Source organism: Pseudomonas sp. REP124, assembly GCF_020164475.1.
Classification (GTDB): domain Bacteria; phylum Pseudomonadota; class Gammaproteobacteria; order Pseudomonadales; family Pseudomonadaceae; genus Aquipseudomonas.
The window spans coordinates 1-46,008 of record NZ_JAIQWX010000039.1 but is presented as its reverse complement, the minus strand read 5'-3'; the positions used below and the strand labels follow the sequence as shown (position 1 = coordinate 46,008).

Here is a 46,008-nt window from a genome sequence, read left to right as displayed (position 1 = left end):
AAGCGATCTGTAGGAGCGAGGCTTGCCCGCGAAGCTTCTCGTCTTTATCGAAGAGTCAGGGCAGGACAGTCCACAACGCAAACCCCGCATACCAGAGCACCGCAGCCCTCAGCAGCAACTCCCAAATCCGGTCTAGGTTGTTGATGCCTTCAGGCCCCGCCACCGGCGCCGGAATTTCGGCGGCCACAAGACCTGCCTTTTCGATCAATTGCGCGGCGCTGATGTTCCAGTTCAGCAGCTCGTGCAACATCATCCGGCTGACCGCGACGAAGTTGCCGACCAGAGCAAAACTGGCCGCCAGCAGGCGCACCGGAATCCAGTCGAAAGCGTGGCGCAACTGCCCGGCACGCTCGACCAGCGCCGGGTTCTGCGCGTTTTCCTCAGCCAGTGCCAGCAGGCGGTAGCTCAGCGCGGCAACCGGCCCCAGCAGGAAATACCAGAAAATCACGGCGAAGAAACTCTGGTAGGCCTCCCACAGAAGATGGCCTTCGACCCGCTCCAGCAATTGCTCACCACTGTCGGCACAGATATCCAGGTCACGCTTGGCGACGTGGGCTGCGGCTTGCAGATCCTCCCGACGCCAGGCATCGCGAAAAGGACCCAGGCCGCCCAGCAGATCGCCCCGGCCCAGGCTGTAAATCACCACCAGCAGGTGCACCGGCAACGCAAACAGGCCGTAAGCCACCGGGTCCAGCACCCACAACAGCAACGCCAGCAGCGCGACCGGCAGCAGCACCAGCACGATCAGCACCAGCCAGGGATTTTTCGCCATGCGCGGACTCGATTCGAGTTTGTGCAACTCGCGAATCCATCCGCCGTCTCGCTGAACCTGATGGCGCAGGGCCGAGAATTTCTCGATCCATACCGCCAGCAGCAACACCAGAAAACTCATTGTTGATCCTCTTTTTGCGCAGCGTCCCGGGCCAGGGCTCCACGGTAGCGCGTCCAGTCAAACGCCGGGCCCGGATCGGTCTTGCGCCCGGGGGCGATGTCGCTGTGGCCGCAGATGCGCTGCGCAGTGATGGCCGTAAAAGCGCTTTGCAGTTGCCGGGTCAGGTTGATCAACGCGTCGTATTGCGCATCGGTGAACGGCAGATCATCCGTCCCCTCGAGCTCGATGCCCACGGAAAAATCGTTACAGGTTTCCCGCCCTTCGAAACTCGACACCCCGGCGTGCCAGGCACGCTCCAGACAAGAGACAAACTGGGTGACGGCACCGTCACGCTCGATCAGAAAATGCGCAGACACGCGCAGGTCGGCAATCCCTTCAAAGTAAGGGTGCTCCGTGACATCCAGGCGATTCTGGAAAAATTCCTGCACCTTGCCGGTGGCGAATTGCGCAGGCGGCAGGCTGATGTTGTGGATCACCAGGAGGGAAATTTCGCCCGTGGGGCGCGCATTGAAGTTGGGCGAGGGGCACAAACGCACGTCCTGACACCAACCGCTCGCGGGGTCCAACTGCATACCGATTCCTTCAACGACGACTGTGTTGGTGCCCAGTATGCCGCGATAGACCCTCGGGACGCGATCACTTGGCGTGATTGAGATCCCGCAAGACTCTGCACTGGCTTCAAGGATGGCACCCGATCGCCGCCGGGAATCGACAAAATGCAGGGATTTGCGCACCGCGACCCCATCGCACGCCTTGGGTTGCCCGGCGCCCTGCCCCTATAATCGGGCCACTTTGTTTGTGGAGCTCGTTATGCCGAATCTACGTCTCGCCGATTTGACCGCCGAAATCGAAGCCAACGTGCGCCGTGCGTTGCTCGAAGACGTCGGCAGCGGCGACATCACCGCGCAACTGATCCCGGCCGAACGCCTGGCCAAAGCCACCATCATCACCCGCGATGCCGCCGTCATCTGCGGTACCGCCTGGGTAGACAACGTGTTTCGCCACCTGGACCCGCGGGTTGCGGTGCACTGGCAGGTCGCCGATGGCGATCGGGTCAAGCCCAACCAGGCGCTGTTCCATCTCGAAGGCCCTGCCCGCTCGCTGCTGACCGGTGAACGCAGCGCGCTGAACTTCCTGCAACTGCTGTCTGGCGTCGCCACCCGCGCACAGTATCTGGCGGATTTCGTCGCCCGGACCCAGGTCAAGCTGCTGGACACCCGCAAGACTCTGCCGGGTCTGCGTCTGGCGCAGAAGTACGCAGTGACCTGCGGCGGTTGCTACAACCACCGCATCGGTCTGTATGACGCTTTCCTGATCAAGGAAAACCATATCGCCGCCTGCGGAGGCATCCCGCAAGCCATCGCCGCCGCACACAAAATTGCACCGGGTAAGCCGGTGGAGATCGAGGTAGAAAGCCTGGATGAGTTGAAAGAGGCCCTGGCGGCTGGCGCCGACATCATCATGCTCGACGAACTGAGCCTGGACGACATGCGCGAAGCCGTGCGCCTGAACGGCGGCAAGGCGAAGCTGGAGGCCAGCGGCGGGATCAACGAAAGTACGTTGCTGCCGATCGCCGAGACCGGCGTGGATTACATCTCGATTGGTGCGATGACCAAGGATGTGAAGGCGGTCGACTTGTCGATGCGACTCAGTCTCTGAAAAGCAGTTCCGAGCGACAAGCTGCAAGCTTCAAGCGAATCCGCTTTGGCTTGCAGCTTGCGGCTTGAAGCTGTTTTCAAACGATCAGACCGTTCATCTCGCAGTACTCTTCCCACTCCACACCCAACACCTCGGCCGCCTCTTGATGCAGCTTCAGGCGCTCGGCCTCGAACTCTTCGGGTGTAGTGGTGTACTTGAGCGTCAACTCCCAGGCCTGCAGGCCCTGGGCCTCCGCTTCGTCCTCGAACGCCCACTGGATCTGGTCCTTCTGATCATCCGGACTCAAGTCCTTGATCTCGTCCAGCAGCTCGGGCGTGTCCTGCGCATACTTTTTCAGCGCTTCTTCGTGTCTGGCTTCCTGACTCAACTCTTTTACGGTCATGGTTTTCTCGCTGATCGGGGGAATGGAAGATGGATGTGGATCATCAAGGATCTCTCTGACGCAAAAAACCGTGTATCGCGCGGTTTATCTGGCCTTCAGGACCATTCGGGGATCATCTGAAAACTGCTGGGTAATACTCAGGCAGGCTCCGAATATAGGATGTTTGTCGGACGAATTACACGACTCTTTACATCTGCCCCACAAAAAAGCACGCAACGCGCTTGTGCAACGGGAACATAAATCAAAAGCCCAAGTCATAGCGATGTGCCATACCGGCATGCCATTTGGAACGCCACCGATGCGTAGCGCCTCGAAGCTTTCGTTTGTTTTGTCCGCCACCGCAATGACTACTCTGCTGGGAGCCTTGGCCCTGCCAGCAACAGCGCTTGCCAGTATTGAACTGAGCAGCAGCTACTCGACCTCCTACGGCAAGGTGGCCGCCGTTCAAAATGAGAACGGCACGAACGTGCTGGTCAAAACCGATGTCGACGTCAGTGAACTGAACAAGATGCGGGACACCCTCAAGGATCAGGCGAGTCAGATCGAGGAACTCAAGCGCAGCAGCGGCTCGAGCAGCAGTTCCAGCAGCAAGGAAATCGACGAGCTCAAGCGCACCGTCAAGGAACAGGATCGCGAGCTGGATAACCTGCGTAAGCAGATGGAGGAGCTCAAGCGCAATAGCGGTTCAAGTTCGAGTTCCAGCAACAACGAGATTTCGAACCTGAAGCGAGAAGTCAGTGACCAGGACCGCACTATCGATCAGCTCAAGCGAACCGTCGAAGACCTGGCCAGAAAGGTGAAGTAGGAAAGGATGGTGCCCGAGACAGGAATCGAACCTGCGACCTTCGCGTTACGAGTGCGCTGCTCTACCGGCTGAGCTACACGGGCAGTGCGCTAAACCTAGCATCGCCAAGCCATACCGGCAACTTCGGCCAATGTCTCTGTTTCATCCGGGCAAAAAAAGACCCCGCCGTTTTCACGGCGGGGTCTTTTTTACAAAGTCAGCTGTGCAGGCGAATTAAACGCCCGAAGCCTTGGCTGCAGCCACGTCCTTGATGGACAGCTTGATACGGCCGCGGTTGTCCACGTCCAGTACCAGCACTTCCACTTCCTGACCTTCTTTCAGGATGTCGGTCACTTTCTCGACGCGAGCATCGCTCAGCATGGAGATGTGAACCAGACCGTCCTTGCCAGGCAGGATGTTGACGAATGCGCCGAAGTCGACGATGCGCTCAACCTTACCAACGTAGATCTTGCCGATCTCGGCTTCAGCGGTGATACCCAGAACGCGCTGACGTGCAGCTTCAGCAGCTTCCTTGGTTTCGCCGAAGATCTTGATCGAACCGTCGTCTTCGATGTCGATCGAAGCCTTGGTTTCTTCACAGATCGCACGGATGGTCGCGCCGCCTTTACCGATGACATCACGGATTTTGTCGGTGTCGATTTTCATCGCGATCATGGTCGGAGCGTTTGCCGACAGTTCGGTACGCGACTGGCCAATGACCTGGTTCATCTGGCCGAGGATGTTCAGGCGCGCTTCCAGGGCTTGGCCCAGAGCGATTTCCATGATCTCTTCGGTGATGCCCTTGATCTTGATGTCCATCTGCAGCGCGGTCACGCCTTTGGCGGTACCGGCTACCTTGAAGTCCATGTCGCCCAGGTGGTCTTCGTCGCCCAGGATGTCGGTCAGAACAGCGAACTTCTCGCCTTCTTTAACCAGACCCATCGCGATACCGGCAACCGGTGCCTTCATCGGCACACCAGCGTCCATCAGCGCCAGGGAGGCGCCGCAGACCGAAGCCATGGAGCTGGAACCGTTGGACTCGGTGATTTCCGATACAACACGGATGGTGTATGGGAACACGTCAGCGGCAGGCAGCATGGCCTGAACCGAACGACGAGCCAGACGGCCGTGACCGATTTCGCGACGACCAGCGCCACCCATGCGACCACACTCGCCCACCGAGAACGGAGGGAAGTTGTAGTGCAGCATGAACGGGTCTTTTTTCTCGCCTTCCAGGGTGTCCAGCAGCTGCGCGTCACGGGCGGTGCCCAGAGTTGCAACGACCAGCGCCTGGGTTTCACCACGGGTGAACAGCGCCGAACCGTGAGTCTTCGGCAGAACGCCGACTTCGATGTTCAGCGGACGTACGGTGCGGGTGTCGCGACCGTCGATACGTGGCTTGCCGTTAACGATGTTTTCACGAACGGTGCGGTATTCGATTTCACCGAAAGCGGCTTTGACTTCGGCGGAAGTCGGCTGGCCTTCTTCACCGGACAGCTTGGCAACCACTTGATCCTTCAGCTCACCCAGGCGAGCGTAACGGTCGGCCTTGATGGTGATGGTGTAAGCCTGGGAGATCGCCTCGCCGAACTCGGAGCGGATAGCGCCCAGCAGTTCGGTGGCTTCAGCTTGTGGAGCCCAGGTCCAGGTAGGCTTGGCAGCTTCGGCAGCCAGCTCTTTGACAGCCTTGATGACCGACTGGAATTCGTCGTGGGCGAACAGTACAGCGCCCAGCATCTGGTCTTCGGTCAGCTCTTTGGCTTCCGATTCAACCATCAGTACGGCTTCTTCGGTACCGGCTACGACCATGTCCAGGCTCGAAGCTGCCAGTTGCTCGTAAGTCGGGTTCAGCAGGTAGCCGGTGCTTTCATGGAAAGCAACGCGGGCAGCGCCGATCGGGCCGTCGAAAGGAATGCCGGAGATGGCCAGGGCAGCCGAGGTACCGATCATCGCAGCGATGTCCGGATCGGTCTTCTTGCTGGTGGAAACGACGGTGCAGACAACCTGCACTTCGTTCATGAAGCCTTCAGGGAACAGTGGACGGATCGGACGGTCGATCAGTCGGGAAGTCAGGGTTTCTTTCTCGGAAGGACGGCCTTCACGCTTGAAGAAACCGCCAGGGATCTTACCGGCAGCGTAAGTCTTTTCCTGGTAGTGAACAGACAGAGGGAAGAAGCCCTTGCCTGGATCGGCTTGTTTTGCACCGACAACGGTCACCAATACGCTGACGTCGTCGTCAACGGTGACCAATACTGCGCCGGAGGCCTGACGGGCGATACGGCCAGTCTCGAGGGTAACGGTCGACTGACCGAACTGGAATTTCTTGATTACCGGGTTCACGGTGTCCTACCTTCTTTTGTGGCTCTTGGGGAAACTGGTTTCTTGCGAAATTCTTGGGCAACGTCGGGAATCGGCCCGAGCGGGTTGTCCTGGTCTTGCCTGTGTGGAGCTGGGTAAAGCAGGTATCCAGATAAAACTTGAGGCTGGGAGCCTGCCATGCGCCGGCGGAAACCCGCTGATGCACGACAGACAACCAACCTCTAGCGCAATCGCTTATTAGCGACGCAGACCCAGGCGACCGATCAGAGCGCTGTAACGGCTCACGTCTTTGCCTTTCAGGTAGTCCAGCAGCTTACGACGCTGGTTAACCATGCGGATCAGACCACGACGGGAGTGGTGATCTTTACCGTTGGCCTTGAAGTGACCTTGCAGTTTGTTGATGTTGGCGGTCAGCAGTGCAACTTGCACTTCTGGCGAACCAGTATCACCAACAGCTTGCTGGTAGTCGGTAACGATTTGAGCTTTTTCTTCAACGCTGAGAGCCATGAGGCAATCCTTTTATCAGGAAACTGTTTCAGGGAAACAATTTCAACAGGCCAGGGACAAATCCCTGTATCTAAAAATGAGTAGTGACCGTGCCTGCTGACAGCCACACTCGTCCGGTCATTCTGACCGAATCAGTCGACGTGGCGCGATGCGCCCGTCTTCGCTCACTTCACCGATCCCGATGAAGCGACCATTGTGATCCTGTACCCGTACCATGCCGAACTTCGGTGCATCGGGGGCACGTACCGGCTGGCCGTTGAGCCAGTAGAACGCGCTCGCTTCCGAGAACTGCAACAGCGGCCAATCCAGCAAGCCGCTGTCCGATGGCATCAGGAAGCGATCGACCGCTTCGTTGCCGCCTTCGGCATGTACCGCTTCCAGCTCTTCCAGGGTGACGGTTTGCGCCAGGGTGAAAGGCCCGGCCTGGGTCCGTCGCAGTTCTGCAACGTAAGCACCACAACCGAGTTGCTCACCGATATCCTCAACCAGGGTGCGGATATAGGTGCCTTTGGTGCAATCCACCGCAAGTCGCGCAGTATCACCTTCGAAGGCCAGTAATTCCAAGCGCGTAATAGTAACAGAACGCGGTTCACGCTCCACTACTTCGCCAGCACGAGCCAACTTGTACAGCGGCTGCCCGTCACGCTTGAGGGCCGAGTACATCGGCGGTATCTGTTTGATTTCCCCTCGGAAATTGGGCAGAACCGCTTCCATCTCGGTGCGACCAACGGTCACCGGACGTTCCAGCAAAATTTCACCCTCAGCATCCGCCGTGGTGGTGGTCTTGCCCAGTTGCGCCAGGGTTTCGTAACCCTTGTCGGAATCGAGCAGGTATTGCGAGAACTTGGTGGCCTCGCCGAAGCACAGCGGCAGCACGCCGGTGGCCAGTGGGTCGAGGCTACCGGTGTGTCCGGCCTTCTCGGCGTTCAGCAACCAGCGGACCTTCTGCAGCGCGGAGTTGGAGGTGAACCCCAACGGCTTGTCGAGCAGGATGATACCGCTGACGTTACGACGGATACGTTTGACCTGAGCCACCGGTTACTCCTTGGTGCCTTCGGCGTCTGCCGCAACCGTGTGCTGGCTGTCTTCAGCCACTGCGCGTTCGATCAAAGCCGACAGATGCGCACCGCGCACCACGCTTTCATCGTAGTGGAAGTGCAACTGTGGAACGCTGCGCAGCTTCATCTCGCGAGCCAGCTGCATACGCAGGAAGCCGGCGGCGGAGTTCAGCACCTTGATGCTTTGTGCGATTTCTTCGTGGCCGTCCTGGCCCATCACGGTGATGAAAATCTTGGCGTGACCCACGTCACGGCTGACTTCCACAGCGGTAATGGTGACCAGGCCGACACGCGGATCTTTGACTTCACGACGGATCAGTTGTGCCAGCTCGCGCTGCATTTGATCGCCGATCCGTTGGGTACGGCTGTATTCTTTTGCCATGTCTTGTTACCTGTTACTGCCCCATGGTGAAACCCATGAGGTCTGAAAGCGGCAAACGCCCGGCCTGACGAAAGCCAGACCGGGCGTTGCGTTTAGAGTCCTGACACCATGCCGCGCATCTGCATGCGGCGGCTTGGCGAGGCCCTTGAAGTGCGCGAGTTAGAGGCTGCGAGCAACCTGAACCTTCTCGAAGACTTCGATCTTGTCACCGACCTTGACGTCGTTGTAGCTCTTGACGCCGATACCGCATTCCATGCCGGAACGCACTTCGGAAGCGTCATCCTTGAAGCGGCGCAGGGATTCCAGCTCGCCTTCGAAGATAACGATGTCTTCACGCAGTACACGGATTGGACGGTTACGGTGAACGACACCTTCGATAACCATGCAACCGGCGATCGCGCCAAACTTCGGCGAACGGAACACGTCACGCACTTCGGCGACACCCAGGATGTTCTCGCGAACATCGCTGCCGAGCATACCGGTCAGGGCTTTCTTGACGTCTTCGATGATGTCGTAGATCACGTTGTAGTAACGCATATCCAGACCTTCCTGCTCGACGATCTTGCGAGCGCCGGCATCGGCACGCACGTTGAAGCCGAACAGTACAGCGTTGGAGGCCAGTGCCAGGTTGGCGTCGGACTCGGTGATACCACCGACACCGCCACCGACTACGCGCACTTGCACTTCATCGTTGCCCAGGCCATTCAGAGCGCCCTGCAGAGCTTCCAACGAACCACGGACGTCGGATTTGAGGACGATGTTGAGCGTCTTCTTCTCTTCCTGACCCATGTTTTCGAAGATGTTTTCCAGCTTGCCTGCGTGAGCACGAGCCAGTTTGACTTCACGGAACTTGCCTTGACGGAACAGAGCCACTTCACGGGCTTTCTTCTCGTCGGCAACCACGCTCATCTCGTCACCAGCGTCCGGAGTACCGTCCAGGCCGAGGATCTCGACAGGGATGGCTGGACCGGCTTCCTTGATTGGCTTGCCGTTCTCGTCGAGCATGGCGCGAACGCGACCGTAGTTCGAACCGACCAGGACCATGTCGCCTTGACGCAGGGTACCGTCCTGAACCAGAACGGTCGCCACCGGGCCACGGCCCTTGTCCAGGCGGGACTCAACCACGACACCACGACCAGGAGCCGATGGAGTAGCGGTCAGTTCCAGAACTTCGGCCTGCAGCAGAACGGCTTCGAGCAGTTCGTCGACACCGGTACCCATCTTCGCGGAAACCGGTACGAATGGCGTATCACCACCCCACTCTTCCGAAGTCACGCCGTGTACCGACAGTTCGCTACGGATGCGATCGAGATCGGCGCCCGGCTTGTCGATCTTGTTCACTGCCACGACCAGCGGAACACCGGCAGCCTGGGCGTGTTGAACGGCTTCAACAGTCTGTGGCATCACGCCGTCGTCCGCTGCGACCACCAGGATCACGATGTCGGTCGCCTTGGCACCACGGGCACGCATCGCGGTAAACGCAGCGTGACCAGGAGTATCGAGGAACGTCACCATGCCACGGTCGGTTTCAACGTGGTATGCGCCGATGTGCTGGGTAATACCACCGGCTTCGCCAGCAGCTACCTTGGCACGACGGATGTAGTCGAGCAGGGAAGTCTTACCGTGGTCAACGTGGCCCATTACGGTCACGACTGGTGCACGGGAAACTGCCTCGCCTTCAAACTTCAGGGACTCGGCCAGGGAATCTTCCAGAGCGGTGTCGCTGACCAGGGTCACTTTGTGGCCCAGTTCCTCGGCAACCAACTGGGCAGTTTCCTGATCCAGTACCTGGTTGATGGTCGCTGGAGTGCCCAGTTTGAACATGAACTTGATGATTTCAGCAGCCTTGACCGACATCTGCTGGGCCAGATCGCCCACAGTGATGGTCTCGCCGATCTTCACTTCGCGCACGACAGGACCGGTCGGGTTCTGGAAACCGTGGGCGTTGCGCTTCTTCAGCTTGGCCTTGCCGCGACCACCGCGACGGAAGCCATCGCTTTCTTCATCGGTAGTACGTGGAGCAGCGCGTGGAGCCGGGGCCTTTTCTTTGACCGTAGCGCGATGCGGAGCGTTTTTACGCTCGCCATCGCCACCACCACCGCGACGATTGTTGTCGTCAGCACGTGGTTTGTCCGGGCGACGCTGTTCGTCGCGTTTACGAGCATCTGCAGCAGGAGCCGGAGCGGCCGCCACGACCGGAGCGCTTTCACGCACAGGCTCGACAACCGGAGCAGGTGCTGCAACAGGCTCGACCGCAGCAACAGGCGCGGCAGCAGGAGCAGGCTGGCGGCGCGCTTCTTCTTCGGCGCGGCGCTTGGCTTCTTCTTCAGCCTTCTGACGGGCAGCATTTTCTACTGCGCGACGTTCATCCATCTCACGCTTGCGCTCGGCTTCGATTTCTTCCGGGCTGCGCTGTACGAAGACTTTCTTCTTGCGTACTTCAACGCTGATGCTTTTGCTGCCAGCAACACGCAGGGTACTGGTGGTTTTACGCTGCAGCGTAATCTTGCGTGGTTCTTCCACTTTCGCCTTGTGGCTGCTTTTCAAGTGAGTCAGCAGGGATTGCTTCTCACTGTCAGTCACATTTTCTTCGGCGGCGGTGTGCGGCAGACCTGCCTCACGCATCTGCTGCAACAGGCGCTCTACCGGTGTTTTGACCTCATCGGCCAGTTGTTTCACCGTGACTTGCGTCATGCACTTCTCTCCTCAGGCCGCGCCTATTACTCGAACCAATGGGCTCGGGCGGCCATGATCAACTTGCCGGCACGATCTTCGTCGATGCCGTCGATGTCGAGCAGGTCGTCAATAGACTGCTCGGCCAGGTCTTCGCGGGTAACTACGCCGCGCACCGCCAGTTCCATCGCCAAATCCTTGTCCATACCCTCAAGCGAGAGCAGGTCTTCGGCCGGATGGGCGTCTGCCAGCTTTTCCTCGGTAGCGATGGCTTTGGTCAACAAACGATCCTTGGCACGAGCGCGAAGCTCGTTGACGATCTCTTCGTCAAAGCCGTCGATGTTGAGCATTTCTTCCAACGGTACGTAGGCAATCTCTTCCAGGCTGGTGAAGCCTTCATCTACCAGCACCTGTGCCAGCTCTTCGTCGACTTCCAGCTCGTCGATGAAGTTGCGCAGGATGTCGCCGGTTTCTGCTTGCTGCTTGGCCTGGATGTCCGATTCGGTCATCACGTTCAGGGTCCAGCCAGTCAACTGGCTGGCCAGACGCACGTTCTGACCACCGCGACCGATGGCCTGAGCCAGATTGTCTGCGCCAACGGCGATGTCCATGGCGTGGGCATCTTCGTCAACGATAATGGCCGCAACTTCAGCCGGGGACATGGCATTGATGACGAACTGAGCCGGGTTGTCGTCCCACAGAACGATGTCAACACGCTCGCCACCCAACTCGCCCGACACTGCCTGCACGCGCGAGCCGCGCATACCGATACAAGCGCCCTGCGGGTCGATGCGTTTGTCCTTGGAGCGGACGGCGATCTTGGCACGGGATCCCGGATCACGGGATGCAGCCATGACTTCGATCAGACCTTCAGCAATCTCCGGCACTTCGATGCGGAACAGCTCGATCAGCATTTCCGGCGCGGTACGCGACAGGATCAGCTGCGGGCCGCGGTTCTCGGTGCGGATTTCCTTGAGCAGCGCACGCAGACGCACGCCAACCCGGAAGGTTTCGCGAGAAATGATGTCTTCACGGGCAAGCAACGCTTCGGCGTTGTTGCCCAGATCGACGATCACGTTGTCGCGGGTCACTTTCTTTACGGTGCCGGAGATGATTTCACCCAGGCGCTCGCGGTAAGCATCCACCACTTGGGCGCGCTCGGCTTCGCGAACTTTCTGCACGATGACTTGCTTGGCAGTCTGTGCAGCGATACGACCGAATTCGATCGACTCGATTTTCTCTTCGACGACATCACCGACCTTGGCGCCAGGGTGCGTTTGAGCAACCTTGCTTGGCCAGGTTTCGATGGCTGGATCGTCCAGATCATCTTCTTCGACGACAGTCCAGCGACGGAAAGTCTCGTAGGAACCGGTGTGGCGATTGATTTCCACACGCAGATCAACTTCGTCCTCGAAACGCTTTTTGGTAGCAGTGGCCAGAGCCAGCTCCAGCGCTTCGAAAATCACACCTGGCGGTACGCCTTTTTCATTGGATACCGACTCAACAACCAGCAGTACTTCTTTGCTCATCGTACGCCTCGCCTTTCGCAAGCCATTGGATCCGCGGGATCCGCGTCTCAGTCAAAACTGGGAATAATATTGGCCTTGTCGATCATATCGATCGGCAACAGGAACTCATGATCATCTACCTGCACCACGACGTCCTGCTCTTCTACACCGCGCAGAAGGCCCTGAAAGTTGCGTCGACCTTCAAAAGGCGAGCGCAGTTTGATCTTCACTTGTTCACCGGCAAATTTTGCAAACTGCTCAAGAGTGAACAGAGGGCGTTCCATGCCAGGCGAGGAAACTTCAAGGGTGTATTCAACGGAGATTGGATCTTCAACATCCAGGACGCCGCTGATCTGACGGCTTACGATGGCGCAATCGTCCACCAGTACACCGCCCTCTTTATCGATATAAACGCGCAACATTGAGTGGCGACCTTGCGCCGAAAACTCAATACCCCAGCATTCATAGCCTAGGGCCACGACCACCGGGGCCAGCAAGGCCTGCAACTCTTCTAGCTTGCTCGACACCTGAACCCCCTAGTGCATGTATGTGCATGCCATGAAAATAAAAAAATGGGCGAAACGCCCATCCTTGAAACGCCGTCGAACAGCGGCGTTGAAAGTGTCCAGCTAACAAAAAGCCCCTTAAAAGGGGCTCCTTAAACTGGTTGCGGGGGCCGGATTTGAACCGACGACCTTCGGGTTATGAGCCCGACGAGCTACCAGACTGCTCCACCCCGCGACAAAGCTGGGGCGGAAGTATACGACCGATCCCCTGGAGGGTCAATGTAACCTTCCACCTGCAAGAAAGCCCGCAACAGCGGGCTCTCCTGACTAATTGGTACCGAGAAGGGGACTCGAACCCCTACACCCTATGGGCACAACCACCTCAAGGTTGCGTGTCTACCAATTCCACCACCTCGGCAAAACTACGTTTGAAACCCTTCTTACTTCTGCTCTTGAGCTGGAGGTACGTCAGTCGCTGGAGTAGCCGACTTTTGCTCTTGAAGCACCGGGACATCATCAGAAGCCGGTTGTTGCTTTGGAACTTCCAACACCGCTGGATTTGGGAGACCTACTTGAGTCAGCTGATGAGCCTTCTCTTTAGCAAAGTAACCTAACCCCAAGCTGGTTATGAAAAAACCTGCGGCGAGTATAGCAGTAAACTTACTGAGAAAGGTAGAGGAACCTTGGCTTCCGAACACAGTATTTGAAGCACCTGCGCCGAAAGACGCGCCAGCGTCCGCACCTTTACCCTGCTGCAGCAATACCAGAGCCACTACGCCCAATGCACCCAGCAGATGAAAAACGACTACGACTGTTTCCAGCATTTTTTCAGTTTCCCGCGGCGCGACATATCGCACCGAACTCATCTGCATTCAGGGACGCCCCACCAATGAGGCCCCCATCGATATCCGGCATGCCGAACAGCTCGACCGCATTGGCCGCCTTCACGCTGCCGCCGTATAGAAGCCGCACACCTTGCGCGACTTCAGAATTCTCTGCCGCCAACTGAGCGCGGATGACTGCATGCACATCCTGAGCCTGTTGCGGCGAAGCAGTCAGCCCGGTACCAATGGCCCAGACTGGCTCGTAAGCGATGACCGCCTTAGCAAAAACACCAACACCCAGCTCGTCGATGATGCTGTTCAGCTGATGCGAGACAACTTCAAGAGTTTTTCCCGCCTCACGCTCTTCGAGGGTTTCCCCTACACACAACACCGGAATCAAGCCACATGCCTGTGCCGCTGCAAACTTGCGGATCAGCATCCCGTCCTGCTCGCCCATGATCTGGCGGCGCTCGGAATGCCCGACAAGCACCAGGGAACAACCTGCATCCACCAACTGACTCGGCGCAACTTCACCGGTCAACGCACCTTGCATGGATTCCACCGCAGAGTTCTGCGCACCGACCGAAATCGATTTACCTTCCAAGCCATCAATCACTTGATTGATATGCAAAAAAGGCGGGAATACCGCTACATCAACACCGCTCGGCAAGGCCATCTCACGAAGGCCATTGATCAGCTCAGCGACGCTGGCGCGGGTACCGTGCATCTTCCAGTTACCAGCTACCATAGGGCGACGCATGCTGCACCTCGTCGGTCAAAGTGGGCGCAGATGTTACCCAACACAATCATGGCTGGCAAGCCGAAATCAGGCAGAAACTTCAGTAACCAGTTTTGCCAGCTCTTCGGCGTACGCACGAACCTGCTTTTCATCCTCGCCTTCGACCATCACACGCACCAGCGGCTCGGTCCCGGACTTGCGCAGCAGTACACGCCCGCGCCCGGCCATGGCCTTGGTCACGCGCTCGCTGGCTTCCTTGACGGACGGGTGATCCAAAGGACTGGCACCGCCACCAAAACGCACATTGATCAGCACTTGAGGGCACTTGCGCAACGTCTGACGACTCTGAGCCAAACTTTCGGAGCGGGTTTTCAGCGCCATCAGCACCTGAAGCGCAGCGATAATCGCATCGCCCGTTGTGGTGTGATTGAAGCAAACGATGTGGCCGGAATTCTCACCGCCCACCAACCAGTTGCGCTCGAGCAGATCAGCAATCACGTAACGATCGCCAACATTGGCGCGCACGAACGGAATCGACAGATCCGCCAGGGCCAGTTCCAACCCCAGATTGCTCATCAGCGTCCCGACAACACCGCCTTGCAGCTTGTCACGCTCGTGCAGATCGCGAGCGATTATGTACAGCAGCTCGTCACCATCGACGATAGCGCCAGTGTGATCGACCATCAGAACCCGGTCGCCATCACCGTCGAACGCAATACCCAGGTCTGCGTGCTCGGCGAGCACGGCAGCCTGAAGCTGCCCCATGTGGGTCGAACCGCAATTGTCGTTGATGTTCAAGCCGTTGGGTTGCGCCGACAGCACTACAACATCGGCACCCAGCTCACGAAATACGCTAGGTGCTACCTTGTAAGTCGCACCATGGGCACAGTCGATAACGATTTTCAAACCAGAGAAGCTTGTACCGGTTGGCACGCTGCTCTTGCAGAATTCGATGTAACGCCCCGAGGCGTCATTGATGCGTGAAACCTTGCCGATCTTGCTCGACTCGACCACGGTCATAGGCGTGTCCAGCAGCTCTTCGATCATCTGCTCGACTTCATCCGGGAGCTTGGTGCCCTTGCCCGAGAAGAACTTGATGCCGTTGTCATCATGAGGGTTGTGCGATGCACTGATCACGATGCCGGCTTCGGCATGGAAAGTACGCGTCAGATAGGCGATGGCAGGCGTGGGCATCGGACCGAGGAGCATGACGTCAGCGCCAGCGGAGGTGAGACCGGCCTCAAGCGCAGATTCGAACATGTAACCGGAAATCCGGGTGTCCTTGCCGACCAGAACCTTGCAGGCACCCATTTTGCGGAACGCCATGCCTGCGGCCCACCCGAGCTTGAGCATGAAATCAGGAGTGATCGGGTATTCGCCTACTCGACCACGGATGCCGTCGGTACCAAAGTATTTCCTAGTCATAAACGCTCCATCATTCTTATTCGGCTGATTCCACTGCGGCGATCATCTTCACCACATCGACTGTTTCGGCTACATCATGGACGCGCAATATACGCGCACCTTTTTGCGAAGCCAGCGCCGCCAGGGCAAGGCCGCCATAGAGGCGCTCGCCCACCGGCCGATTCAACGCCTGCCCTATCATGCTCTTGCGCGAAACCCCGACCAACAGGGGTCTGCCGAAGGCATGCAAAGCTTCCATATGTTTGAACAAGCTTAGATTGTGCTGCAACGTTTTTGCGAAGCCGAACCCTGGATCGAGAATGATTCGCTCGACAGGAATACCCGCCGACTCACACCGAGCCATGCGCTCGGCAAGAAACTCACCCACTTCCTTCGTGACATCCTGATATTGAGGATTGTCCTGCATGTCGCCAGGTTCACCGAGCATGTGCATCAGACACACCGGCAATCCTGTCGCCGCCGCCGCATCAAGCGCACCGTCACGACGCAATGAGCGCACGTCATTGATCAGTCCGGCACCCAATCGCGCCGTTTCACGCATAACGGCTGGCGTAGAAGTATCGACGGAAATAATGACATCCAGCTCGCGGTGAATGCGCTCAACGATCGGCGCAACACGCTCGAGCTCCTCCAGCGGCGATACGGCCTTGGCGCCTGGGCGCGTCGACTCACCGCCAACATCGATCAGAGTTGCCCCGGTCGCCACCATGGCTTCGGCGTGGCGCAAAGCCGCATCGAGCTGACTGTACTTGCCGCCATCGGAAAAGGAATCGGGAGTGACGTTGAGAATACCCATGACATGTGTCAGGGCCAAATCAAGAACCCGGTTGCCGCAAGGCAACCGGGTCGAGGACTGAACAGAAGTCATTTCAAACCTTAAACGTCAGCAGCAGGACCGCCGATAGGTGTTTGCGGACGCTCATCCTGCACTACCGGAGGTGTTCCGGAGGTACCTGTGCCACCCGACCAATCACGAGGTTCGCGAGGAGTGCGACCTGCCATGATGTCATCGATCTGTTCGGCATCGATGGTTTCGTACTTCATAAGGGCATCAGCCATGGCGTCGAGCTTGTCACGGTTGTCCGTGAGGATCTGCTTCGCAGTGCCATAGCAATGGTCGATGATGCTGCGGACTTCGGAGTCGATCAGTTTCGCGGTCTCACCCGAGAAGCTGGCATTCTGACCACCGCCGCCGCGACCGAGGAATACCTCACCTTCTTCTTCGGCATACATCAGCGGACCGAGTTTTTCCGACAGACCCCACTTGGTCACCATGTTCCGCGCAATCTGGCTGGCACGCATGATGTCGTTGGAAGCGCCGGTGGTCACACCATCGAAGCCCAAAGTCATTTCTTCAGCGATACGACCACCGTAAAGCGAGCAGATCTGACTGATCAGGGCACGCTTGGACAAGCTGTAGCGATCTTCTTCCGGCAGGAACATCGTTACACCCAGCGCACGACCGCGCGGAATGATCGAAACCTTATACACCGGATCATGCTCAGGCACGACGCGACCAACAATGGCGTGGCCCGCTTCATGGTAAGCAGTGTTCTGCTTTTCTTTCTCGGACATGACCATGGATTTGCGCTCAGCGCCCATCATGATCTTGTCTTTTGCCAGTTCGAATTCTTTCATCTCGACGAGGCGCTTGCCTGCACGAGCGGCGAACAGTGACGCCTCGTTTACCAGGTTGGCAAGGTCGGCACCAGAGAAGCCAGGTGTTCCGCGCGCGATTACGGCTGGAGCAACATCGTCACCCATTGGCACTTTGCGCATGTGAACCTTGAGAATCTGTTCACGACCACGGATATCCGGCAGACCCACCACAACCTGACGGTCGAAACGGCCTGGTCGCAGCAGAGCCGGGTCAAGCACGTCTGGACGGTTGGTCGCCGCAATCACGATGATGCCGTCGTTCATTTCGAAGCCGTCCATCTCTACCAGCAACTGGTTGAGAGTCTGCTCGCGCTCATCGTGACCACCGCCCATACCGGCGCCACGGTGGCGACCGACGGCGTCAATTTCATCGATGAAGATGATGCATGGAGCATGTTTCTTGGCCTGTTCGAACATATCGCGAACGCGGCTGGCGCCCACACCAACGAACATTTCGACGAAGTCGGAACCGGAAATGGTAAAGAAAGGGACTTTTGCTTCGCCGGCGATGGCTTTGGCCAGGAGGGTTTTACCAGTACCTGGAGGACCGACCATCAGTACGCCGCGAGGGATGCGACCACCCAGACGCTGGAACTTGCCCGGGTCACGGAGGAATTCTACGAGCTCGCCAACTTCTTCCTTGGCTTCGTCGCAACCGGCAACGTCGGCCAGCGTGGTTTTGACTTGATCTTCGGAGAGCAGGCGAGCCTTGCTCTTACCGAAGCTCATCGGCCCGCCCTTCCCGCCGGCACCGCCCTGCATCTGCCGCATGAAGAACATGAATACGGCAATGATCACCAGGATCGGGAAGCTTGCGACCAGGAGCTGGGTCCAGATGCTTTGCTGTTCAGGCTGCTTGCCTTCGACCACGACGTGGTTATCGACCAGGTCACCAATCAGGCCGTTGTCCTGAATGGCAGGACGAATGGTCTTGAAGCTATCGCCATCGTTGCGCTTACCGGTAATCACGTAGCCATCAACAGCCACGCGCTCGACCTTGCCATCCTTGACCTGCTGGATGAAGTCGGAATAGTTAAGGGTCTGCGGCTCGTTAGGGCTGGAGAAGTTGTTCATCACCGTCACCAGGACAGCCGCGATGATCAACCACAGGATCAGATTCTTTGCCATATCGTTCAATTAACTACCCTCTGAAGCAAGCGCCGCTGCTGATGACGCGCGCTTCGCATGATATTCACCGGCCTAACTTACTACATTACCTACGGCTTGGCAGGCGCCGTCTGTAACCCTTTGTGAAACACTTTCTACACAATATTCGTTAATGCCTGTCGGACGAAATACGAAAAACCTATCGACCCGACGAAAAACCTCACTTTAGACGTTTCCGCCGCGATAGCCCCAGGCCAGCATGTACTGCTCGCGAGAGCTGCCACGGGAAGAGTCCGGCTTGATCATCTGGATCTTGTCGAACTTCTTGCGAGCGTCCTTCAGGTAAACATCGAAACCCTCGCCCTGGAAAATCTTGATCACAAAATTGCCACCCGGTTTGAGGATCCGATCCGCCAAATCAAGCGCCAGTTCGCAAAGAAACATGGCTTTGGGCATGTCCACTTCAGGTGTACCACTCATATTGGGGGCCATATCGGAAATCACAAGGTCCACTTGCGAATTACCTACAGCTTCAAGGATCTGCGCGAGCACTGCGTCCTCGGTGAAATCCCCCTGGATGAACGTCACGTCCGGAATGCCGTCCATTTCCAGAATGTCCGAGGCGATCAGACGCCCCTGACCACCGATCAGCCGACTGGCGACCTGCGACCAGCCTCCAGGCGCAGCGCCCAGGTCGACCACACTCATCCCCGGGCGGATCAGTTTGTATTTCTCCTGGATTTCCAGAAGCTTGTAACTCGCACGCGAGCGGTAGCCATCCTTCTGCGCCTGCTTCACATAGGGATCGTTGACATGTCTTTTCAGCCAACCAAGGCTTGTCTTGGAACGCGCCACTGGGCACCTCGATGATTAGGGTCGTGATTAATTGGGCGGATCAACGAGCCCTCGGGTAAAATGGCCGCCATTTTACAGAATCCAGACGAAAGGGTCAGATTTATGCCGCTCACTCAAGAGCAGAAGAAACAGTACAAATCCATTGGCCACCATCTGAAACCAGTTCTGATTGTGGCAGACAACGGTTTGACTGAAGGTGTGTTAGCCGAACTTGAACGCGCTTTGGCGGATCACGAGCTGATCAAGATCAAGCTCAACATCCTGGATCGCGAATCGCGCCTGGCGTCCATTGCAGAACTGTGCAAGGTCGGCAAGGCGGACCTGGTTCAGGTCATCGGCAAGATGGCGTTGATTTACCGCAAGAACTTCAGCGTCAACAAGCAGCTGTCAAACGTCCATCGCTTCAAGTGATGGCAAGGGTCAAGGGTGTGCTTCGCGCACCCTGCCACTCCATCCCGGCACCGCCTGCAACACCAGCAGCAGCCCGGAAAAACCCAGTACAAGATAGCTGAACACCTGCCAGCGCACCGCCTCCGGCCAACCAACACGCACCGCGAAATACATCGCACACGCATACAGCGCCATCAACAGCAGTTGCCCGCGAATATCCCGCCACAGACTGGCAAGGCCCTCGGCCTGAACCAGCACCAGAACCTGAAAAATCACGCACGCCGCAGCAAATCCCACCGTCACGGCATACAAAACAGAGGCAATCTCGTCGACCAGCAGCGGCGCCAGGTCAATTCGACCCAGCACCGGCAGCAAGCCGATTTGCAACAACCACAAACCGCCGACCCACAGCATCTGAGCCAGTTGCCAAAGGACGGCGCCCGCACGAAGCGGGCGCTCACCTTCAGATGTGACGAACTTCAACAATCTCGTACTCGATCACGCCACTCGGCGTTTTCACCACAACCACATCGCCTTCTTCCTTGGCGATCAAGGCGCGGGCAATAGGTGAACCGACGGAGATCTTGCCGAGTTTGATGTCTGCCTCGTCCTCACCAACAATCTGGTAAGTCACACTTTCATCCGTTTCGACGTTGGCGATTTCGACGGTCGTACCGAAAATCACCTTGCCGGAGTGAGGAATGGTCGTGACATCGATCACCACAGCGTTCTGCATGCGGCCTTCGATATCACGGATCCGCGCCTCAACCATACCCTGTTCTTCGCGAGCAGCATGGTATTCCGCGTTTTCCTTGAGGTCGCCCAGCTCACGCGCTTCGCCAATAGCCTGGCTCAAGCGCGGGCGCTCGACCTTGCTGAGGTGCGTCAACTCTTCTTCCAGGGCGCGAGCGCCCTGAACGGTCATTGGGTACTTGGTTATGCTCATGCCTTCAATCCTGCGTGTAGATCCTGCAAGCGGCGCACGGTCTTCTCGGGACCGAACTTCAGCGCTTCGCAGATCGCTTCGCCAGCAGCAATGGTGGTGGTGCAGTAAATCTTGTGCTGCAGAGCATTGCGACGGATGGAGTAGGAGTCAGCGATCGACTGACGACCTTCGGTGGTGTTGATGATCAGGGTGACTTCGTCGTTCTTGATCATGTCGACCACGTGCGGACGGCCTTCGGTCACCTTGTTCACGCGGCGCACTTTCAGACCCGCCGCTTCGATCAGCTTGGCGGTACCGGCAGTGGCGACCACTTCGAAGCCCAAGTTGATCAGATCGCGAGCAACACCGGCAACCAGTGGCTTGTCGTCATCACGCACGCTGATAAAAGCAGTACCGCCAGTCGGCAGCACTTCGCTGGCACCCATCTGGGCCTTGGCGAAAGCTTCGCCGAAGGTATCGCCCACACCCATGACTTCACCGGTGGACTTCATCTCTGGGCCGAGGATCGGGTCGACACCCGGGAATTTGGCGAATGGGAACACCGCCTCTTTCACGCTGTAGAAGTTCGGGATGATTTCCTTGGTGAAGCCCAGTTCTTTCAGGGTCTTACCGGCCATCACGCGCGCGGCGATCATTGCCAGGGAAACACCGATGCACTTGGACACGAACGGTACGGTACGGGAAGCACGCGGGTTGACTTCGATGACGTAGATATCTTCGCCTTGCAGCGCGAGCTGTACGTTCATCAGGCCGACCACGCCCAGTTCCAGGGCCATTTTCTTGACCTGTTCACGCATCTCGTCCTGGATGTGCGCCGGCAGCGAGTACGGCGGCAGCGAGCACGCGGAGTCACCGGAGTGCACGCCCGCCTGTTCGATGTGCTGCATGATCGCGCCGATCACTACGTCCTTGCCGTCGCTGACCGCATCCACGTCCATCTCGATGGCGCAGTTGAGGAAGTGGTCAAGCAGCACCGGACTGTCGTTGGACACCTGCACGGCTTCGCGCAGGTAACGCTTGAGTTCCTCTTCCTTGTAGACGATTTCCATTGCACGGCCGCCCAATACGTAGGACGGACGAACTACCAGCGGGTAACCGATCTTGGCAGCGGCACGAACAGCTTCGTCTTCACTGCGCACAGTGGCGTTTGGCGGCTGACGCAGATTCAGGCGCTCAACCATTTGCTGGAAGCGCTCACGGTCTTCCGCACGGTCGATGGCGTCAGGACTGGTGCCAATGATTGGTACGCCAGCCGCTTCCAGGGCGCGAGCCAGTTTCAACGGAGTCTGGCCGCCGTACTGGACGATCACGCCTTTTGGCTTCTCGACACGAACGATTTCCAGCACGTCTTCCAAGGTCACTGGTTCGAAGTACAGACGATCGGAGGTGTCGTAGTCGGTGGAAACGGTTTCCGGGTTGCAGTTGACCATGATGGTCTCGTAACCGTCGTCACGCAGAGCCAGCGCCGCGTGTACGCAGCAGTAGTCGAACTCGATACCCTGGCCGATACGGTTAGGACCGCCGCCGAGGATGATGATCTTGTCACGGCCGGACGGCGCTGCTTCGCACTCTTCCTCGTAGGTCGAATACAGGTAAGCGGTGTCGGTGGCGAACTCGGCGGCACAGGTGTCGACGCGCTTGTAGACCGGGAACACTTCCAGCTTCTGGCGGTGAGTGCGCAGGTTCTTCTCGGTGACGCCCAGCAGCTTGGCCAGACGCTGGTCGGAGAAGCCCTTTCGCTTGAGGCGGAACATCAGATTGCGATCAATGGCGGACAGACCGAGGGTCTTGACCTTCTCTTCTTCCTTGATCAGATCTTCGATCTGTACCAGGAACCATGGATCGATCATGTTCATGCCGAAGATGTCTTCGACGCTCAGGCCGGCGCGGAAGGCATCAGCCACGTACCAGATACGCTCGGCGCCCGGCACGGTCAGCTCGCGCTTGAGGATGCTCATGCTGTCCGGGTTGCTCAGATCGAGCTTCTCGTCCAGACCGCAAACGCCCACTTCCAGACCGCGCAGAGCTTTCTGCAGGGATTCCTGGAAAGTACGGCCGATGGCCATGACTTCACCGACCGACTTCATCTGAGTGGTCAGGCGTGCGTCAGCCTTGGCGAATTTCTCGAAGGCAAAGCGTGGCAGCTTGGTAACCACGTAGTCGATGGACGGCTCGAAGGACGCCGGGGTCTTGCCGCCGGTGATGTCGTTCGACAGCTCGTCGAGGGTGTAACCCACAGCCAGCTTGGCCGCGACCTTGGCGATCGGGAAGCCGGTGGCTTTCGAAGCCAGTGCCGAGGAACGGGACACACGCGGGTTCATCTCGATCACGACCATGCGGCCAGTGTCCGGGCAGATACCGAACTGAACGTTGGAACCGCCGGTTTCCACGCCGATCTCGCGCAATACCGCCAGAGAGGCGTTGCGCATGATCTGGTATTCCTTGTCGGTCAGGGTCTGCGCTGGAGCCACGGTGATCGAGTCACCGGTGTGCACGCCCATCGGGTCAAAGTTTTCGATCGAGCAGACGATGATGCAGTTGTCCTTTTTGTCGCGGACAACTTCCATTTCATATTCTTTCCAGCCGATCAGGGATTCGTCGATCAGCAGCTCTTTGGTCGGAGACAGATCCAGACCGCGGGCGCAGATTTCTTCGAATTCTTCACGGTTGTAAGCGATACCGCCACCGGTGCCGCCCATGGTGAAGGACGGACGGATGATGCACGGGAAGCCCAGCTTCTCGAGAACCGCGTTGGCCTCTTCCATGCTGTGGGCGATGCCGGAGCGCGGGCATTCCAGACCGATGGCCTTCATGGCCTTGTCGAAACGCGAACGGTCTTCGGCTTTGTCGATGGTGTCGGCGTTGGCACCGATCATTTCCACGCCGAACTTCTCCAGAACGCCTTCGCGCTCCAGGTCCAGGGCGCAGTTCAGGGCAGTCTGGCCACCCATGGTCGGCAGCAGTGCGTCCGGACGCTCTTTCTCGATGATCTTGGCAACGGTCTGCCACTTGATCGGCTCGATGTAGGTCGCGTCGGCCATGGCCGGGTCGGTCATGATGGTGGCCGGGTTGGAGTTCACCAGGATGACGCGATAGCCCTCTTCGCGCAGGGCTTTACAAGCCTGGGCGCCGGAGTAGTCGAATTCGCAGGCCTGGCCGATCACGATCGGGCCAGCGCCGAGAATCAGGATGCTTTTAATGTCTGTACGTTTTGGCATGGGTTTGTCACTCAAATCCGCAGGTCAGTCGGCAAGCCGTCTTGTTCAATCTTTGAAGACTTGAGGGGGCCACCGGTATCGGGACCGCCCTCAAGCTTTGCTACATCAGGGCGAGCGATCAGCGTCGCTTGGCCATCTCGTTGATGAAGCGATCGAACAGTGGCGCTACGTCGTTCGGGCCAGGGCTGGCTTCAGGGTGACCCTGGAAGCTGAAGGCGCTCTTGTCGGTACGCTCGATCCCTTGCAGGGTGCCATCGAACAGCGATTTGTGGATCGCGCGAACGTTGGCAGGCAGGGTCGCTTCGTCTACCGCGAAACCGTGGTTCTGGCTGGTGATCATCACGACGCCGGTGTCCAGATCCTGGACCGGGTGGTTGGCACCGTGGTGGCCGTGGCCCATTTTCAGGGTCTTGGCGCCGGAAGCCAGAGCCAGCAGTTGGTGACCGAGGCAGATACCGAAGACCGGAATTTCGGTTTCCAGCACATCCTTGATCGCCTGGATCGCGTAGTCGCAAGGCTCCGGATCGCCAGGGCCGTTGGACAGGAACACGCCATCCGGATTCATTGCCAGCACGTCGGCAGCAGGCGTCTGCGCAGGAACCACGGTGACGCGGCAACCGCGCTCGACCAGCATGCGCAGGATGTTCACCTTGACGCCGTAGTCGTAGGCCACGACGTGGTACGGCAGATCAGCAGCTTCGATGGTCGCGTGACTGTCGGTCTTCAGGTCCCAGACCGTCGAACGCCACTCGTAGGTGTCCTTGGTGCTGACGACTTTCGCCAAGTCCATGCCCTTCAGGCCAGGGAAACCCCGGGCTGCGGCGATGGCGGCTTCTTCGGAAATGTTGTCACCGGCCATGATGCAGCCGTTCTGCGCGCCTTTTTCACGCAGGATGCGCGTCAGGCGGCGGGTGTCGATACCGGCGATGGCTACAACGTTGTTGGCCTTGAGGTAATCGGACAGGGACATCGTGTTACGCCAGTTGCTCGCAACCAGTGGCAGGTCACGGATGACCAGGCCTGCGGACCATACGCGGTTGGACTCGGCGTCTTCCGGCGTGGTGCCGGTGTTGCCGATGTGCGGGTAAGTCAGGGTAACGATCTGTTGGGCGTAGGAAGGATCGGTAAGGATTTCCTGATAGCCGGTCATTGCGGTGTTGAAAACGACCTCACCAACGGTCTGACCGTCGGCTCCAATGGCTTCGCCGCGAAAAATGCTGCCATCAGCAAGGGCGAGTATGGCTGGCTTAGTCAAGAAGACCTCCCGTAAATAAAGCCTGAAAGGGCGATCGCAGGTTGTAAAAAAGCGGAGTGACGTATGGACACGTCACCCCGCTTCTTCACTGAATTATTCTGCGCGCTTTTAGTGGACACACTAAAGCTGTAGCTTACAGAAAAAGGCTTTTTTGGTCTACCGCCAATGAGCCCGAAAGGCCAGAGAATGCGACAGGTCGTCGCTTGGCGGTGTAAAACCGGGTTCAAACATTGTGCATGAACCCGGTTTCAAGTGCGCTTCAGCGCAGATCGAGCACGTCTTGCATGTCGTACAGGCCAGGCTCGCGACCATCCAGCCACAGCGCGGCACGTACCGCACCCTTGGCGAATGTCATGCGGCTGGAGGCCTTGTGAGTGATCTCGACACGCTCACCTTCAGCGGCGAACAACACTGTGTGATCGCCGACGATGTCACCAGCACGCACAGTGGCGAAACCGATGGTTTCGCGATCACGCGCACCGGTCTGACCTTCGCGACCGTAGACCGCCACCTTCTTCAGATCGCGTCCCAGGGCATCGGCAACCACTTCACCCATACGCACCGCGGTACCCGACGGCGCATCGACTTTATGCCGATGGTGAGCTTCGGTGATTTCGATATCGACATCGTCACCCAGCACACGGGCCGCGGTATCGAGCAGCTTCAGGCACAGGTTCACACCGACACTGAAGTTGGCCGCGAAGACGATCGGGATATCCTTGCCCGCCTCCGCCAGCAATTGCTTCTCTTCAACGGTGAAACCCGTGGTACCGATGATCATCGCCTTGCCATGCTTGCGGCAGAAGGCCAGATTCTTCAGGGTCACGGTCGGGTGAGTGAAGTCGATCAGCACGTCGAACTCGTCAACGACACGATCCAGATCACCGGACAACGGCACTCCGATACGACCCAGCGCAGCCAGTTCACCGGCATCCGCACCGACCAGCGTGCTGTCGGGACGATCCACCGCCGCCGTCAAACCCGCGCCCGGCGCCTGATGCACCGCTTCAATCAAAGTCTTGCCCATGCGCCCGGCGGCGCCCATCACAGCAATACGTCGCATGCCTGCCTCCTTACAAGTCGCCGAAGAAGCGCTTCACGCCTTCGAACCAGCCGGTGGTTTTCGGTGAGTGGCTATTGTCGTCTGCCAGCGAATTGCGGAACTCTTCCAGCATTTCGCGCTGACGACGGCTCAGGTTGACCGGGGTCTCGACCGCGACACGGCACATCAAGTCGCCGGCACCGCCGCCACGCACAGGCGCAACGCCCTTGCCACGCACACGGAACTGCTTGCCGGTCTGAGTCCCCTCAGGGATCTTCAGCTTGACCCGACCATCGAGGGTCGGAATCTCCAGCTCGCCGCCCAGCGCCGCATCGACGAAGCTGATTGGCACTTCACAGAACAGATGCTTGCCGTCACGCTGGAAGATGGAGTGTTCACGCACATTGATCACAACGTACAGGTCGCCAGTCGGACCACCCTGAGCACCCGCCTCACCCTCGCCGGATAGGCGAATGCGGTCACCGGTATCGACGCCCGCCGGCACTTTCACCGACAGCGTCTTGTACTCTTCGACACGACCTTCGCCGTGGCACGAATCGCATGGATCGGAAATGATCTTGCCCTGGCCATGGCAACGGGGGCAGGTCTGCTGCACCGAGAAGAAGCCTTGCTGCATGCGGACCTGGCCGATACCGCCGCAAGTCGGGCAAGTGACCGGAGAGGAACCTTTCTTGGCACCCGAACCGTCGCACGGCTTGCAGTTGACCAGTGTCGGAACGCGGATATTCACGGTCGTGCCGCGCACCGCTTCTTCCAGATCCAGCTCCAGGGTGTAGCGCAGATCACTGCCGCGCTGAGCGCCGCCACGGGAACCACCGCGACCGCCACCGAAGAAATCACTGAAGACATCGCCAAAGATGTCGGAGAAGTTCTGGCCACCGAAACCGGCACCGCCGCCACCCATGCTCGGGTCGACGCCAGCGTGACCGTACTGGTCGTAGGCCGCACGCTTGCTGGAATCGGACAGCACTTCGTAGGCCTCGTTGGCCTCCTTGAATTTCTCTTCCGACGCCTTGTCATCGGGATTACGGTCCGGGTGGTGCTTCATCGCCAGGCGACGGTAGGCCTTCTTCAGGTCCGCTTCGCTGGTGCCTCGCTCAACACCCAATACTTCGTAATAGTCACGCTTTGCCATATGTCTTCTGCACTCTTGAGGACGTTCGGCAAACCTCTCCTGAGCTTCGCCAAACTCGTTGAGCCCCAATACAGGCCCGGACCCAACTCACGTCGATTCAACGATCCTGGTCTTTTGGTTCATTGCGGTACTTTCGGCTCGAAAAGCAGGAGCATTTCCGGCCATACCGCCAGCATCCGAACGTAGTCGCATGCTGTAAAAATTCGTGTACTCCAGACACGCCAACGCGGGAGCAGGCTCCCGCGCGGCGACATCCTACCAGTCACTGCCCAAAGGCAGTCAACCGGCCGACCAACAACTTACTTGTGGTCTTTGACTTCTTCGAACTCGGCATCGACAACGTCGTCAGCCTTTTCAGCCGACTCGCCCTGCTGCGCAGCGCCTTCAGCCGGTTGAGCCTGTTCGGCGTACATCTTCTGAGCCACTGGCGCGGAGACCTTCGACAGCTCTTCAACCTTGGCTTCGATAGCAGCCTTGTCGTCGCCTTTTACGGCAGCTTCCAGGGCAACCACGGCAGCTTCGATTGCGGTCTTCTCTTCAGCGCTTACCTTGTCGCCAGCGTCAGCGATCATTTTGCGAGTCGAGTGAACCAGTGCATCACCCTGGTTACGGGCAGCGGCCAGTTCTTCGAACTTGCGGTCTTCCTCGGCGTTGGCCTCGGCGTCACGCACCATGCGCTCGATCTCTTCGTCGGACAGACCGGAGTTGGCCTTGATCACGATCGACTGAGTCTTGCCAGTGGCCTTGTCCTTGGCGCCTACGTGCAGGATGCCGTTGGCGTCGATGTCGAAGGTCACTTCGATTTGTGGCACGCCACGTGGTGCTGGTGGAATCTCAGCCAGGTCGAACTTGCCCAAGGACTTGTTCTGAGCCGCTTGCTTACGCTCACCTTGCAGCACGTGAATGGTCACGGCGCCCTGGTTGTCGTCGGCAGTCGAGAACACTTGCGATTTCTTGGTAGGAATCGTGGTGTTTTTCTCGATCAGCGCGGTCATCACGCCACCCATGGTTTCGATACCCAGGGTCAGCGGGCTGACGTCCAGCAGCAGAACGTCTTTGACGTCGCCAGCCAGAACGGCGCCCTGGATCGCAGCACCCATGGCAACAGCTTCGTCCGGGTTCACGTCCTTGCGAGCTTCTTTACCGAAGAACTCGGTCACCAGCTTCTGAACCAGTGGCATACGGGTCTGACCGCCTACCAGGATCACGTCGTTGATCGAGCCAACGTCGATACCGGAGTCTTTCAGAGCGATGCGGCAAGGCTCAATGGTGCGCTGAACCAGGTCTTCCACCAGCGCTTCCAGCTTGGCGCGAGAGATCTTCACGTTCAGGTGCTTAGGACCGGTGGCGTCTGCAGTGATGTACGGCAGGTTCACGTCGGTCGACTGAGCGGAAGACAGCTCGATCTTGGCTTTTTCAGCAGCTTCTTTCAGGCGCTGCATCGCCAGCGGATCACCTTTGAGGTTCATGCCGCTTTCTTTCTTGAATTCGTCGACGAGGTAATCGATCAGACGAATGTCAAAGTCTTCACCACCCAGGAAGGTGTCGCCGTTGGTGGCCAACACTTCGAACTGGTGCTCACCGTCGACTTCAGCGATTTCGATCACGGAAACGTCGAAGGTACCGCCACCCAGGTCATAAACGATGACGGTGTGGTCGCCCTTGGCCTTGTCCATACCGTAAGCCAGAGCGGCTGCGGTTGGTTCGTTGATGATACGTTTTACGTCCAGACCAGCGATGCGGCCGGCGTCTTTGGTGGCCTGACGCTGGCTGTCGTTGAAGTAGGCCGGAACGGTGATCACCGCTTCGGTCACTGGCTCGCCGAGGTAGTCTTCGGCGGTCTTCTTCATTTTTTTCAGAATTTCAGCCGAGATTTGTGGCGGAGCCATTTTCTGGCCGTTCACTTCAACCCAGGCGTCGTTGTTGTCAGCCTTGACGATCTTGTAAGGGACCATCTGGATGTCTTTCTGTACGACTTCTTCCTCGAAGCGGCGACCGATCAGACGCTTCACCGCGTACAGGGTGTTGTGCGGGTTGGTCACTGCCTGACGCTTGGCCGACTGGCCAACCAGGATTTCACCGTCGTTGGCATAAGCGATGATCGAAGGCGTGGTACGTGCGCCTTCGGCGTTTTCAATAACTTTGGCCTTGCCGTTTTCCAGCACGGAGACGCAGGAGTTGGTAGTCCCCAGGTCGATACCGATAATTTTGCCCATGTTCACTCTCCCGAAACTTTGGATTTGGTTGCCGCAGCGGTGGTTGCCAACTGCGGTAGCACTTAAACGCTTGACTTCTAAATGGGGGCCTTTCGGCTAGTTTCAAGCCTGCTCGTCAATAGAAGGCGAAACTGGTGCCGGAGCCTTGCTGACCACGACCATCGCCGGGCGCAGCAGGCGACCGTTGAGCTGGTAGCCCTTCTGGAACACCTTGAGCACGCTGTTTGGCTCCAGGTCTGCGCTTTCCTGCATGGCCATTGCCTGATGCAGAACGGCATTGAACGGTTCGCCATGCGGATCGATCGCTTCCAACTGATAACGCTTCAGGGTGTCCTGGAACATTTTCAGGGTCAGTTCGATACCTTCGCGCATCGGACGGATGCTTTCGTCATCCGGACTGGACAATTCCAGGCCGCGCTCCAGGCTGTCGATGATCGGCAGCAGGTCGCCGGCGAATTTTTCCAGGGCGAATTTGTGAGCTTTTTCCACATCCTGCTCGGCGCGACGGCGGACGTTCTGCAGATCGGCGGCTACACGCAAAGCCTGATCCTGAGCGCCTGCCAGTTGCTCTTCGAGCACTTGTACACGAGCCGCCAGATCTTCACCCGAAGCCTCGGGCGCCTGATTGGCGTCTGGGTTTTGCGTATCCACTGTCTGTTCGTCAGCCATAAAATTCTCCTTTCAATATCGTCTGCGAGCCTGACTCGCACTTCTGCCCAGCTATATGGGGCTGCAAAATTCAGCTTCAAGGGGGCCCAAGCATTAACCCTACAAAAAACAGCTCCATTGTCATTCCATTGCGCGCTAAGAATTTCATCGGCTCAAGCGAATCGAGCTAACGAGAGGCATTGTCAGCCCAAAACAAAACACTGTATAAATAACCAGACCTAAAGCCTGGGAGCGGCCTTCATGCTGGTGCACCTGTCCGTACACAACTACGCCATCGTTGAACATCTCGACCTCGAACTAGATCGCGGAATGAGTGTGATCACCGGGGAAACCGGCGCCGGCAAGTCGATCATGCTCGACGCCCTGGGCCTGACCCTCGGCGATCGAGCCGATAGCGGCGTGGTACGCCCCGGCGCGGACAAGGCCGATATCCTGGCGACCTTCGACCTGGCCGACATTCCGGAAGCCGGCGTCTGGCTGGCCGAGCGCGATCTCGAAAACGATGGCCCGTGCATCCTGCGCCGGGTCATCACCGCCGAAGGTCGCTCGCGTGGCTATATCAATGGCACGCCCTGCCCTTTGGGCGACCTGAAAGCGTTGGGCGAACTGCTGATCGATATCCACAGCCAGCACGAACACCAATCCCTGCTCAAGACCGACACCCACCGCCGCCTGCTCGACGAATACGCTGGCGCGACGGACCTTGCCCGCCAGGTACAACTGGCCGCACAGCGCTGGCGCCAGACTCGCCAGGAACTGGAGCGCCTTTCCAACTCGGGCGACGAACAGCGCGCGCGCCATCAACTGCTGAGCTATCAGCTTGAAGAGCTGGAAAACCTCGGCCTTGGCGACAACGAACTGGAGCAGCTGGAGCAGGAACACAAGAACCTGACCAACGCCGAAACCCTGCTGGGAATCTGCCGGCAAGTGGTCGAGCAATGCAGCGAAAGTGATTCCGGCAATGTGCTGAACGCCCTCACCGCCAGCCTTAACCGCCTCTCAAGCGTCAATAGCTCCATTGGCGCGCTTGGCGAGGCCAGCAGCCTGCTGACCAGCGCGCAGATCCAGGTTGAAGAAGCCGTGGGCGAGCTGAATCGCTTCCTCGACAACTTCGATGCCGACCCATCGCGCCTTCAATACCTGGAAGAACGCCTGGACGCTATCTATACCCTGGCGCGCAAGCACCGCATCCAGCCAACCGAAGTCGGCGAAATGCAGCAAAAGCTGCTGGAAGAAATCGAAACCCTGAATGCCAATGACGAATCCATCGAGCGACTGAGCGACGAACTGTCGTCCTACGCTCGTCATTATCAGGAGAAGGCACGGGAGCTGAGTGATCTACGCCACCAGGCATCCGGCAGCCTGGCCAGCGCCGTGGAACAGGAAATCCAGCGTCTGGGCATGCCCGGTGGTCGCTTCACCATCGAGTTGCGCCCTAACAGCAGCGATGAACTACTGCCGAACGGCCTGGAACAAGTGGAACTGTTGGTCAGCGCCAACCCGGGCCAGCCTTTGAAGGCGCTGGCGAAAGTTGCATCGGGCGGCGAACTGTCACGGATCAGCCTGGCGATTCAGGTGATCACCGCGCAAACCTCTCGCGTACCAACGCTGGTGTTCGACGAAGTGGACGTGGGCATCGGCGGCCCGACAGCCGAAATTGTCGGCCAGTTGCTGCGTCGACTTGGGGAAAGAGGACAGGTTCTGACCGTGACTCACTTGCCACAAGTGGCAGCTCAGGGTCATCAGCACCTGTTTGTGCACAAAGTACGAGGCGAAGATGCGACACGCACCGCCGTCTCGAAGCTGAACAAGAACGATCGGGTCGAAGAGGTGGCTCGCATGCTGGGCGGCATCGACCTCACCAAAGAATCCTTGGCTCACGCCAGGAAAATGGTGGTCGCGGCGAAAGCCTGAGACCAGCAGAAAGCACGAAGGCGACCCTGGGGTCGCCTTCGTTCGTTTCGCGAACCTTGAATTCGCGCGACATGCTTACTTTTTCTTGCGTACGTACAGCACCAGATTGTGATCAACCATCTCGAAGCCATACTTCTCGACGATCGCTTTCTGCAGGTTTTCGATTTCCTGGTCAAAAAACTCGATCACTTCACTGGTCTCGACGTTGACCATATGGTCGTGATGCTTGCCGTCGTCCAGTTCGAAGACCGCGTGGCCTCCGTCGAAGTTGTGCCGCACCACAAGGCCAGCTGCCTCGAACTGGGTCAGTACACGGTAAACCGTGGCCAGACCGACGTCCTCGCCAGCCTCCATCAGTGCCTTGTAGACATCTTCAGCACTCATGTGGCGCTGCTCGGCGGAATCGAGCATTTGCAGAATTTTGACCCGTGGCAGGGTCACTTTGAGGCCGGCTTTGCGTAGTTCGCTATTTTCAACCATGGTCAGCTTTCTCGCGATGCTGCTTCGCAGCTTCTCTTAATGCGGGTATGATCGGCGTTTACGTTGTCCCAGCCAAGATAGTGGAAGTCGCCCACCGATGCAAAACACCAAGCTCTTGCTAACCAGTTTCACCTTTGTGGGACTGCTCGCACTCGCCGGTTGTTCATTCCCCGGGGTTTACAAAATCGACATCCAGCAGGGCAATGTCGTCACGCAGGACATGATAGACCAGTTACGCCCGGGAATGACCCGTAAGCAAGTAAGGTTTATCATGGGCAACCCTCTGCTGACCGACACGTTCCATGCCGATCGCTGGGATTATCTGTACAGCCTGCAACCGGGTGGCGGTGAACGCCAACAGGAACGCATTAGCGTTATCTTCAACCCAAATGATCAACTTGTCAGCCTGTCTGGCGACTTCATGCCTGGCGTGAGTCGCGACGAGGCAATTCTCGGCAAGGACAGTGGCACGACCGTTAACGCACCAGCGGAAAACGTCGAGAAGCCAAAACCGGAAAAACCGGCCAAGCCTGGCTCGTTGCTCGATCAGATCCAGAAGGAAGTAGACGGCGTGGAAACTGTTCCCGTCCCGACTCCTGAACCACTGGAAACTTCGCCGCAATAATTTGCGACGCAATAAAAAACCCGGCATGTCCGGGTTTTTTATTGCCTATCGGGCAACGATCTACTGATTCCGAGCCTTGGCCTCGGCTGCCTTGGCCGCGCGCAGCCGACGAACTTCCTTGGGATCAGCCAGCAATGGCCGATAGATCTCGATGCGATCTCCATCCTGAACCGGACGACTCGCCGGGTCGGCAACTACCTTGCCGAAAATCCCCACCGGACATACCGCCAGATCCAGCTCCGGAAAAGTCTGCCCGACACCGGACTTCAGCAACGCACCCCGAACACTTGTCCCAGCCGGAACCGCCACCGACAGCAGCACCTGTCGATCAATGGCGGCATACACCACCTCGACCTCAACCATACGTTTGCTTGGCCCGCTGGCAGAACGCATCCACCAGTGTATTGGCCGCCTGGTTGAACAGCGGCCCAAGGGTCGCGCGAATAATCGGCCCGGCATAATCGAACGACAGATCCAGACTGATCTTGCAGGCCTTTTCGCCCAAAGGCTTGAACACCCAGACACCGTGCAACTGAGTGAACGGCCCCTCTTCCAGATTCATCTCGATCGATTGACCGGGCACCAGGGTATTACGCGTCACGAAATGCTGGCTGAGTCCGCCTTTGGCCACGCCAACGCTTGCGCGCATGAAATCGGGCGTGCTCTCCAGTACCTGCGACGAGGAGCACCAAGGCAGGAACTCCGGGTACCGCGCCACGTCGTTGACCAGGTCATACAGGGCTTGCGCCGGGTACGGCAGCAAGGCCGAACGAGAAATGTGTGTCGTCATGTCAGCGTCACTTCCACAGCTGGGCGGCAAACACTACGAGAATGCCGATGGGCGCCACATAGCGCATCAAGAACATGGACAGGGCGTACAACGCCGGGTTGCGGATCGACAATTCGTCGCTCACCGCTTCCCGACCCATCACCCAGCCCGCAAACACCACGAAACATAAACCACCAAGTGGCAACATGATCCGTGAGGTGAAAAAGTCGATCACGCCGAAGAAATCCAGTCCGCCCGCCACACCCCATTGGTAGAGGTGGAACAAACCGTCTTCGTTCACGAAAAACCTGGCCTGCTTCCAGATATTGAAGGAAAACACCGTACCCAGCCCCACGAACCAGCAGATGAATGCCAGCCAGAAAGTCACCCAGGCGCGGCGAACGCGGGTTCGCTCAACCAGGTAAGCCACCATCGGCTCCAGCAGCGAAATCGCCGAACTCCAGGCCGCAATCGCCACCAGTACAAAGAACACTACGCCCATCACCTGGCCGAACGCCACATTACCGAAGGCGAACGGCAAGCTGACAAACATCAGCCCCGGACCTTCACTGGGATCCAAGCCGGCGGCGAACACTATCGGAAACAATGCCAGGCCAGCTACCAGAGAAACGAACGTATCCAGCAAAGCCACGCCAACGACGGTACCGGAAAGCGAGGAGTTCTTCGGCATGTAAGCGCCGTAGATCATGATCGAGCCAACGCCCACGCTCAGCGAGAAGAAGGCGTGCCCCATTGCAGGCAACAACCCACCAAGCACTTTCTCCGGATGGAAGTCGAACATGAAATGCACGCCCTCCATGAAATGCCCCGTGGTCATGCTGTAACCCAGAAGCACCAGAATCATCACAAACAGCAGAGGCATCATGATGCGCAAGCTGCGCTCAAGCCCCGCGACAACGCCCTTGGCGATCACGACTGCCGACAGCAACATGAATATCGTGTGCCACAGTATCAGGCGCCACGGATCGGCGATGACATTGCCGAAGTAGGCGCCCACATGGCTGGGCGTAGCCCCCTGAAAATCGCCGCGCCCCATGTCGATGATGTAATCCAGCGACCAACCGCCGACCACACTATAGAAAGACAGAATCAGCAGCGCCGTGATCATCCCGCCGAAGGCGCCCCACGACCACTTGCCCGAATGCCCCGCTTCCCTGGCCAAGGTTTTCAAGGCATTGGCTGGACTCTGCCGGGCTCGTCGGCCGATCAGGGTTTCGGCCAGCATGACCGGAATGCCGATCAGCGCGATGCAGATGAGGAACATCAACACGAAGGCGCCGCCGCCGTAGACGCCAACCATGTACGGGAATTTCCAGATACTTCCCAGCCCAACGGCCGAACCGGTCGCGGCGAGTATGAAAACCCAGCGGCTGGCCCAACTGCCGTGGACAGAAACTTTGTCTGTCGACATTGCTACTACGACCAAGCATTCAAAAACGTGCGCGCATTGTCCGGGATTCGATCAACCTGCTCAAGCACACAGCATCACCGTAGCCGACTCGCTTGCAACTCCCTATAATGCCGCCCCTATGGCTAAACAGAAGAAACACCCCACAGGGACAATCGCGCAAAACAAAAAGGCGCGACACGATTACTTCATCGAACACAAGTTCGAGGCTGGTCTGGTCCTGGCCGGTTGGGAAGTAAAGAGTTTGCGGGCGAGCAAGCTGCAACTGGTCGACAGTTACGTGCTGCTAAAGGATGGCGAGGCCTGGCTGCTCGGCAGTCACATCACGCCATTGACGACCGCCAGCACCCACGTCATCGCTGATCCGACCCGCACGCGCAAGCTGCTGCTCAACCGGCGCGAGCTGGATAAGCTGACCGCTTCCGTGCAGCAGAAGGGTTACGCCTGCGTGTGCCTGTCCTGGTACTGGAGCAAGCACATGGTCAAGTGCGAAATCGCTCTGGGCAAGGGCAAGAAGGAATACGACAAGCGCGATACCGAGCGCGAGCGCGACGCCGGGCGTGAGTTGCAGCGCGCCGTGCGGAACAAGGGCAAGGAAGACTGATCTTTCTCCTTGATCCCCATTCGCGGGCAAGCCTCGCTCCTACAGGTTCAGCGTAATCCTGCAGGAGCGAGGCTCGCCCGCGAAGAAATCAACACAAATCCCTCTGGCTACATCCCCTTGCGCCGCTCCGCCCGAGCCACGCGCTGCACTTCCTGACGCACCTCTTCCAGCACTTCCTGCACATACAAAATGTGCCGGCTGGAAACCTCCCGCGCCTGTTCCGCCCGGCCTTCAACAATCGCCAGATACAACTCACGATGCTGCGTTATCAGCATGTCGCGAGTCTCTGTACGCTGCTTGTACATGCCACCAATGTTGGTCACCACATTGCGCTTGAGCAGATCGAACAAACCCCGAATGGTATGCAGCAGCACCGCGTTGTGACTGGCTTCGGCAATCGCCAGATGGAATTTCGCATCCGCCGCGCCCTCCTCCGCACGACTGACTTCATCGTGACGCGAATAGCAGTCCTGCAACTCATTGAACGCCGCGGTCAGCCGATCGCGATCGACATCCGTGGCGCGCATCGCCGCGTAATAGGCGCAGGACGCTTCCAGCGTATGGCGAAACTCCAAGAGATCGCGTTGAGCCTCGGGATTGCTTTCCAGCAATAGCAGCAACGGATCGCTGAACGTCGTGCCCAGGGATTCCACCACATAATTCCCGCCACCCTGGCGACTGACCAGCAACCCCTTGGCCACGAGTTTCTGAATGGCTTCGCGCAATGAAGGTCGCGACACGCCGAACTGTTCGGCCAAGGCACGTTCGGCCGGCAAGCGCTCGCCCGCCTTCAGCGTACCCTCGAGGATCATGCCCTCCAGCTGCTCGACAATATCGTCAGACAAACGGCGCTGACGAATCTGATCAAAGCCCATAACTCGATTTCTCCACCATCCGACGACACGCCGGGGCTCTATTCTGGCCTATCCCCAAGGCATCGGCACCTGTCAGTTGGCATTTAGCCAGCCGGATCAGACGACGTGAACAATCAGGTATTCGACAAAAGTTTTAGGGCGGCAAATTGACACACCGCCTACAAGGCTTTTACCCTAGCCAACAGCGATTGTAAATTGGTATTACCAATTATCCAAGCACGCTAAGCAGTGCCTGACCAACAACAATTAGGGGCCACCCCATATGCAAACCTGGCAACAGCTCTACAGCCCGCTCGGCAGCCTTGGCTTATCCGCGCTCGCAGCCGTCATTCCCATCGTATTTTTCTTCCTGGCCCTGGCCGTGTTCCGACTCAAAGGACATGTCGCGGGCAGCATCACCCTGGCGTTGTCGATCCTGGTCGCGATCTTTGCGTTCCAGATGCCGGTAGACATGGCCTTCGCCGCCGCCGGATACGGTTTCGCCTACGGCCTGTGGCCGATCGCCTGGATCATCGTGGCAGCGGTTTTCCTCTACAAACTGACGGTCAAGAGCGGCCAGTTCGAAGTGATCCGCAGCTCGGTGCTGTCGATTACCGATGACCAGCGCCTGCAAGTGCTGCTGATCGGCTTCTGCTTCGGTGCGTTCCTGGAAGGTGCCGCCGGCTTCGGTGCGCCAGTGGCGATTACCGCCGCGCTGCTGGTCGGCCTGGGCTTCAACCCGCTGTACGCCGCCGGCCTGTGCCTGATTGCGAACACCGCTCCGGTGGCGTTCGGCGCTCTGGGGATCCCGATCATCGTCGCAGGTCAGGTAACCGGCATCGACGCGTTCAAGATCGGCGCGATGACCGGCCGCCAGTTGCCGCTGCTGTCGCTGTTCGTACCGTTCTGGCTGGTGTTCATGATGGACGGGCTGCGTGGCGTGCGTGAAACATGGCCTGCAGCGCTGGTCGCCGGCCTGAGCTTCGCCATCACCCAATACTTCACCTCGAACTTCATCGGACCGGAACTGCCGGACATCACCTCGGCCCTGGCCAGCCTGATCTCCCTGACCTTGTTCCTGAAAGTCTGGCAACCGAAACGTGCAGCCGGCCAGCACATCGTCGGTGCCGTCTCGGCTTCCGTGGTCAGCGAAAGCGCCGGTGGTTTCGGTCAGAAACGCACGACCATCGCTTCGCCTTACACCCTGGGCGAAATCGTCAAGGCCTGGTCGCCGTTCCTGATCCTCACCGTGCTCGTCACCATCTGGACCCTGAAACCGTTCAAGGCGATGTTCGCCGCCGGTGGCTCGATGTACAGCTGGGTGTTCAACTTCGCCATCCCGCACCTTGATCAACTGGTGATCAAGACTGCACCGATCGTAGCCGCGCCGACCGCCATTCCGGCGGTGTTCAAGCTCGACCCGATCTCGGCCACCGGTACGGCGATTTTCTTCTCCGCATTGATTTCGATGCTGGTTCTGAAAATCAACGTCAAAACTGGTCTGACCACTTTTAAAGAAACCATCTACGAACTGCGCTGGCCGATTCTGTCCATCGGCATGGTGCTGGCTTTCGCCTTCGTCACCAACTACTCGGGCATGTCTTCGACCATGGCTCTGGTACTGGCCGGCACTGGCGCAGCTTTCCCGTTCTTCTCGCCGTTCCTCGGCTGGCTGGGCGTGTTCCTGACCGGTTCCGATACCTCGTCGAACGCGCTGTTCAGTTCGCTGCAAGCCACCACCGCACACCAGATCGGCGTCAACGACACCTTGCTGGTGGCGGCAAACACCAGCGGCGGCGTGACCGGCAAGATGATCTCCCCGCAATCGATCGCCGTGGCTTGCGCCGCGACCGGTCTGGTGGGCAAGGAATCGGATCTGTTCCGCTTCACCCTAAAGCACAGTCTGTTCTTCGCAACGATTGTCGGCTTGATCACCCTGGCACAGGCCTACTGGCTCACCGGCATGCTGGTGCACTGAGTCCTACAGCCAATCTGAAAAAAACCGACGCCGGACCACGACTCCGGCGTCAGCTATTCACAACCCGGTCTGTAAGGCTGCTGAAAGCGTGCATCTTTATATTCAGCAGCCTCAACGGACGGACAACCGGGACCACCCGGAGACACGCCTGATGAGCGAGCTTTTTTACAACGCTGTGCCGAATGCGACCCGCGTCGCCCCGCCACTGCCCGAGCCTCGGCAATACCCCAGCGAGAAACCGCAACGGGTGTACCTGTTCGGGACCTGCGTAGTGGATCTGTTCTACCCCGAAGCCGGTATGGACGCGATCCACCTGCTGGAGCGCGAAGGCATCCGTGTCGAATACCCGCAAGGGCAAAGCTGCTGCGGACAACCGGCCTACACCTCGGGTTACACCGATCAGGCGCGGACCGTGGCGCGCTCGCAGCTGGCGCTGTTCGCCGGGGATTATCCGGTGGTGGTTCCTTCGGGCTCCTGCGCCGGCATGTTGCGCGAGCACTATGCCGACCTGTTCAAGGACGAGCCGGAGACGTTGAAGCAGGTTCAGGCATTGGCGGCCAGAACTTATGAACTCGCCGAATTCCTGCTGTTTGTCTGCAAGGTGCAGCTCAAGGACAGCGGCGAACCGGTAAAAGTGGCGCTGCACACCTCGTGCTCGGCACGCCGTGAAATGAACACCCACCTGCACGGTCGCGAGCTGTTGTCGCAACTGAGCAACGTGGAACGGGTCAACCATGACCATGAAAGCGAATGCTGTGGCTTCGGTGGGACTTTTAGCGTCCGTATGCCAGACATTTCCGGAGCGATGGTGGCCGACAAGACTCGATCGCTGAAGGAATCCGGCGCGCACAAGGTCCTGAGTGCAGACTGCGGTTGTCTGATGAACATCAACGGCTCGCTGGAGAAACAAAAGGAAGCGCTGCGCGGCCAACACCTGGCCAGCTTCCTGTGGCAACGAACCGGAGGCGCGCAATGAACGCTTCCGCGATTATTCCTACGGTCGCCGTAGAAGAAGACTTCCGCACCCGCGCACATGGCGCGCTGGGTGATGCGCAATTGCGAAACAACTTTCGCAAGGCGATGGATTCACTGATGACCAAACGGGCAACGGCTTTTGGCGATGCCCATGAACGCGAACATCTACGCGCGCAGGGCAATGCGGTCCGCGCCCGAGCTTTATCCAAGCTGCCCGACCTGCTCGAGCAACTTGAACAGAACCTGACCCGCAACGGTGTGAAAGTGCACTGGGCGGAAACGGTGGACGAGGCCAATGGCATCGTCCTTTCGATCATCCGCGCTCACGAGGGGCGGCAAGTGATCAAGGGCAAATCGATGGTCAGCGAAGAGATGGAGATGAACCATGTCCTCGCTGAACAGGGCATTGAATGTCTGGAATCGGACATGGGCGAGTACATCGTCCAGCTCGACCACGAGAAGCCTTCACACATAATCATGCCGGCGATCCACAAGAATGCCGGTCAGGTCGCGTCCTTGTTCCACGACAAACTTGGCGTGGAATACACCAAGGACGTTGACCAGCTCATTCAGATCGGTCGCAGGGTCCTGCGGCAGAAATTCTTCGAAGCGGACATCGGCGTCTCCGGCGTCAACTTCGCCGTGGCCGAAACCGGCACCCTGCTGCTGGTGGAAAACGAAGGCAACGGCCGCATGACCACCACCGTACCGCCGGTGCACATCGCCGTCACCGGCATCGAAAAAGTCGTGGAAAACCTGCGCGACGTGGTGCCGCTGCTGTCGCTGCTGACCCGCTCGGCCCTGGGCATTCCGATCACCACCTACGTCAACATGATTTCCGGCCCGCGCAAGGAACACGAGCTCGACGGTCCGCAGGAAGTGCATCTGGTCCTGCTCGACAACGGTCGCAGCCAGGCCTTCGCTGACAGCGAACTGCGCCAGAGCCTGAACTGCATCCGCTGCGGCGCCTGTATGAATCATTGCCCGGTCTATACCCGAATCGGCGGCCACGCCTATGGGGAGGTTTACCCCGGCCCTATCGGAAAAATCATCACCCCGCACATGGTCGGTCTGGCGAAGGTTCCGGATCATCCGAGCGCTTCCTCGCTGTGCGGAGCCTGCGGTGAAGTGTGTCCGGTGAAAATCCCGATCCCTTCGCTGCTGCGGCGCTTGCGTGAAGAGAACGTCAAGGCACCGGAAAGTCCTCAAAAAGTAATGCGCGGCCAAGGCAGCAAATACTCGCGCAAAGAGCGGTTTATCTGGAACGCCTGGGCTCGCCTCAACAGTTCACCGACCCTGTATCGCCTGTTCGCGCTCGCTGCCACGCGCCTGCGCGCACTCACGCCGAGCAACGTCGGCCCGTGGACGCAAAACCACAGCGCACCAAAACCCGCCGCTCGTTCACTGCACGACATGGCTCGCGAGCATCTGGCCAAACAGGGAGATCGTTGATGAGCGCCAAGCAAAATATCCTCGGCAAATTGCGTAAAAGTCTGACAGGCACCACGCCGGTGCCTGACAACTTCGATGTTGATCTGGTGACCGCGCCTTACACCTACGCGCCGGATCAACGCATCCCGCAACTGCGCAAATTGATGGAAGCGGTGCACACGGAAATCCATCTGACGTCCCTTGAAACGTGGCCGGCGTTGCTGGGCAAACTGCTGCAGGAACGTCAGCTGCCAAGCCTGTTGATCGCACCGACGACAGCGCATGGTCAACAGATCTCACAGCATTGGGCGAACAATCCGACCCTGCCTACACTCAAGGCCTACAACCGCCCGATGGAAGAGTGGAAAGCCGAATTGTTCAATGACACCCCGGCGAGCCTGACTGGCACTCTGGGCGCGATTGCCGCCACCGGTAGCCTCATTATCTGGCCGACGCGGGAAGAACCGCGCCTGATGAGCCTGGCGCCGACGGTGCATTTCGCCCTGCTCAAGGCCAGCGAAATCCGCGATAACTTCTATCAGGTGCAGCAGGAATTCGAATGGGCCCAGGGCATGCCGACCAACGCGTTGCTGGTGTCCGGCCCGTCGAAGACCGCCGACATCGAACAAGTGCTGGCCTACGGCGCCCACGGCCCGAAAGATCTGGTGGTGTTGATTCTGGAGGACCAATGAGTCTACCGGCCGCTTTCCTGCGCGATGCGCAGCAACTGATTCCCCGGGAGCGTCGCTTCGACGACCCGTTGTCGACCCTGGCCTTCGGCACCGACGCTAGCTTCTACCGGCTGATTCCGCAGTTAGTTGTGCGCGTCGAGTCCGAAGATGAAGTGGTATCGCTGCTGAAACTGGCGCAACGAGATCAGGTTCCGGTGACCTTCCGTGCCGCCGGCACCAGCCTGTCCGGCCAGGCCATCAGCGACTCGGTGCTGATCGTCCTTGGGGATAACTGGAACGGCCGCGAGATCCGCGGCCAGGGCACGCAAATCCGCCTGCAACCGGGCGTGATCGGCGCTCAGGCCAACGCCTGGCTGGCGCCGTTCGGACGCAAGATCGGTCCGGACCCGGCGTCGATCAACGCCTGCAAGATCGGCGGCATCGTCGCCAACAATGCCAGCGGCATGTGCTGCGGCACCGCGCAGAACACCTATCACACCCTGGCCGGCATCCGTCTGGTGCTGGCCGACGGCAGTCGCCTGGATACCGAAGACGCCGCCAGTGTCGCCGCGTTCCGACAAAGCCACGGCGAGCTGCTGGAGCGTCTGGCAACCCTGGGCCGCGAGACCCGCGCCAACGCCGAACTGGCCGCAAGAATCCGCCACAAGTACCGTCTGAAAAATACCACCGGCCTGTCACTCAACGCCCTGGTGGATTACGACGAGCCTGTGGATATCTTGAGCCATCTGCTGGTGGGCTCCGAAGGCACACTCGGTTTCATCAGCGCGGTGACCTATGACACAGTGATCGATCACCCGAACAAGGCCTCGGCGCTGATCGTCTTCCCGAACGTGGAGACCTGCTGCAACGCGGTCACGGTGCTGAAAAGCCAACCGGTCTCGGCCGTGGAACTGCTCGACCGCCGCAGCCTGCGCTCGGTGCAGAACAAACCCGGCATGCCCGCGTTCGTACAACACCTGTCGAACAATGCCTGCGCCCTGCTCATCGAATCCCGCGCCGCATCGCCCACTTTGCTGCAGGAACAACTGGCGCAGATCATGGCGTCCCTGGCGTCATTCCCGGTGGAGAAACAGGTCGACTTCACCGAAGACCCGCTGGAAAACGCCCGTCTCTGGGCAATCCGCAAGGACACCTTCCCCGCCGTCGGCGCGGTGCGCAAAACCGGCACTACGGTGATCATCGAGGACGTGACCTTTCCGGTGGAACAACTGGCCATCGGCGTGAATCGCCTGATCGAGTTGTTCGACAAACATCACTACGACGAAGCGATCCTTTTCGGACACGCGCTCGAAGGCAATCTGCACTTCGTCTTCACCCAAGGCTTCAACAGCCCGGAAGAAGTCGCACGCTACCAGGCATTCATGGACGACGTGGCGCAGCTGGTCGCGGTGGAATTTGGCGGTTCGCTCAAGGCCGAACACGGCACCGGGCGCAACATGGCGCCCTTCGTCGAACTGGAATGGGGCAGCGATGCCTACCAGTTGATGTGGCAGCTCAAGCGCCTACTCGACCCCAACGGCATCCTCAACCCGGATGTGGTGCTCAGCGAAGACCCGCAGATTCACCTCAAACATCTCAAGCCCCTGCCGGCAGCCGACGAGATTGTGGATAAGTGCATCGAGTGCGGTTTCTGCGAACCGGTCTGCCCGTCGAAAGGCCTGACCCTGAGCCCGCGTCAGCGCATCGTGATCTGGCGGGATATTCAGGCCAGGAAACGCGCCGGAATCGACACCCGCGAACTCGAAGCAGCCTACGAATACCAGGGCATCGACACCTGCGCCGCCACCGGACTCTGTGCACAGCGTTGCCCGGTAGGCATCAATACCGGCGACCTGGTGAAGAAGCTGCGCGGCCAGCACGCCACTCATAGGAAAGCGGCAAACTGGCTTGAAGGAAATTTCGCCACCGCCCTGCAAGGCGCGCGCTTCACCCTTCATGTCGCCAACGGCGCGCGCATGCTGTTGGGAGCGCCGCGACTCACCCGACTTTCTGCAACAGTGACGCGCCTGTCCAAAGGGCAAATCCCGCAATGGACCAACGCCATGCCGCAGCCGGAACGGGCCATTCGTTTCAGTCCGGTGGTGTCGGACGAGCGTCCGCGTGTTGTTTATCTGGCCGCGTGCGTGTCGCGGGCCATGGGACCGGCGGCTGGCGACAAGGAGCAAATGTCGCTGCACGACAAGACCCGCAGCCTGCTGGAAAAAGCCGGCTATCAGGTCGTGTTCCCGGAGAATCTGGACAGCCTGTGCTGCGGTCAGCCGTTCGCCTCCAAGGGCTACGCCCAGCAGGCCGAGCACAAGCGTCAGGAGCTGATCGGCGCCCTGCTTCATGCCAGCCGCGGCGGGCTCGATCCGATCTATTGCGACACCAGCCCCTGCACCCTGCGCCTGACTCAGGACCTGGGCGATGTGCGTCTCGATCTCTACGACCCGGTGCGTTTCATCCGCACCCATCTGATGGATCGGCTGGACTTCACGCCGCAGGACACGCCCATCGCGGTGCACGTCACCTGCAGCACCCAGCATCTGGGCGAGAGCCAGGCGCTGATCGATCTGGCGCGCAAGTGCAGCAAGAACGTGGTCATCCCGGAAGGCATTCACTGCTGCGGGTTTGCTGGCGACAAGGGCTTCACCACACCGGAGCTCAACGCGCATTCGCTGCGAACCCTGAAAAACGCCGTGCAGTACTGCGAAGAAGGCATCTCCACCAGCCGCACCTGCGAAATCGGCCTCAGCCAGCATGGCGGGATCGACTACCACAGCCTGGTCTACCTCGTAGACCGCGTCACCCAACCCCGCACACCCTGAAAACGCAAACCCTGTAGGAGCGAGCATGCTCGCGATGGTCGCCAACGATAACGCTGGCAGCCTGACACCCCGCGGTGTCCCGCCCTACATCGCGAGCATGCTCGCTCCTACAGGCCCCGCAATATTGCAAAAAAAAACCGAATTCCTACCGACAGCTATAGTCATTTAGCTAAGCCCGCGAAAGGGCTTATAACCGCCTCGGCCAGCGGCCCCGCAGTACCGGCAGCACCGAGCCCTCATGCGCAAGGAGATACCCATGAAGCACTCTGCAATTGCTGGATTGTTTATCACTGCGGCACTGCTGGCATCACCCGCGTTTGCGGCCGACAAAGATCTGTGTGCGGCGAACATTCAACAGATAAGCGACTTCGTGGACAGCGCACCGTCCATACCTGAAAGCTCCCTGAACAACGTCAAGGACGCGCTGGCCAAATCCAAAGCCTCTCAGGCGGCCGGCAACGACAAGGATTGCGTGGAAATCACCTCCGGCATGATCACCAAGATGCAGATTCGCAACCCTACCCGGAACTGACATTCGTGCCAGGCCAACCTTCGGGTTGGCCTTCCGGGCGACATTGCCGTAGACTACGCAGGCTTGTTGCTCATTTGATTCACGAGCAATGAGTTCGGGGCCGTTTAGGATTCGACGCCGGTCGCGAAACTTTAGGTGCATGCCGAGTTGGTAACAGAACTCGTAAATCCACTGTTGCAACTACTTATAGTTGCCAATGACGAAAACTACGGCCGGGAATTCGCTATCGCTGCGTAAGCAGCCTTAGACCCCGAGCTTCTGGTACCTTCGGGTCCAGCAATCATCAGGGGATGTCTGTAAACCCGAAATGATTGTCATATAGAACAGAATCGCCGTGCAGTACGTTGTGGACGAAGCGGCTAAAACTTACACAACTCGCCCAAAGCACCCTGCCCGTCGGGTCGCTGAGGGTTAACTTAATAGACACGGCTACGCATGTAGTACCGACAGCGGAGTACTGGCGGACGGGGGTTCAAATCCCCCCGGCTCCACCAAATGATCAAAAAAAGACGTCCTTGGACGTCTTTTTTTGTGCCTGAAATTCAGTAAATACGAAAGTTTGTGCACATAAGCCTCCCGCTTCAATCTGCGGTTGGACTACCTCGTGAGGAAACGATCAAACTTCCTCCTTGGGATATCTGGACAGAAAACTCCGCCCACATGCCATTGCCGCTATCTAGATTGACATTTTCCTTGACAGATGATTTTCTTTCTAAAGAACGTGGCGCATAACACCGTCTAGAGCCG

41 protein-coding genes, 3 tRNA genes and 1 other RNA gene are annotated in these 46,008 nt (G+C 58.5%); 13 read left to right on the top strand and 32 right to left on the bottom strand.

The annotated features are described in order from the left end of the window. Positions 1–55: 55 nt before the first annotated feature. Entirely contained in the window at positions 56–892 is an 837-nt protein-coding gene (ampE, locus tag K9857_RS12470; protein ID WP_224536114.1) for a regulatory signaling modulator protein AmpE, read from the bottom strand. After that, complete coding sequence (gene ampD, locus K9857_RS12465) at positions 889–1,464, bottom strand: 1,6-anhydro-N-acetylmuramyl-L-alanine amidase AmpD (RefSeq protein WP_224536124.1); 576 nt, start codon at positions 1,462–1,464, stop codon at positions 889–891. Before ampD ends, ampE begins: the two co-directional genes overlap by 4 nt. Before the next feature lie 238 nt (positions 1,465–1,702). Here ampD and nadC point away from each other — a divergent pair, with 238 nt between their 5' ends. Then, positions 1,703–2,551 (top strand): carboxylating nicotinate-nucleotide diphosphorylase, encoded by an 849-nt coding sequence (gene nadC / locus K9857_RS12460; protein ID WP_224536112.1) that lies wholly within the window; start codon positions 1,703–1,705, stop codon positions 2,549–2,551. Between the two features lie 76 nt (positions 2,552–2,627). Here the strand turns inward: nadC and K9857_RS12455 are convergent, their stop codons facing one another. Then, the gene (locus K9857_RS12455; protein ID WP_224536110.1) at positions 2,628–2,933 is read right to left on the bottom strand and encodes a DUF6388 family protein; all 306 of its coding nucleotides are present in this window, start codon (positions 2,931–2,933) and stop codon (positions 2,628–2,630) included. A gap of 298 nt (positions 2,934–3,231) precedes the next feature. Here K9857_RS12455 and K9857_RS12450 point away from each other — a divergent pair, with 298 nt between their 5' ends. Further along, positions 3,232–3,738 carry a hypothetical protein gene (locus tag K9857_RS12450; RefSeq protein ID WP_224536122.1) on the top strand — a complete coding sequence of 169 codons (507 nt, stop codon included), beginning with the start codon at positions 3,232–3,234 and terminating at the stop codon, positions 3,736–3,738. Positions 3,739–3,745: 7 nt separating this feature from the next. Here the strand turns inward: K9857_RS12450 and K9857_RS12445 are convergent. From K9857_RS12445 to rlmE, 16 genes are all read right to left on the bottom strand, one after another. Next, positions 3,746–3,821: transfer RNA gene (locus K9857_RS12445), tRNA-Thr, on the bottom strand. A gap of 130 nt (positions 3,822–3,951) precedes the next feature. Further along, positions 3,952–6,057: a polyribonucleotide nucleotidyltransferase gene (gene pnp, locus K9857_RS12440; protein WP_224536108.1), complete on the bottom strand. Its 2,106-nt coding sequence runs from the start codon at positions 6,055–6,057 to the stop codon at positions 3,952–3,954. Positions 6,058–6,273: 216 nt separating this feature from the next. Next, complete coding sequence (rpsO, locus tag K9857_RS12435) at positions 6,274–6,543, bottom strand: 30S ribosomal protein S15 (protein ID WP_002555121.1); 270 nt, start codon at positions 6,541–6,543, stop codon at positions 6,274–6,276. A 117-nt stretch (positions 6,544–6,660) separates the two neighbouring features. Beyond that, on the bottom strand, positions 6,661–7,578 hold the full coding sequence (truB, locus tag K9857_RS12430; RefSeq protein WP_224536107.1) for a tRNA pseudouridine(55) synthase TruB: 918 nt from the start codon (positions 7,576–7,578) through the stop codon (positions 6,661–6,663). A 3-nt stretch (positions 7,579–7,581) separates the two neighbouring features. Next, on the bottom strand, positions 7,582–7,983 hold the full coding sequence (gene rbfA, locus K9857_RS12425; protein WP_175375873.1) for a 30S ribosome-binding factor RbfA: 402 nt from the start codon (positions 7,981–7,983) through the stop codon (positions 7,582–7,584). Positions 7,984–8,142: 159 nt separating this feature from the next. Beyond that, positions 8,143–10,677 (bottom strand): translation initiation factor IF-2, encoded by a 2,535-nt coding sequence (infB, locus tag K9857_RS12420; RefSeq protein WP_224536105.1) that lies wholly within the window; start codon positions 10,675–10,677, stop codon positions 8,143–8,145. A gap of 26 nt (positions 10,678–10,703) precedes the next feature. Beyond that, a complete protein-coding gene (gene nusA / locus K9857_RS12415; RefSeq protein WP_224536103.1) occupies positions 10,704–12,185 on the bottom strand; it encodes a transcription termination factor NusA in 1,482 nt (493 codons plus the stop codon). Positions 12,186–12,232: 47 nt separating this feature from the next. Continuing rightward, entirely contained in the window at positions 12,233–12,691 is a 459-nt protein-coding gene (gene rimP, locus K9857_RS12410) for a ribosome maturation factor RimP (protein ID WP_007915250.1), read from the bottom strand. A 137-nt stretch (positions 12,692–12,828) separates the two neighbouring features. Then, positions 12,829–12,905 (bottom strand) — tRNA-Met (locus K9857_RS12405). 97 nt (positions 12,906–13,002) lie between these two features. Beyond that, positions 13,003–13,088, bottom strand: a tRNA-Leu gene (locus tag K9857_RS12400). Between the two features lie 22 nt (positions 13,089–13,110). Continuing rightward, positions 13,111–13,494: a preprotein translocase subunit SecG gene (gene secG, locus K9857_RS12395; protein ID WP_017336473.1), complete on the bottom strand. Its 384-nt coding sequence runs from the start codon at positions 13,492–13,494 to the stop codon at positions 13,111–13,113. Between the two features lie 4 nt (positions 13,495–13,498). Then, positions 13,499–14,254 carry a triose-phosphate isomerase gene (tpiA, locus tag K9857_RS12390; RefSeq protein ID WP_224536101.1) on the bottom strand — a complete coding sequence of 252 codons (756 nt, stop codon included), beginning with the start codon at positions 14,252–14,254 and terminating at the stop codon, positions 13,499–13,501. A 66-nt stretch (positions 14,255–14,320) separates the two neighbouring features. Beyond that, a complete protein-coding gene (glmM, locus tag K9857_RS12385; protein ID WP_224536099.1) occupies positions 14,321–15,658 on the bottom strand; it encodes a phosphoglucosamine mutase in 1,338 nt (445 codons plus the stop codon). A 16-nt stretch (positions 15,659–15,674) separates the two neighbouring features. Beyond that, positions 15,675–16,526, bottom strand: coding sequence for a dihydropteroate synthase (folP, locus tag K9857_RS12380; RefSeq protein WP_224536097.1), 852 nt, complete (start codon positions 16,524–16,526; stop codon positions 15,675–15,677). A gap of 8 nt (positions 16,527–16,534) precedes the next feature. Beyond that, positions 16,535–18,445: an ATP-dependent zinc metalloprotease FtsH gene (ftsH, locus tag K9857_RS12375; RefSeq protein WP_224536120.1), complete on the bottom strand. Its 1,911-nt coding sequence runs from the start codon at positions 18,443–18,445 to the stop codon at positions 16,535–16,537. Between the two features lie 204 nt (positions 18,446–18,649). Continuing rightward, complete coding sequence (gene rlmE / locus K9857_RS12370; protein WP_224536094.1) at positions 18,650–19,279, bottom strand: 23S rRNA (uridine(2552)-2'-O)-methyltransferase RlmE; 630 nt, start codon at positions 19,277–19,279, stop codon at positions 18,650–18,652. Positions 19,280–19,381: 102 nt separating this feature from the next. On the opposite strand from rlmE, the gene K9857_RS12365 reads away from it, so the two are divergent. Next, complete coding sequence (locus tag K9857_RS12365) at positions 19,382–19,690, top strand: YhbY family RNA-binding protein (RefSeq protein ID WP_007942889.1); 309 nt, start codon at positions 19,382–19,384, stop codon at positions 19,688–19,690. Positions 19,691–19,699: 9 nt separating this feature from the next. Here K9857_RS12365 and K9857_RS12360 read toward each other — a convergent pair whose 3' ends face one another. From K9857_RS12360 to grpE, 8 genes are all read right to left on the bottom strand, one after another. Further along, the gene (locus tag K9857_RS12360) at positions 19,700–20,083 is read right to left on the bottom strand and encodes an MFS transporter (RefSeq protein ID WP_224536118.1); all 384 of its coding nucleotides are present in this window, start codon (positions 20,081–20,083) and stop codon (positions 19,700–19,702) included. Positions 20,084–20,132: 49 nt separating this feature from the next. Then, positions 20,133–20,609 carry a transcription elongation factor GreA gene (greA, locus tag K9857_RS12355; protein ID WP_224536116.1) on the bottom strand — a complete coding sequence of 159 codons (477 nt, stop codon included), beginning with the start codon at positions 20,607–20,609 and terminating at the stop codon, positions 20,133–20,135. Positions 20,610–20,611: 2 nt separating this feature from the next. Then, positions 20,612–23,833: a carbamoyl-phosphate synthase large subunit gene (carB, locus tag K9857_RS12350; protein ID WP_224536092.1), complete on the bottom strand. Its 3,222-nt coding sequence runs from the start codon at positions 23,831–23,833 to the stop codon at positions 20,612–20,614. Positions 23,834–23,951: 118 nt separating this feature from the next. Beyond that, positions 23,952–25,088 carry a glutamine-hydrolyzing carbamoyl-phosphate synthase small subunit gene (gene carA, locus K9857_RS12345; RefSeq protein WP_224536090.1) on the bottom strand — a complete coding sequence of 379 codons (1,137 nt, stop codon included), beginning with the start codon at positions 25,086–25,088 and terminating at the stop codon, positions 23,952–23,954. A gap of 259 nt (positions 25,089–25,347) precedes the next feature. After that, complete coding sequence (gene dapB / locus K9857_RS12340; RefSeq protein ID WP_175375863.1) at positions 25,348–26,151, bottom strand: 4-hydroxy-tetrahydrodipicolinate reductase; 804 nt, start codon at positions 26,149–26,151, stop codon at positions 25,348–25,350. A 10-nt stretch (positions 26,152–26,161) separates the two neighbouring features. Then, on the bottom strand, positions 26,162–27,286 hold the full coding sequence (dnaJ, locus tag K9857_RS12335) for a molecular chaperone DnaJ (protein WP_077046412.1): 1,125 nt from the start codon (positions 27,284–27,286) through the stop codon (positions 26,162–26,164). A 299-nt stretch (positions 27,287–27,585) separates the two neighbouring features. Then, the gene (gene dnaK / locus K9857_RS12330) at positions 27,586–29,502 is read right to left on the bottom strand and encodes a molecular chaperone DnaK (RefSeq protein WP_224536087.1); all 1,917 of its coding nucleotides are present in this window, start codon (positions 29,500–29,502) and stop codon (positions 27,586–27,588) included. 102 nt (positions 29,503–29,604) lie between these two features. Continuing rightward, positions 29,605–30,171: a nucleotide exchange factor GrpE gene (grpE, locus tag K9857_RS12325; RefSeq protein ID WP_095194007.1), complete on the bottom strand. Its 567-nt coding sequence runs from the start codon at positions 30,169–30,171 to the stop codon at positions 29,605–29,607. 240 nt (positions 30,172–30,411) lie between these two features. Here grpE and recN point away from each other — a divergent pair, with 240 nt between their 5' ends. After that, positions 30,412–32,085, top strand: coding sequence for a DNA repair protein RecN (gene recN, locus K9857_RS12320; RefSeq protein ID WP_224536085.1), 1,674 nt, complete (start codon positions 30,412–30,414; stop codon positions 32,083–32,085). Between the two features lie 75 nt (positions 32,086–32,160). On the opposite strand, the gene fur is transcribed toward recN, so the two are convergent. Beyond that, entirely contained in the window at positions 32,161–32,565 is a 405-nt protein-coding gene (gene fur / locus K9857_RS12315; protein WP_110966279.1) for a ferric iron uptake transcriptional regulator, read from the bottom strand. A gap of 97 nt (positions 32,566–32,662) precedes the next feature. On the opposite strand from fur, the gene K9857_RS12310 reads away from it, so the two are divergent. Next, positions 32,663–33,190 (top strand): outer membrane protein assembly factor BamE, encoded by a 528-nt coding sequence (locus K9857_RS12310; RefSeq protein WP_224536083.1) that lies wholly within the window; start codon positions 32,663–32,665, stop codon positions 33,188–33,190. A 60-nt stretch (positions 33,191–33,250) separates the two neighbouring features. Here K9857_RS12310 and K9857_RS12305 read toward each other — a convergent pair whose 3' ends face one another. From K9857_RS12305 to K9857_RS12295, 3 genes are read right to left on the bottom strand one after another with little or no spacing between them, the layout of a single operon-like run. Beyond that, entirely contained in the window at positions 33,251–33,553 is a 303-nt protein-coding gene (locus K9857_RS12305; RefSeq protein WP_224536081.1) for an RnfH family protein, read from the bottom strand. Continuing rightward, a complete protein-coding gene (locus tag K9857_RS12300; RefSeq protein WP_224536079.1) occupies positions 33,546–33,980 on the bottom strand; it encodes a type II toxin-antitoxin system RatA family toxin in 435 nt (144 codons plus the stop codon). Before K9857_RS12300 ends, K9857_RS12305 begins: the two co-directional genes overlap by 8 nt. A gap of 7 nt (positions 33,981–33,987) precedes the next feature. After that, positions 33,988–35,391 carry a sodium-dependent transporter gene (locus K9857_RS12295; protein WP_224536077.1) on the bottom strand — a complete coding sequence of 468 codons (1,404 nt, stop codon included), beginning with the start codon at positions 35,389–35,391 and terminating at the stop codon, positions 33,988–33,990. 118 nt (positions 35,392–35,509) lie between these two features. On the opposite strand from K9857_RS12295, the gene smpB reads away from it, so the two are divergent. Further along, entirely contained in the window at positions 35,510–35,992 is a 483-nt protein-coding gene (gene smpB / locus K9857_RS12290) for an SsrA-binding protein SmpB (RefSeq protein WP_224536075.1), read from the top strand. Positions 35,993–36,099: 107 nt separating this feature from the next. On the opposite strand, the gene K9857_RS12285 is transcribed toward smpB, so the two are convergent. After that, on the bottom strand, positions 36,100–36,867 hold the full coding sequence (locus K9857_RS12285) for a GntR family transcriptional regulator (RefSeq protein WP_175375855.1): 768 nt from the start codon (positions 36,865–36,867) through the stop codon (positions 36,100–36,102). 262 nt (positions 36,868–37,129) lie between these two features. Here K9857_RS12285 and K9857_RS12280 point away from each other — a divergent pair, with 262 nt between their 5' ends. From K9857_RS12280 to ssrA, 7 genes are all read left to right on the top strand, one after another. Continuing rightward, entirely contained in the window at positions 37,130–38,824 is a 1,695-nt protein-coding gene (locus K9857_RS12280) for a lactate permease LctP family transporter (protein WP_224536073.1), read from the top strand. Between the two features lie 151 nt (positions 38,825–38,975). Next, positions 38,976–39,800 carry a (Fe-S)-binding protein gene (locus K9857_RS12275; protein ID WP_224536071.1) on the top strand — a complete coding sequence of 275 codons (825 nt, stop codon included), beginning with the start codon at positions 38,976–38,978 and terminating at the stop codon, positions 39,798–39,800. Continuing rightward, a complete protein-coding gene (locus K9857_RS12270; RefSeq protein ID WP_224536069.1) occupies positions 39,797–41,251 on the top strand; it encodes a LutB/LldF family L-lactate oxidation iron-sulfur protein in 1,455 nt (484 codons plus the stop codon). Before K9857_RS12275 ends, K9857_RS12270 begins: the two co-directional genes overlap by 4 nt. After that, complete coding sequence (locus K9857_RS12265) at positions 41,251–41,922, top strand: lactate utilization protein C (protein ID WP_224536067.1); 672 nt, start codon at positions 41,251–41,253, stop codon at positions 41,920–41,922. Before K9857_RS12270 ends, K9857_RS12265 begins: the two co-directional genes overlap by 1 nt. Beyond that, on the top strand, positions 41,919–44,729 hold the full coding sequence (locus K9857_RS12260) for an FAD-binding and (Fe-S)-binding domain-containing protein (protein WP_224536064.1): 2,811 nt from the start codon (positions 41,919–41,921) through the stop codon (positions 44,727–44,729). The genes K9857_RS12265 and K9857_RS12260 overlap by 4 nt, the downstream gene beginning before the upstream one ends. Before the next feature lie 256 nt (positions 44,730–44,985). Then, entirely contained in the window at positions 44,986–45,261 is a 276-nt protein-coding gene (locus K9857_RS12255; RefSeq protein ID WP_224536062.1) for a hypothetical protein, read from the top strand. A gap of 96 nt (positions 45,262–45,357) precedes the next feature. Continuing rightward, positions 45,358–45,755: a transfer-messenger RNA gene (ssrA, locus tag K9857_RS12250) on the top strand. The last annotated feature ends 253 nt before the right edge of the window (positions 45,756–46,008 follow it).

What these genes read in the sequence shown, in the direction of transcription:
- ampE (WP_224536114.1), bottom strand. Translation starts at nt 892, where the DNA reads ATGAGTTTTCTGGTGTTGCTGCTGGCGGTATGGATCGAGAAATTCTCG.
- ampD (WP_224536124.1), bottom strand. Translation starts at nt 1,464, where the DNA reads ATGCAGTTGGACCCCGCGAGCGGTTGGTGTCAGGACGTGCGTTTGTGC.
- nadC (WP_224536112.1), top strand. Translation starts at nt 1,703, where the DNA reads ATGCCGAATCTACGTCTCGCCGATTTGACCGCCGAAATCGAAGCCAAC.
- K9857_RS12455 (WP_224536110.1), bottom strand. Translation starts at nt 2,933, where the DNA reads ATGACCGTAAAAGAGTTGAGTCAGGAAGCCAGACACGAAGAAGCGCTG.
- K9857_RS12450 (WP_224536122.1), top strand. Translation starts at nt 3,232, where the DNA reads ATGCGTAGCGCCTCGAAGCTTTCGTTTGTTTTGTCCGCCACCGCAATG.
- rpsO (WP_002555121.1), bottom strand. Translation starts at nt 6,543, where the DNA reads ATGGCTCTCAGCGTTGAAGAAAAAGCTCAAATCGTTACCGACTACCAG.
- rbfA (WP_175375873.1), bottom strand. Translation starts at nt 7,983, where the DNA reads ATGGCAAAAGAATACAGCCGTACCCAACGGATCGGCGATCAAATGCAG.
- infB (WP_224536105.1), bottom strand. Translation starts at nt 10,677, where the DNA reads ATGACGCAAGTCACGGTGAAACAACTGGCCGATGAGGTCAAAACACCG.
- nusA (WP_224536103.1), bottom strand. Translation starts at nt 12,185, where the DNA reads ATGAGCAAAGAAGTACTGCTGGTTGTTGAGTCGGTATCCAATGAAAAA.
- secG (WP_017336473.1), bottom strand. Translation starts at nt 13,494, where the DNA reads ATGCTGGAAACAGTCGTAGTCGTTTTTCATCTGCTGGGTGCATTGGGC.
- tpiA (WP_224536101.1), bottom strand. Translation starts at nt 14,254, where the DNA reads ATGCGTCGCCCTATGGTAGCTGGTAACTGGAAGATGCACGGTACCCGC.
- glmM (WP_224536099.1), bottom strand. Translation starts at nt 15,658, where the DNA reads ATGACTAGGAAATACTTTGGTACCGACGGCATCCGTGGTCGAGTAGGC.
- folP (WP_224536097.1), bottom strand. Translation starts at nt 16,526, where the DNA reads ATGACTTCTGTTCAGTCCTCGACCCGGTTGCCTTGCGGCAACCGGGTT.
- ftsH (WP_224536120.1), bottom strand. Translation starts at nt 18,445, where the DNA reads ATGGCAAAGAATCTGATCCTGTGGTTGATCATCGCGGCTGTCCTGGTG.
- K9857_RS12365 (WP_007942889.1), top strand. Translation starts at nt 19,382, where the DNA reads ATGCCGCTCACTCAAGAGCAGAAGAAACAGTACAAATCCATTGGCCAC.
- K9857_RS12360 (WP_224536118.1), bottom strand. Translation starts at nt 20,083, where the DNA reads ATGCTGTGGGTCGGCGGTTTGTGGTTGTTGCAAATCGGCTTGCTGCCG.
- carB (WP_224536092.1), bottom strand. Translation starts at nt 23,833, where the DNA reads ATGCCAAAACGTACAGACATTAAAAGCATCCTGATTCTCGGCGCTGGC.
- dapB (WP_175375863.1), bottom strand. Translation starts at nt 26,151, where the DNA reads ATGCGACGTATTGCTGTGATGGGCGCCGCCGGGCGCATGGGCAAGACT.
- dnaJ (WP_077046412.1), bottom strand. Translation starts at nt 27,286, where the DNA reads ATGGCAAAGCGTGACTATTACGAAGTATTGGGTGTTGAGCGAGGCACC.
- dnaK (WP_224536087.1), bottom strand. Translation starts at nt 29,502, where the DNA reads ATGGGCAAAATTATCGGTATCGACCTGGGGACTACCAACTCCTGCGTC.
- grpE (WP_095194007.1), bottom strand. Translation starts at nt 30,171, where the DNA reads ATGGCTGACGAACAGACAGTGGATACGCAAAACCCAGACGCCAATCAG.
- recN (WP_224536085.1), top strand. Translation starts at nt 30,412, where the DNA reads ATGCTGGTGCACCTGTCCGTACACAACTACGCCATCGTTGAACATCTC.
- fur (WP_110966279.1), bottom strand. Translation starts at nt 32,565, where the DNA reads ATGGTTGAAAATAGCGAACTACGCAAAGCCGGCCTCAAAGTGACCCTG.
- K9857_RS12310 (WP_224536083.1), top strand. Translation starts at nt 32,663, where the DNA reads ATGCAAAACACCAAGCTCTTGCTAACCAGTTTCACCTTTGTGGGACTG.
- K9857_RS12305 (WP_224536081.1), bottom strand. Translation starts at nt 33,553, where the DNA reads ATGGTTGAGGTCGAGGTGGTGTATGCCGCCATTGATCGACAGGTGCTG.
- K9857_RS12300 (WP_224536079.1), bottom strand. Translation starts at nt 33,980, where the DNA reads ATGACGACACACATTTCTCGTTCGGCCTTGCTGCCGTACCCGGCGCAA.
- K9857_RS12295 (WP_224536077.1), bottom strand. Translation starts at nt 35,391, where the DNA reads ATGTCGACAGACAAAGTTTCTGTCCACGGCAGTTGGGCCAGCCGCTGG.
- smpB (WP_224536075.1), top strand. Translation starts at nt 35,510, where the DNA reads ATGGCTAAACAGAAGAAACACCCCACAGGGACAATCGCGCAAAACAAA.
- K9857_RS12285 (WP_175375855.1), bottom strand. Translation starts at nt 36,867, where the DNA reads ATGGGCTTTGATCAGATTCGTCAGCGCCGTTTGTCTGACGATATTGTC.
- K9857_RS12280 (WP_224536073.1), top strand. Translation starts at nt 37,130, where the DNA reads ATGCAAACCTGGCAACAGCTCTACAGCCCGCTCGGCAGCCTTGGCTTA.
- K9857_RS12275 (WP_224536071.1), top strand. Translation starts at nt 38,976, where the DNA reads ATGAGCGAGCTTTTTTACAACGCTGTGCCGAATGCGACCCGCGTCGCC.
- K9857_RS12270 (WP_224536069.1), top strand. Translation starts at nt 39,797, where the DNA reads ATGAACGCTTCCGCGATTATTCCTACGGTCGCCGTAGAAGAAGACTTC.
- K9857_RS12265 (WP_224536067.1), top strand. Translation starts at nt 41,251, where the DNA reads ATGAGCGCCAAGCAAAATATCCTCGGCAAATTGCGTAAAAGTCTGACA.
- K9857_RS12260 (WP_224536064.1), top strand. Translation starts at nt 41,919, where the DNA reads ATGAGTCTACCGGCCGCTTTCCTGCGCGATGCGCAGCAACTGATTCCC.
- K9857_RS12255 (WP_224536062.1), top strand. Translation starts at nt 44,986, where the DNA reads ATGAAGCACTCTGCAATTGCTGGATTGTTTATCACTGCGGCACTGCTG.